Source organism: Escherichia sp. MOD1-EC6842 (assembly GCF_002965705.1).
Lineage (GTDB): Bacteria > Pseudomonadota > Gammaproteobacteria > Enterobacterales > Enterobacteriaceae > Escherichia > Escherichia ruysiae.
This window is the reverse complement of sequence record NZ_PTRF01000004.1, coordinates 115,343-171,890: the sequence shown is the minus strand read 5'-3', so window position 1 is coordinate 171,890 and position 56,548 is coordinate 115,343. Positions and strand designations below refer to the sequence as shown.

The window sequence follows — 56,548 nt, the reverse complement described above, 5'->3', positions numbered from 1 at the left end:
AAGGTGAATCGCCAGCGGATGGTGATACTGCTTCGCCATCGCGCTAACCAGCGCCAGTAAGTTTTCTGTTCCGGCATGGTTAAATGTACCTGGCGTTCCGGCGATGATGACCGGCGCATTCAGGCTGGCTGCGCTTTCCACCACCACCTGCATCGTTTCGAGATTGTGAATATTGAATGCCGGAACCGCGTAGCCGCCGCGCTGCGCGTTGTTCAGCATCTGCTTTGTCGATACCACGCACATTTTCATATCCTGTCGTTTTCTTTCGATTTCAAAATATAATGAAATTATTTGTTTTTAAATGTCGAGATAACGATCACAAAAACGACAAAATGAAAATTAATCCAGCAATAACAGACAAAAAAAAGGCCTCCCGTGGGGAAGCCGTAACAAAGTGCGAGTGGTTTTATGCCGGATGCGGCGTGAACGCCTTATCCGACCTACGGGGTAGTGCTGTGTGTAGGCATGATAATACGCTTCTGCGTCGCATCAGGCATAGGTTGCCAGATGCGGCGTGAACGCCTTTTCCGGCCTACGGGGCAGTGCTGTTCGTTTAAAACGTATCAGGCGATAGTAATTTTGCTATCAAGATAAACGTCCTGCACGGCGTTAATCAGTTTCACGCCGTCGGCCATCAATTTCTTGAACGCTTTACGTCCGAGGATCAGCCCCATTCCGCCTGCGCGTTTGTTGATAACCGCAGTACGCACCGCATCGCTAAGGTCAGTTTCACCGCCTGCAGCACCGCCGGAGTTTATCAACCCTGCGCGCCCCATATAGCAGTTAGCTAACTGATAACGCACCAGATCAATCGGGTTTTCGCTGGTCAGCTTGCTGTACACGCGATCGTCGGTGTAGCCGTAATTAATCGCTTTATAGCCGCCGTTATTTTCCGCCATTTTCTGTTTGACGATGTCCGCGCCAATGGTCGCCGCCAGATGGTTCGCCTGACCGGTCAGGTCGGCGGAAACGTGGTAATCAACGCCCTCTTTCTTAAAGGCGGAATTACGCAAATAGGCCCACAGCACGGTCACCATGCCCAGTTCATGCGCACGTTCAAAGGCCGCAGAAATTTCTTCAATCTGGCGACGTGACTCTTCTGAGCCAAAATAAATGGTCGCACCAACCGCCACCGCGCCCATATTGAACGCCTGCTCTACGCTGGCATATAGCGTTTGATCGTAGGTGTTCGGGTAACTTAGCGTCTCGTTATGGTTGAGTTTGACGAGGAACGGAATGCGGTGCGCGTAACGCCGCGATACCGATGCCAGCACGCCGTAAGTTGACGCCACACAGTTACAGCCCGCTTCAATCGCCAGCTCAACAATATTTTTCGGATCAAAGTAGAGCGGGTTAGCGGCAAATGAAGCTCCGGCAGAGTGCTCGACGCCCTGATCAACCGGCAAAATGGAAAGGTATCCCGTTCCCGCCAGACGCCCGGTGTTGTACAGCGTCTGCATATTACGTAACACCGCTGGCGGGCGATTATTGTCAATCATCACGCGATCTACGTAGTCATGTCCGGGGAGATAAAGCTGGTCAGAAGGAATAGTCATACAACGATGCTGTAAAAGGTTGTCGGCATCTTTGCCAAGCAACTGCGCAATATCTGTCATTACTATGCTCCCGTAAATTCCGATTGGATATCGGCTATGGATTGTCCTGGCCCGCCTTTGCGGGCAATCATAATCCTGGTCGTTACGGGCTATTTTTTCCATTCTCAGGATGTTTTTTCAGCGTTTTCTGTTGGCTCGATTCATCAAAAAAAGTGTTACAGCGGTCAAGTTTTCATCGCAAAGGTATTTAAAAGGTATTATTAGGTGGTATTGTCAGCGCGTACCTTACATTACCTGTCATGAAGGAATTAAAAGATGAAAACAACAGCAAAGCTGTCGTTCATGATGTTTGTTGAATGGTTTATCTGGGGCGCGTGGTTTGTGCCATTGTGGTTGTGGTTAAGTAAAAGTGGTTTTAGTGCCGGAGAGATTGGCTGGTCGTATGCCTGTACTGCCATTGCGGCGATCCTGTCGCCGATTCTGGTTGGCTCCATCACTGACCGCTTTTTCTCGGCGCAGAAAGTGCTGGCGGTATTGATGTTCGCTGGTGCGGTGCTGATGTATTTCGCCGCGCAACAGACCACTTTTGCCGGGTTCTTCCCGTTACTGCTGGCCTACTCGCTAACCTATATGCCGACCATTGCGCTGACTAACAGTATCGCTTTTGCCAACGTGCCGGATGTGGAGCGTGATTTCCCGCGCATTCGTGTGATGGGCACTATCGGCTGGATTGCCTCTGGTCTGGCATGTGGATTCTTGCCGCAAATGCTGGGGTATGCCGATATCTCACCGACTAACATCCCGCTGCTGATTACCGCCGGAAGTTCTGCTCTGCTCGGTGTGTTTGCGTTTTTCCTGCCCGACACACCGCCAAAAAGCACCGGCAAAATGGACATTAAAGTCATGCTCGGCCTGGATGCGCTGATCCTGCTGCGCGATAAAAACTTCCTCGTCTTTTTCTTCTGTTCATTCTTGTTTGCGATGCCACTGGCGTTCTATTACATCTTTGCCAACGGTTATCTGACCGAAGTCGGCATGAAAAACGCCACCGGCTGGATGACGCTCGGCCAGTTCTCTGAAATCTTCTTTATGCTGGCATTGCCGTTTTTCACTAAACGCTTTGGTATCAAAAAGGTATTATTGCTTGGTCTGGTCACTGCCGCAATTCGCTATGGCTTCTTTATTTACGGCAGTGCGGATGAATATTTCACCTACGCGCTATTATTCCTCGGCATTTTGCTGCACGGCGTAAGTTACGATTTTTACTACGTTACCGCCTACATCTATGTCGATAAAAAAGCCCCCGTGCATATGCGTACCGCCGCGCAGGGGCTGATCACACTCTGCTGCCAGGGCTTCGGCAGTTTGCTTGGTTATCGTCTTGGCGGCGTGATGATGGAAAAGATGTTCGCTTATCAGGAGCCGGTAAACGGACTGACTTTCAACTGGGCTGGAATGTGGACTTTCGGCGCGGTGATGATTGCCATTATCGCCGTGCTGTTCATGATTTTTTTCCGCGAATCAGACAACGAAATTACGGCTATCAAGGTCGATGATCGCGATATTGCGTTGACACAAGAGGAAGCAAAATGAAAACAGAACGTATTCTCGGTGCTCTTTATGGGCAGGCGTTAGGGGATGCGATGGGGATGCCCTCCGAGCTTTGGCCTCGTTCCCGCGTCAAAGCACACTTTGGCTGGATTGACCGATTTCTGCCTGGACCAAAGGAGAATAACGCGGCCTGTTATTTTAACCGCGCCGAATTCACCGATGATACCTCGATGGCGCTGTGTCTGGCGGATGCGCTGCTGGAACGTGAAGGCGAGATAGACCCGGATCTGATTGGGCGTAATATTCTCGACTGGGCGCTGCGTTTCGACGCTTTCAACAAAAACGTGCTTGGCCCGACCTCAAAAATTGCGCTTAACGCCATTCGCGACGGAAAGCCCGTTGCTGAACTGGAAAACAATGGCGTGACCAACGGTGCCGCGATGCGCGTCTCACCATTGGGTTGTTTACTTCCGGCGCGCAATGTTGATTCCTTTATTGATGATGTGGCGCTGGCATCCAGCCCGACCCACAAATCCGATCTGGCGGTTGCAGGCGCGGTAGTCATCGCATGGGCGATTTCTCGTGCCATTGACGGAGAAAGCTGGTCAGCGATTGTTGATTCACTGCCTTCGATTGCGCGACATGCTCAACAAAAACGCATTACCACGTTCAGCGCCTCACTGGCGGCGCGTCTGGAGATTGCGCTGAAGATTGTTCGTCACGCCGACGGCACCGAATCCGCCAGCGAACAGCTTTACCAGGTGATTGGCGCGGGCACCAGCACTATCGAGTCCGTTCCATGCGCCATTGCGCTGGTTGAACTGGCACAAACCGATCCTAACCGCTGCGCCGTCCTGTGCGCTAACCTTGGCGGCGACACAGACACCATCGGTGCTATGGCGACGGCGATTTGCGGCGCGTTGCATGGCGTTAAGGCTATCGATCCTACGTTAAAGGCGGAACTGGATGCGGTAAATCAGCTTGATTTCAACCGCTATGCCACGGCGCTGGCGAAATATCGCCAACAACGGGAGGCGGTATGAGCGGCGCTCGATTACACACGCAGCTGCCTGAATTAACCACGCGTCAGCCGGTTATGGTAATTGGCGCGGCGGTCATTGATGTGATCGCCGACGCTTACGCCCTGCCCTGGCGCGGGTGCGATATCGAACTGAAACAGCAGAGCGTAAATGTTGGCGGCTGTGCGTTGAACATTGCCGTAGCGTTAAAGCGCCTCGGTATCGAAGCGGGTAACGCCCTGCCGCTCGGTCAGGGGGTGTGGGCGGAGATTATTCGCAACCGGATGGCAAAAGAGGGCTTAATCAGCCTGATCGATAACGCCGAAGGTGATAACGGCTGGTGTCTGGCGCTGGTTGAGCCGGATGGCGAACGCACTTTTATGTCGTTCAGCGGTGTGGAAAATCAGTGGAATCACCAGTGGCTGGCGCGATTAACCGTTGCGCCTGGCAGCCTGCTCTATTTTTCCGGTTATCAACTGGCCTCGCCCTGCGGCGAATTGTTAGTGGATTGGCTGGAGGGACTGCAAGACGTGACGCCGTTTATCGATTTTGGCCCTCGTATTGGCGATATCCCGGATGCATTACTGGCGCGGATCATGGCTTGTCGACCGCTGGTGTCGCTTAATCGCCAGGAGGCTGAGATTGCTGCCGAACGTTTTGCTTTATCCGCAGATATAACAACACTTGGCAAGCAGTGGCAGGAGAAATTTTCCGCGCCATTGATCGTTCGTCTGGATAAAGAAGGTGCCTGGTATTTCAGCAACGGCGCTTCTGGCTGCGTTCCGGCATTTCCCACGCAAGTCGTTGATACGATTGGTGCAGGCGACAGTCATGCAGGTGGCGTACTTGCCGGGCTGGCCTCCGGTTTACCGCTGGCAGACGCAGTGCTGCTGGGTAATGCGGTGGCATCGTGGGTTGTCGGACATCGCGGCGGTGATTGCGCGCCAACGCGCGAGGAACTACTCCTCGCACACAAAAACGTATAGATCGCTGCGACAGTGACTGATGCTGTACTCAATAGGCCGTTGCTGTTGGTCAAGCGCCACTTGCTTGATCACCAGCACCGGTATTTTGCTATCTAACTGAATATGTGACTGAAACTCGGCATCCGGCATTCGGGCGCTAACGCGGGAACGGGTACGCTTTGGAAAAATATGCTGACTGCGAAAGTAGTCATAGAGAGAAATACCGATGGCATCAACATCATGAATTAAATGCGCAGGAACCCACGACTCCTCAATCGATACCGCTTCTTCATCCACGTAGCGAATGCGCTTAAGCAAGAAGACATCACTTCCTGCTTCAACCGCCAGCTGCTGCGCGACTTCTTCAGGGCACTCTACCACTCGCTTGTTAACCCACAGCGTGTCGGGCTTTTTACCGCGCAACACCACCTGCTGCGAAAAGCCTCGCGCTTCTTTTAACGAGTATTCGAAGATGTTGTTGATCTGCGTGCCGTAACCACGCGAACGCGTCACCACGCCCTCTTCTTCCAGCGCCTGCATCGCCTTGCGCACCGTAATGCGCGAAACGCCGGTTAACTGACTTAAATCGCGTTCGCCGGGCAAAATATTGCCATGCTCCAGCACCCCGCTACGCACGGCATTTTTTACCGTTTCGGCAAACTTAATATAAAGCGGCGTGTTGTCCGCCGCTAAAATACGTTCATTCAGTTGGGCAATAAGCTGGGTATGCGCTTGTTCCATTTGTCTTTTTCCTGCCGGGGAGTCTGGTGGGAGTATATCACTGCTTCTTATTTAAGGCGTTTCTTTAATCCCATCAACGAATGCCTGCAACTCCTCCGCCGTGCCATTAAACACATTAAAATCCACCGAACCATTAATGCCATCTACCTGTCCACGGTCGGAATGCTGCCAGAAGCGCCAGGCCATTCCGTCATTGTCCGGACGACGTTGATAATAGTGAGCCACCCACCACGGATATTCATTGAAATGGCCCGCCAGATTCGTGTGATAAAACGTCGCGCCAGCATAAATAATCGGCTTTTTTCCCGTGCTTTTTTCGACCATTTTTAGCCACTGACTGACCCGATTGCGTAATTCTTTTGCCGATAATTTTCCTCGCTCTTCTACGTCCAGCACGGCAGGGAAATCGCCGTGGGCAAAATCCACCGTTTGCAGAAATAATCTGGCCTGAACTGAAGCGGATACCGACGGAGAAAAATAGTGATACGCCCCACGCAGCAGGCCATTTTCGCGGCTTCTTTGCCAGTTGCGCGAAAAATACGGGTCAACCAGCTTTTCGCCTTCCGTAGCCTTAATAAAAGCAAACTGTAAGCGGATACCGTTGTCGCGCATTTTTGCAACACGCTGCCAGTCGATCCGCTCCTGCCAGCGTGAAACATCAATACCATGAATGGTGTAACTGGCAGGTATGCGAATAGCGAAAGATTTAACCGGGCGATAACCGTAGAAGTGGATGTAGTCTTTGATCTGAATTGCTGTCGAATAGAAAAAATTCACCGTCTGGCGGGGATAAATCGCCACGATGGAAATTAGCCCCAAAGCGCATAACAAGGCGGTGAATTTTTTGCGACTGACGATTTTTAGCTGCATTGGTTTCATCCCTGAATTTCAGCACAAAAAAAGCTGACAATAACCAAAGCAGCTATAGTACGGCGCTTACCACCAGGCGTGGAAGTGGTGAACCGGACCAATCCCGTGACCGACTTCCAGCGTGTCGGCCTGGGCTAACGCTGCCGACAGCCAGCTTTTTGCCTCCTGTACGGTGTCGCCCCAGTTTGTATGGCGCGGACGCAACGCCGCCAGTGCCGCAGAGAGCGTACAACCGGTGCCGTGGGTGTTTTTGGTCATAATGCGCGGTGCGGTAAAACGTTGTTCACCGTCGCGGGTAAACAGCCAGTCCGGGCTTTGTTCATCATCCAGATGACCGCCTTTCATTAGCACAGCGCCACAGCCCATCGCCAATAATTCACGTCCCTGCTCCAGCATTTCCTGTTCATTACGCGCGTGTGGCGCATCGAGCAAAGCGGCTGCTTCCGGCAAGTTCGGTGTAATTAATGAAACCTGTGGCAATAATCGACTACGTAGCGTGGCTACCGCCGAAGGTGAAAGCAGCGGGTCGCCGCTTTTCGCCAGCATGACGGTATCCAGCACCACGTTTTGGATCTGATAACGTTGCAGCCGTTCCGCCACCGATTCAACGATATCGGTTTCTGCCAACATGCCGATTTTGGTGGTGTCGATTCGCACATCGCTGAACACCGAATCGAGCTGGGCGGCGACAAAATCAGGATCAATGCGATACACCGACTGTACGCCACGGGTATTTTGCGCCACCAGTGCAGTAATAACTGAGCAACCATAAGCGCCAAGTGCCGAGAAGGTTTTAAGATCGGCCTGAATCCCCGCACCACCGCTCGGATCTGTACCAGCAATGGTCAGAGCGTTAATCCGTTTCATGCCTGCACCTCCTGCGTCAGCTGCCAGAGCGCATCAAGGAAATGTGGAACAAAACTGCCCGGCCCTTCGCTTCTGACGACTGCGCGTTCTCCGGCTTGTTTCATCCAGTGACAGGCAGATGCAACATTTTCCAGCGTATCGCCCGGTAATGCACAGCTCGCAGCGACAACTGCCGATAATGCGCAGCCAGTTCCCACCACTTTGGTCATTAACGGGTCACCGCCGTGAATACCAACGGTGCGACGACCATTAGTAACATAATCCACCTCGCCAGTGACCACGACGATTGCGCCGGTTTCCCGTGCCAGAGTTTGTGCGGCGGGCAACGCATTGGCTGCTGCGTCAGTGGTATCCACACCACGACCACCATTAGCGATGCCTGCTAATGCCATGATTTCCGAAGCATTACCGCGTATGGCGCTTGGTTTAAGAGACAGGAGTTTCAGACAAAAACGGCGGCGATAATCGAGTGCACCAACCGCGACCGGGTCAAGTGTCCAGGGTGTTTGGGAGCGTGTTGCCTGTTCTACGGCGGCACGCATCGCCTGTGCGCGTGGCTGCGTCAGTGTACCAACGTTAATCAGTAAAGCACTGGCAATTGCCGCAAACTGACTGGCCTCTTCGGTTTCGATAACCATCGCTGGCGATGCGCCGAGCGCCAGTAAAGTATTGGCAGTAAAGGTTTGCACCACATCATTAGTCATGCAATGCACAAGGGGGGAATATTGGTGAAAAAGGTGTAACACGGGCGCTGATTGCGCCGGACTCAGCAGGTCGACTTGCATAATTTGCTCCTGCCATAACGTGAAGAAGCAATGACCTGGCGGTCTGTGACTTCCCTACGCTGGCATTATCCAGATCAGGTGATACGGGTATTTCTCAGCCTTCACGCAGAAGGGCACCCCGAGTCGTTTGGTTGAATCTCTATATTTTGTGCCAGCTTAGGGGAAGTGGCTTGCAGATGCAAGCTCGCCTCCATTCATCGCTTCTTCATTGTGACCCCATTTTGTACTCCATATCAGAAATGAAAAAGAAACAATCCACATCCATTATTCATATGGTAAAAACTATTGATTATCTTATTTAGCTAATTTATATTATTTATCTAAATTTGATAGGTGAGATAAAAAATGACAGAAACCCAGATCTACGAGAACATTAAGCAAGCCATTAGCAGCGCACCACGAAATAGCCAAACGATGGAAATGCACCTCCAGATGATCAAATACGCTGACCATCTTAAAAACGTCACGGCAAAAGAGTTTTGCGAAGGTGTAGGACTTAAAGCCAGCTTTGGTACAGAGTTCAGCAAAATGAGAAATCTTACCGAGCGACTCAAAGCTGCTGGACTTGACACCACGAAGTTATAACAAACAAATCATCAATATATTACTTTCGTTTTCCAGACTTACTTGCATATGTTTCTAAGGCCAGAAAGAACAATAACCAATACATAGCTAATACCATAATGTTTTCATTTTATATTACACAGAGAGATTTTTAGAGAGTGGAATAGATGAATTCTACTTTATTTTTTACTAAATATTGAATCATAACCTTCCTTATTAAAATGGAATATCAAAGTCTTCATATACTTTGGGATGTTTCTTAGCAAAATATGCCTCAATACCATTTGGTAGCTTTATCCTGTGCTTACAGGCTAACGATGTTGCAAATTCTATAAATGATGCCCCTCCTGTTCTTGTGTGTTTCTCCTGGATGATAAGAGAGGCAAAATTCTCTAACACATCCTCCTCATTATCATTAGCTACCTTTTCATCAGATGGCGTTTCTTCCATTTCCCAAGGTAAAGGCGCATCCCAATCATCAAGAACATCAAAAGAAAACTCTTTATTATCTTCCGTAGGGGGAAGCTGTTCCTGAACAGCTTTAACGGTAGCTTCTTGTTGTGTCTGGGCTTCTTGTTCATAAGGAAGGACAATATAAGCATTTGTGCTACCTGCCCTTTCCTCAATCTTCAACCATCCAAAAGAAACAAGATCTTTGATATGACGGCGTACCGTCTGATCTGTACCTACTCCTAACCGCTCACCAATACCTTTCAAAGATGGTGTTACCTTTTGATATGTGCCAGATAAACTTAACAAATAAGAATAAATGATCTTATGATGTAGTTTTACTTCTTTTGTTTTGCCGTTAATCACTAGGGAAGTGATTGCTAGTAAGTCATAATCTATTCCTAAAAAAGGTTTTGTATGTTTAATCATTAAAAAAGCTCCTTGATGTAATCACGCTCTACGGCGCTACTATGGTGATAAAAATCACTTGCTTTTATTTGAGAGTGTTTCAGCCTCTCTTTTCAACATATCAAGAATGTAATCTGTAACAGTGATACGTTTACTTCTGGCTTCTTTAAACAACACCTGAAATACTTCATCAGGAATATGAAAGCAAGTGCGTGGTTGTCTTTTCTTTTCTGTAGTTTCGCTCATAGTTTTCTCCTTCTCTTCTTTACTCTGTTTCAGATCCTTTTTCATTTTTTCTTAATTTATCAATAATTTTTAGTGCTGCATCGAAACATTTTTCACGCTCTGGATAACCTCGACTCCTTGCCATATTACGATTCATTACTACTTGATGTCGTGTTAGCTCACCTTTTTTAAATGCCTCTACAACGTGTTCCGGTGTAAACCATTTCATAAAAAACTCCTTATTCAGTTAAAAGAAAAACACCTTGCAAGCCTGACGGCTTCAAAGTGCATTGATTTTGATTATTTAGAGAAGAATGTTTTTCTGTCTCTCTAATACCTATTATTACATATAAAGAAACATTTGCCAATACATTTTCATAGAAAATATGATGTTTTTCATGCGCTTACATTCTTTCTTAGCAATTCGTGCTCTTGCGGACGGTCCTATTTTTCCTTATTGTATAAAACGCTCTAAAACGCGTTCTAACGAAGTTTTGATAAAAGCAATACATTCCCTTATGTAATGGCTGCTTAGCTCGCCAGAGGCTTATTTAAGAGACTTATTTTGTATTTGTTAGATGATGGAAAGATGATGATAGATATAAAACAGAGAGTTCTTAGATTAGTTACTTTATAAAACGCTCTGTAAAGCCTTGTAGTGAGTTTATATATATGTAGGCAATGCGTTTCCATTCTCTACCCTGCTTAATGCTGTTAGAGAAGCATTTAGACCCCTTATTTTTAATTAACTAAAATATCCTCTATACCTTGTGTTATGAAACACCTCTGAATCCTTCATAAAACACATTATGACGCAAAGAACACTTTTCTAAGGAGATTCCCTTCCTGAATGCTGTTTCTTGCGTCAGAGAGCTACACAGAGAGCTTATAAAGCTATTATTAATAATAAAGTAGATAAAGTAAGTAAGAAGATTAACTAAGATAGATAAGATTAATAAGATCAGAATTTTCTTTCGGTGTCGCCTCTGGCTTTTCCCCACCGAAAACTATTACACGACTACAGAATGTAGGAAGTGAAATTGTATTGAGGCTTAGTGAAATTACACGAGGAAAGCAGAGTGTAATTGAGCTTTAGCCGCTCTCTCTTCGAGTAATTACACAACTACAGAGAATAACAGAGTTATTAAATGTAGGAGGGTAATTAAGAGTTAGAGAGAGTTAACACGTAAGCAATCAGATGATTGGTTAGGTGATTACTCTTACTGCGCACAGCGCAATAGTATTTCTTCGTGTGGCGTTACCGCCAACGATAGTTACACGAAGAAGAGTAACGCTTTGCTTTCGGTGTGAGCGGAACGGGCCAGCCACGAAGCCCAAAGGTAGCGGAGTAAGGCTGCTTGCCAGAGAGTGAAGCTAACGCCGGAAGGCAAAAAGATCATATATATAGATATAAAGAATATTATTTAATTATTCTTATTAACTTATTCTTATCGGGTATCAGTTTTGATAGGGGTAGTCATATCAAAGCTAATAGGGGTATCAATATTGATAGGGGTATCATCGGTTTATTATTCTTTATAAACCCCTGTTAGACTTGATAGGGGTAACAGAATTCTGTGGGGGGTAGCTCACAGTGACCTACCGTTACTACCAATCATCACATAGCACTCACTCTGTGTAATGCCTTTCTATGTGTGTGCCATAATCCCCTATATTCCCTGTGTAAATCATAGAATAATGCTCTCTATTCCCTGTGTAATTCCCTACTAAAAAATCCAATGAAAAATGGCTTCAAAGTGCAATGTTAGCTTTCTTCACTTTTACATCACTTTCGCAAAGCCTTGTGTAATGCGGTTTACAGAGCACCATCAGAAATTGTCAGAAATTGTCGATTAAAAATCAATCTATTATTTATCGAACGAGTTTTCTCGTTTTTGTGCAAATTTTAAAATTTATTTTGTTTTTATAGCCTTATTTCGTGTAATGCGTTCATAGCAAGCCATTTTCTTGTGTTGTCAAGGCATTTGGCAACGTTCAAACATCTGTTTAGAAATGCCAACTTGTTGATCTAACAAATAAACCTGTATAAACAGAACACCATTTAATCTATCCCCCCGTGTATCCATTAGGCATACCAAATGAATACAGCTAAATCGTGTAATATTCCGTACCCATAAGGCTTGAAACAGACCAAATGAATACAATACACTCATTTGCATTGGAGTGGTGCCAAATCGATACATCAAGGGGATTTTATGAGCAATATCGGCTATAAGCGTGTGAGCACTGTAGATCAAAATACTGATCGCCAGCTTGCAGGACTAACTCTCGATAAAGTCTTTGAAGATAAGCTGTCTGGTAAAGACACTAATCGCCCAGGCTTACAAGCGTGTTTAGCCTATCTGAGAGAAGGCGACACCTTACACGTCCACTCTCTTGATCGTTTAGGGCGTAACACCTTAGACATTCTTGCCTTAGTGGAACAACTTAATAATCGTGGTGTAATTGTTCGCTTTCACAAAGAAGGGATCATTGCAGACATTACAAGCGCGATGGGAAAAATGATGCTTACTATGTTGTCGGCAGTGGCAACGTGTGAACGTGAACTGATGTTAGAACGTAAACGAGAAGCGCAAGCCGTCAATCCTAGAAAGCGTGGTAAAGGTAAGGCAGTGGATCGAGAAGGTATAAAGAAAGCCCTTTCTGATGGCGTGTCAGTGCGTAAAACCGCCGAGATCTTTAATGTTGCTCCTTCGACGGTACAGCGAATTAAGAAGGAAGAAGAGGAGGCGTAATGCCTCCTTGATATTTGACAGGGACGGTCGGCAGAAATCGGGGCTTGCTGATCTCAGCGTTGAGCGGTTCTTGCAATGGTGCCTAGGTGCTCGCTTGTATTCCCCTTCGATAATCACCACTAAGCCACTTATTGCCTTGTGGAGTGGCCCGAAAATTACTGATATCTTATTGATTCAGTCGATCCCATTTAACCGCAGATACAATTCCCCAATTACCACTAGCATTAGGCCTACGCCACTTCGCGGTTTCCATTCCACGAAGGTATTCGAGAGCGTCATTGAACGAACTGAAACGTTTCTGGGCTGATTTTTCCCCTACTCTAAACGAACCATCGCGAGTACTTGCCAATCCTGGATGAAAACACGACCCATCTGCAGCATAAGGAACAAGTACCTCCTGATCATCAGGTTTCCTTGAATCAGAAGCTAGTAACTGCCAAGGCTCAATACGCAAAGCGTCAGCCAGAACCTCAATTGCATCAAGAGATGCATTAGAGCAACCACGCTCAATTCGACTCATATAACTACGAGCAAAACCACACCGATCTGCAAAGGCCTCTTGGCTTAAGCCAATAGCTATACGGAACTCTTTTACTCGTTGTCCAAAAAGGTATCTCAGATTCTTTCGCATGGCACAAAGATGCAATTTGACGCACCAATTAACCACGCACTAATCGTGACATTTTGAATCAATCATGTATTATTAGCATCACCATCCATTTGATACATCAAGGGAGACAAATGAAAAAACTAGTATTTGCCGCTTTGTTAATTCCAGTGATGGGCCACGCCACAACCTTTTCCTGTAAAGCAATACAGGAAGGTCATATTGACTCGGGAAGTCAGAAAGTTTCTGTAGATTCAACTTTTGATATACAAGATAAAAAAATGACCATACATCTTGGTGGTAAGACTTGGAGACTTGATTTTATAGGTCAAAAAAGCATCGCAAAAATGTATGCCACACCTGATGGAGGGGTTGCAGTCACATACATTGATAATGGGAGTCAGCCTGTTTTCGTTATGAGACCGACTAACAATGATGGGCAAACTGCTGTCTATACGCTTAGCCTATGTTCTGAAATTTAAAATCTGGCGTGAGTAATCACGCCAATTCATTCTTCAGAAAAAGGCTTTGATACATCAACCAACTTAGACAAATTATATTATAAAATTGTTCAACTAAGTTACTACAACGTTAAAGAGAGAGTGCTCCGCTTGCTATTTGGCAATGAACTGAATATTCAATGGGATATATGAAAAGTATTGTATTAATTTTCAGTATATTACTGACTTTTAATGTTATGGCAAGCAAAGCCACAATTAGCCCCCCGACAAGCAAAAATTGCAGAGCGGAAAGCGGCGACAGTGGGCTTACGAAAACAGTATTTATCTGTTTACGCTGGTAACTCGCTCGCAATCCTGCCCTTTCTCAAAAACGTTCGATACAAATGACAACGAAAAGTGAAACGTGATTTTAACACTTCACTGACTGGTTACAGTAAGGGTGTGTCAACTGAACATTGTCAGAATTACCATCTCCTCCCTCACGGACACGTACGATATGATCATAAGAAACTGACTTTTCAGTATCAAGGTAACCTTGGCAAATCGGACATTTCAAAGCGTTGCGCAGAGCCACGTCAATGAACACCTTACTTTTTTGTTCATCGCTGATTTTTGCTGATGTTCTCTTAAAATCTCCAGAGAGTATTCTCCCCTCCAATTCGGCCAGCTCGATAAGCTTACTCTCATCAATATTCTCTCCCTGCTTGAGTGATTTGATCACCGCATTTAAAAAATCACAGTAGCGAGCCACTCGGACATTACTACCTGGTTTTTGTACTATCATTGCGATCAAGTCCTTAAATTCGATCATTATTCTCTCAAGCCTAGATCTGATTGTTGTGAAGTCTTTAAAGAATTGACCATTATTGTTAGAGAGTTGTTTTGCCACCAGTAGCACAGTTCCTAGAAACATTGGCGTTGAGTGGATTCCAGTCGGACCATAAAAATAAATCGCTGGATGAAGCCCCAAGCTACCATCGCCATTGCCTGTAATTCTATTGCTTAATGATGTGGCTTTGGAAAGGATTCTTAACGTATCAGCACCCGACGCATCATCAGGGTAGGCTTCGATTTTTTTCAAAACACCATTCTGGTTGCAATCAGTGATCAGTAAGAAATCTTTCAAAACTTGGATCGCTGTCCTGACCCCCCTAGAACCGCCTAATGGAAGATCAAGAGTTTTAATAGGGCGATCAACTTCAGGTTCGAACAGCAAACGATGCAGCTTTGCAGATTTATCTTCAAGTTGCTGGGCAATGCTCTGATCAAACCCCGACCAATAGCGATGACCTCTACCGGCACGAATAATTGCTCGGGTTGCTATCGGAATACTTTTCTTGCGATTTTTTAGAAGCATCTCTTCGATAGCATCAAGAGGAGTTCCCTTCATATTGATGTTAAAAAATGAAGTTTCTGCCTTATCTACATCACCCACTACCCATTGGACTGAGATTCCACGAGATGTTAATACGCTGATTCTTCTCTGCTGTTCCTCGGTCAATGAAGCATCATCGGCAAGCAACTTCTGATAATATTCCCAGCTACCGACCCTCTCCTTCACAAGCTTTCTCGTTCTATCTGCAGCGCGGCGTTGTTCACGAGGAATATCATGCCCAAAAAGTTGATGGGATATATGACCGTCGCCATAATCATCTTCAACCCAAGCACGTAACGCACTTAAACGATGACCACCATCGATCACAAAAAGATGGGTTGAAGACCGCCAAAGAATAACGGAAGGTATCAAATCACCATTGATGTAGCATTCGAGAAGCGATACAACCTGCTCAGGCCCCCAATGATTTGTTTCACGCTGGAAATCTGGTTTTCTCAGAAGCGCAGCAATTCCACTTCCTGATTTCAATTCTCTTGCAGGAATACTGTTTAGCGTTTCAAATGAAGAGTTATCTTGGATCTTTAAACCTAAATCAGCACGCTTAATCAGTGCATCTAAATTTACAAGGTTAGAACGAGCAACCATACTTTTGTTCCTCAAGATGACAATATGGTCATTATATCCCCTGCCAATGAGGTAACAACTTGATTTTCTCTATTTATTCCCTTTCTCACGAGGCTCACATCAATTTAACCAGTCCAAACCATCAATCACGTAACAAATTGAACGTAAAGGAAAAGAGTGCAAATAGCGTCTGGTAATCCCTAAACCGCTTTTCTCATGACCTACCACCTGTTGCAGATGCGCCAAATTACTCACCCAACCAGCTAAACAAGTAGAAATCATAGTATGCCGGAAACTATGCACCAAGCGCCGCTGCCCATAATCATCAAGATAAGGAATATCAAGCTGATCACGAACATCTGAAAGAACTTTACCTATCTTTGACATATTTCGACCTGAGACTTCCGAAAAGATTTTCTCTTTCCATTGGCGGTTAACAAAATCCAGAAACCCCCACTCAATCAGTTTGGGATGAATCACTACCTGTCTTGTAGCATTCTCAGTTTTACCCAGCCTTCTTTCCGCGATCAGAAGATAGTGCCGCTGGCTATCTTCATCAAATTTGATCTGCGACTTCTCCAGTTTAGCAATCTCACCTCTTCTGGCTCCTGTGTACGCCAACAACAAAGTGATCCACTTCTGCCATCCATCAGGCTGCTTTAGTGCCCATCCTACAAATTTTTTCATTTCTGCTGCACTGTATGCACCAAACCTAGCTTTGGATGGTGCCGCTACTATTCCATCAGTCGGAGACTTAGATAGAATATCTTTGTTTTCAGTCAGAAATGTTTTGAATAACGATTTGTAGATTTTAAGGTGCTTATGTACAGCCTCAGCACCAACTAAATCCTCTGGCAGCACATCATCACATTCGATTAGTTGCTGAATAGTCATTGACCTATACGGTTGCACTACACGCTTTGGTAAGTTTTCGACAGTTTCCATTACTCGCTTAATATCTTGTTTGGTGATTGCCGTTACGTCTGTTTCTTTTCCCAAGACAACAAGCAATACCTCCATATAACGCTCATTTGCCATTGAGATCGATTTTGTCCAATTTCGACCTCTTTCCTCCTTGTACATAGCCCACGCATCAGCAAGTGTTAGCACCTTTTCCGGTTTGGCTGGTGGTTGAAGCTGCAAAACTTCTTTAGAAATATTGTTCAATTGCTGAGGGAGTGGCAACGGAATCATTACGTTACGTGACGAAGCGATCAAGTTTGAAACAAACTTATTAAATTGCGGCAACGGAGTAGCGAGTGATTTAACGAAAGGAATGTGCGGAGTAAGGCCAATCATCAACGCCGATGCTTCGCGATAACTGTCAGTAAAAAGTGATTTTTTGTATATCCGACCATCCGAAAGCCGGATTTGTAGATAGTAATTACCGTTTCGCTGAAATGTGTATGGGAGAGTTCTTGACCTCATAAACGACCCCTTTTTGTACCTTAACAGCATGATTTATGGTCAAAAAGAGATACAACCACATAATTTTCAAGACTATTTTGGCCCCCTACGCTGGCATTATCCAGATCAGGTGATACGGGTATTTCTCAGCCTTCACGCAGAAGGGCACCCCGAGTCGTTTGGTTGCGATAATAAATCGCAGAGGAGGATGGTAATGTCCGGCGCGCGCGTTGTAAACGAGGAAAAACGGCAGTATTACAATAACGTCACGAAACTATTTTATATACGAATCCAGCACCTTAAGGACAACATCCAGGTCTTCTTCACGCTTTAGTTCATCGCCCTGGTGAACAATGTGTTCCGTCAGATGACCTTTAATCACTTCCCGCATCAGGCCGTTTACCGCGCCACGAATGGCGGCAATCTGTTGTAGAACGGCAGCACATTCATGCGGTTCGTCGAGCATTTTCTTAAGCGCGACGACCTGTCCCTGAATCTTACTGGCGCGCGCTTTCAGTTTCTGTTTGTCGCGGATGGTATGAGACATAACAACACCTGGTTAACAAGATAATGAAAAATCATAGCACTATTAATCTACTGGGGGGTAGTATCATGTACTGGGGGGGAGTAGAATCTCTGCATCCATTTAATACTAAGAATTATTATCATGACTGAATTTACCACTCTTCTTCAGCAAGGAAACGCCTGGTTCTTCATCCCCAGCGCCATCTTACTCGGTGCACTTCATGGTCTGGAGCCTGGGCACTCAAAAACGATGATGGCGGCGTTTATCATCGCCATTAAAGGTACGATTAAACAGGCGGTGATGCTTGGACTGGCAGCAACCATTTCGCATACTGCGGTAGTCTGGTTGATTGCCTTTGGCGGGATGGTGATCAGCAAACGCTTTACTGCGCAGTCGGCGGAACCGTGGCTACAGTTAATTTCTGCGGTCATCATTCTCGGCACCGCATTATGGATGTTCTGGCGCACATGGCGCGGTGAACGAAACTGGCTTGAGAATATGCACGGGCATGATCATGATCACGAGCACCACCATCATGACCATGATCACGAACATCATCACCATCACGGACATGGCGAGAATGTCGAATATCAGGACGCCCATGAGCTGGCTCACGCAAATGACATTAAACGACGCTTTGATGGCAGGGATGTCACGAACTGGCAGATTTTACTGTTTGGCTTGACTGGCGGACTGATCCCCTGCCCTGCAGCGATAACTGTGCTGCTGATTTGTATTCAACTGAAAGCCCTCACTCTGGGAGCAACTCTGGTCGTTAGTTTCAGTATTGGCCTCGCGTTAACGCTGGTCACCGTGGGCGTTGGCGCGGCAATCAGTGTCCAGCAAGTGGCAAAACGCTGGAGCGGATTTAACACACTAGCCCAAAAAGCCCCCTATTTTTCCAGCTTGTTAATTGGCTTAGTCGGAGTGTATATGGGCGTGCATGGCTTTATGGGCATAATGCGATAACTCAATCCTTTGGGCTTGCATGTTATCTTCAGCCCAGGATGATTCTTAAATCAGCTATTTCCGCTGACTCTTCGCCCGATGAGGATGCTTTTACAGCATCCTTTCATTTACACTTTTTACGAAATCATGGGATCACTAACAAAATATCGCTTGTCGGTTATATTGTATGACAGGAAAGATATGCGACTGATTTTGCTGATCCCCAACGTGGAGAGTATATGACCATAAGAAATAAGTTATTGTTGGGTGCGCTGTTGCTGGCAACCAGCGTAGCGTGGGCCGCACCGGTCACTGCGGGTTCGACCAATGCCTCTGGAATTTCAAAGTATGAGTTGAGCAGTTTCATCGCTGACTTCAAGCATTTCAAACCAGGCGATACCGTTCCAGAGATGTACCGCACCGATGAGTACAATATTAAGCAGTGGCAGTTACGTAACCTGCCTGCCCCTGACGCCGGAACTCACTGGACCTATATGGGTGGCGCATATGTGTTGATCAACGACACTGACGGTAAAATCATTAAAGCCTACGACGGCGAAATATTCTACCATCGCTAAAAAAAGCCCCCTCATCATGAGGGGGAAATGCAGACACCTTGTTATTTTTTATTATTAGCCACTTGCTCGTCTTACTTGTTATTAGTCGTATTTCACGTTGATCAAGGCAGTAGCCTCCAGTGCGCCAGATTTAACTTTATTTTTATCATATACATAGTAACTGGCTGTTACCGGAATTGAGACTGTTGTATCTGTAATTTTTGACTTCGCCGCAATTTCCTTTAAATTTGTGTATCCTTTACTGCTGTCAGTGATATTTAAAAGTGTGACTGGTGAACCATTACTTTCAAGAATAAATCCTACGCCATTATCTTCCGCACCTTTCAGTATCGTGTTACTGCTGGTTAACAAATCAGAACTTGATAAATACACCTGCATTTTCCGTGATGTTTGATTTTGTTGACCTAATAAATTTTTACAACGCAGAATAATATCCCCTTTCTTGCTATTTATTGTTGTTTTGTTACCTGTGACTGGTAATTGTGAAACGGGAATACTCTCTAAAGTAATTAATAAATCATCAGGTTTGCAGGTCGTTGTTATCGGGTTGTATGACAATGCCAGATTAAAGGAATAGACACCTGCATTTTGTGCCAATGCATTTCTGTAGCTATTCACACATGCATCCCACGACTTTCCTCCTAGCAAACACAGTAAAAATTGCACTGCAGCACTTCCACGCGTTGTTGATGAAGCACTGGATAATGTCGCGACACCATTAATCATCACTGCTCCGCCGCCCCCTGCAGAAACATTCACTTTCGCGTTACTGGCTGCCGATGTCATCGTTACTGAATAACCACTGGTGAAACTGGTCTGGTTATTTGATAATATGATGCTGTTTTTGTTAGTCCATTCAAAATGTAAATTTAATTTAATGGTATCGTTATAAAGTCCAACAACAATATCCGACGGACTCATGGGGTTGATGGTATTCGTACTCACGCATGACGAGTCATTAAAATTATGCTCATATGTCGCCGTTTGTGTTTGAGTTAGCGCAAAATCTCCCTGAACAACCAAATTATGCTGCGCTGACAACTCTCCATAACATGCCGCATAGCTCACAGGCATAACCATCATCATTAATATAAATTGCATTATGCGAATTTTCATAGAACCACCTGACTATTACTGGCAAATATAATTTCTACTTTCATCAATCTCTTTACCGAAGGTGATTGTGCATGAAAGTCCTTGTTGCTTATTAATTGCCACATTAACCGATGGCGGTACTTCATTGGTGCGAATAAATAACTGACTTCCCTGGCCGACAACGCCAATGTTATGACCATGGATATCATTGACTTCATAACCAAACGTTAATGGTTGCCCATCCGCTCTTAACGCTTTTATAAACCATGGCTTGCGCTGATCGGTATCAAAATTAACCAATACAACCGCGCCGCGATAAGGGGCGGCAATTTTCCGGTTGCCACGTAATTCTGCTTCGCTATCGCTTTGCGACACATCCAGCATCAGGTGATTTTCCCGATAAGACGTCATTCCGTCGTATACCACCACCCCATTACGATTTGTAGTGCGATATTTTTGTCCATTAACATAAGCATCTTTAATTCCTGGTGCATACATCACAGCAAACGTTTCAGAAAGACGATTCGCCAGATTCACACCACCAGACCAGGCGACAATGCCCCCTGAAACACTGGCTCCAGCCTGTCGATAAATACTCGACTGACTATAACTGCCATTCACTGTCACCATCGGCGCGTTCCAGGTTAAATTCGCCCCAGCTGTCGTTTCGTTCCCCTGATGCTGATGACTCAAGTTGGCACCATAGTTAAACTGATCGCGGCTCCCAACCGTTCCCGATATTCCTGTATTGTTTGAGGCAAAACCCTGATCGTCAAAGGTCGTTGAGTTAGACATATATATTTGCCGCCGTGGTGTCGTGACATCATCACCCCAATCAAAGGGAATCGATATAAAAATATTAAAGCGTTTTTCTTCATGATGATTCTCGTCATAAGCCTGACTTGCTGCGAGGGTATAGCTTATCCGTTGCAAGTTATTGGAGTAACTCAACTGATAATCTTTGCTGCTGCCGCTACGCCCCCAGTAATCTCGCCATAATGTGCTTAATGACACAGAACCCCAGCCTTCTGGCAATGACTGACTCATATTGGCGGAAAAGCTATTTTTGCGCCCAAAATCATTCTGGTAATAATCTGCAATGTCATAGGCATCATTTTTATCGCGACGATAATTATCTTTATTATTTGCCCAGACATAATCATTAAACGTCCGGTAATCGCGCGAAGAATAACGCCAGGCTGCCAGGCCAAAACGCGTCGATGTTTGAGTCACAAATTTGTTGTAGGCTATCTGATAACTTTGTCCGTCAAAAATATCGCCATTATCTTGCTTACTATGAGATTTTGTTGCATCGACAGAAATCGCGCCAATGCGTGTATTCCAGCCAGTCCCAAGAGTAAATGCGTAGTAATTATTGGCAATCATCGTGCCGCCATACAGCGTTAATAAATTATTAAAGCCATACTGGTAACCGACCTGAACAAAATCGCTTTGCTTATTTGCTCCTTCAATATGGCTACGACCCGCCGCAAAATCATATTTCGACACGCCCGGTTGCAACATATTTGGCACCGCCGAATAAGGCACCAGGTACGTGGTAACCGAACCGTCAGCCTCTTTCACGCTAACATCAAGATCCGCTCCACCACCGGCCAATTGCAAATCAGTAATCGAAAATGGGCCAGGTGGAACCTCCTTCTGATAAACAATAAAACCGTTTTGTTCAATGGTTACCAGCGCGTTACTCTGCGCAATCCCCTGCACTCGTGGGGTAAAATTTTGTTTCGAGTCAGGTAACATCTGCATATCACGAAAAAGTCGCACGCCACTGAAGCGAACAGAGTCAAAAATATCGCTTGAGGTGTACATATCACCGACACGCAGCGTGCCGAGAATTTGTGCAAACCCTCGTTCCAGATATAGGGTATTGCTTTTCCACTCCCCAGGATTGTTATCCGTTTTGCTGAAACTGGCATCAGAATGCAGTTGCCACCCCAGCAGATTTAATCCACTGTTAAAACGAACATAACTACTCTTGTTATTACCCGACGCTTTATAGTCGCTGTAATACTGGCTCATATAATAAGAGGTATAAAAAGCATTAATACCCCGTTCCCAGTTTTCCGGCGGGACATAACCACTTTCCAGTTCATCAACCCAGGCTTGCGGAACGCTGAAATCTAAACGAAAAACACCGATATTCCAGGCATAACTCCCACCCTGAACAAGTTGCTCTAATGTTAAACATTGCTTACTACTGGCGAAGTTATCGGTATTAATACCTAACCGCTTGATAATTTCTCTTGCCAGGCATGTTTCTTCGGGGTTATCTTTAACGATAATCTCATATTTCCCACGCCATTGTTTATTGACATAAATATCGATGTCATATTGGCCCGGTAAAGGTTGATTATCATCAAGGCGAATATGAGCAACCTGTTGGTCTTTCATTCCCCCCATCATAAAATGGGTGTCAAAGGTTTCTTCCGCTGCATACGCTTCAATGCCGAGCAATAACGCTACGATTGCTAATGCGAGTGGGGTTATTCTCAACACGGGCAGCTCCTGCAATTAAATTTTGTCGCTAATATAGTTGCCATCATCATCAATAATGGTCAAATACCAGCTATTCGCATTATTAGTTTTGACGTTTACACTCTGGCTTTCTAATGGCGCAATCATGATGGTTTCATAATTGACTTTGACATTATTCGCTTTTACATCGGAAATCGTCACCCAGTTCGGCGAATCATTTTTTATCACCAGCCCATTGCTGCTACGATTTACCAGCAATTTCTTAAACGTTGCTTTATTAACCGGAGCAATACCCGCCGGTCGGTAAAACAATTTGATTCTGTTTTGCATCGCAAACTTCAGTGCATTCTTGCCTTCTTGTTCTGGACTATTTGGTGGAATATCCAGAACATTCAGATAAAAAATGCTCTCTTTATTACTGGGCAACTTATTCGGCATGATTTTAATTTTTACTTGCTGTCCGGAGTTAGCCCCTATTTTTGCCACTGGTGGCGTTAGCATGAAAGGAACCTGAATCTTTTCCGGCGGCAGTGATGTGTCGCCATCATCAATCCACGCCTGAAGTAATGAAGATCGGTTTCCCTGATTCATCAACTGCACCATCACTTCTTTATTTTCAGCCGGGTAAATAATTCGCGTCCCGTAGATGACAATTCCGGCATGTGCAGGAAGAACCATAGAAGAAATGAGTAAAGCTAATAACCCTTTCATCTTAATGCCTCTTAAAATTAAAAGGCCGCCATGGAGATAGCGGCCATGTTTATTTCCTGGAGAAACTTGCAAAATTATTTAATTATTAATCCTGCGCCACACGCATAACTAAAGAAGAGACCACATCACCTGATTGCACTGAGTCTTCTGTCAGTTTCAGGTATTTTGCTTTAAACGGAATCGCATACTGACCATCCGCTGTTTTATAACTCTCAATATTAAAAGGCGCTGAAACATCCAGTACATTGCTGTTATCGCCTAAATAGAGATAATAACCCACGGTATCGTTACTACTGGCTATAGCCTATCGTTGCCGGTTATTTTATCATTGGTGATCAACGAGAGTTTTACACCAGCTACTTCTTTCGGACAGCTAATTTTTAACATGCTGCTGGTTACACCGACTGCATCATCATAGGTTGAATATTTCGCTTTACCTTCAAAGACAGTGGTCGGAACAGTTGGCATATTAATACTTACTGAATCACCACCCGCTTCGAATTTACACGGAGACTCTGCAATATTCCCTTTAATAGTTAATGTTCCGGTATCAACGTCTGCAGCAAATACGCCAGCACTCATAAAAAAAGAAGAAAAGACAGCGGTAGCAATAATTGAATGTTTCATAATAGGTTCCTTAATATAGTTTATTTTGATTGTTAAGACTCTGTATCTCGTGGAAACAAATTTCTCACATCAAAAAAGTTACCGCAATGTAAACGTATTGTTTTATTGATTTAAAACAATTTAACCATTGCAATATAATTACAACAAATACTTAAGGGAATTAAATATTTACCACATCTATTAATTGACATAATTTACTGTTAACCACATTCTTAAAATAAATAAAAAAGCCTAAATCATTCACGGGAATGATTTAGACTCTCCAAATATTATTAAAAGAGTGTTGCCTGATTAATCGTAGCGATTTAATACGATTCGACGTTTGCTATCGTTGCCCGCTGTAACCAGCTCTGTAGTGACGCCTTTTACCGGCGAAGAAATCCGATGACGGGTATCAACGCTTTGCGATACCTGACCGCAATGCTGTTGGGGCTGGCTATTAACAATATCCATACTGCATGTTGGGGGGCTGATCCTGCCATTAATCGTTAATGCGGCAGTCTCTGAAGAGAACGCGGGAGAAGCCAATCCATAGGCAAGAAAAATGATTCCTGACAGCCAATACTTATTCATTGAACGTTATCCCTGTAGTAAAGGTTATGCCTGGATAGATTGAGTGCATAACAAACTATAGCTGTACATCCGCTACACAGCCACGAAGGATGATAAAGAGGCTTTACCTGTACGATCAATCTACTTTGTACAGTTTAGGACTAAGATCCACTGAATATTCGCAGCATTAAAAAAGTGTTCATTTAAAGCCACAAAATAAATACACCGCATCAATGTATCATTTCTGCGGTGTATGACGAACAACCAGAAAGGCTAATGCACGTTAGACCGCGCGGAAGGAGATCTCACCTGGAATAACTTCACCTTGCCAGTAGAGCTGAGCAGCAACCCGGTCAGCCAGTTGGCGGTAGATAGTAGTAAATTCGCTCTCCGGACGGCTGATAACGGTAGGTGTTCCTTTGTCGAGATCTTCACGCAGGCTAATGTGTAACGGCATTTGCCCCAACAACTGCGTATGGTATTTCTCGGCCAGTTTCTCTGCCCCACCAGTGCCGAAAATCGGCTCATGATGACCACAGTTACTGCAAATATGGACGCTCATGTTCTCGACAATACCCAGTACCGGAACTTCGACTTTCTCGAACATCACGATACCTTTTTTCGCATCAATCAGCGCGATGTCCTGTGGCGTGGTGACCACTACTGCACCAGTTACTGGAATGTTTTGCGCCAGTGTCAATTGAATGTCACCGGTGCCTGGCGGCATGTCGAGCACCAGATAATCCAGATCCGGCCATAAGGTTTCCTGCAACATCTGCATTAACGCCTTGCTCGCCATCGGGCCACGCCACACCATCGCGTTGTCGTCAGTGACCAGATAACCAATTGAATTGGTTGCCAGGCCATGAGACATAATCGGTGCCATATGAGTCCCGTCCGGCGAGGTCGGACGCTGATTTTCTGCCCCCAGCATTGTTGGGATAGACGGACCATAAATGTCGGCATCCAGAATGCCGACTTTCGCTCCTTCCGCCGCCAGCGCCAGCGCCAGGTTTACCGCCGTGGAGGATTTACCCACGCCACCTTTGCCGGAACTGACCGCGATAATGTTCTTCACGCCGTTAATTCCCGGCTGATTCTTCACGCGTTTCAGCGTGGCAATGTTATGCGACAGTTTCCAGTCGATAGCTTTTGCCCCGGTGATACGCAGCAATTCGGCGCTACATTGCTCTTTTAACTCTTCGAACGCGCTATGCCAGACGAACGGCATAACCAGCTCCACATGCAGCGTGTCGTCCATCCAGGCGACATGATGCAACGCTTTCAGCGTGGTAAGGTTATGCTTCAGGGTTGGGTGCTGAAAATTAGCCAGTGTCCCGGCGACCATTGCGCGCAAGGCTTCTGGTGATTTGGCCTGGGATTGTTCGTTCATCCCGACTCCTTATTTATATAGATAAACCATCAGCTAAATAGTTTACCTGAAGAAAATAGATAAGTACTTACTTAACATTTTCCCATTTGGTACTATCTAACCCCTTTTCACTACTAAGAAGTAATGCCTACTATGACTCAAGTCGCGAAGAAAATTCTGGTGACGTGCGCACTGCCGTACGCTAACGGCTCTATCCACCTCGGCCATATGCTGGAGCACATCCAGGCTGATGTCTGGGTCCGTTACCAGCGAATGCGCGGCCACGAGGTCAACTTCATCTGCGCCGACGATGCCCACGGTACGCCGATCATGCTGAAAGCCCAGCAGCTTGGTATTACCCCGGAGCAGATGATTGGCGAAATGAGTCAGGAGCATCAGACTGATTTCGCAGGCTTTAATATCAGCTACGACAACTATCACTCGACGCACAGCGAAGAGAACCGTCAGTTGTCTGAGCTTATCTATACTCGCCTGAAAGAGAACGGTTTTATTAAAAACCGCACCATCTCTCAGTTGTACGACCCGGAAAAAGGTATGTTCCTGCCGGATCGTTTTGTGAAAGGCACCTGCCCGAAATGTAAAGCGCCAGATCAATACGGCGATAACTGTGAAGTCTGCGGCGCGACCTACAGCCCGACTGAACTGATCGAGCCGAAATCTGTGGTTTCTGGTGCTACGCCGGTGATGCGTGATTCCGAACACTTCTTCTTTGATCTGCCCTCTTTCAGCGAAATGTTGCAGGCATGGACCCGCAGCGGCGCGTTGCAGGAGCAGGTGGCAAACAAAATGCAGGAGTGGTTTGAATCCGGCCTGCAACAGTGGGATATCTCCCGCGATGCGCCTTACTTCGGTTTTGAAATTCCGAACGCACCAGGCAAATACTTCTACGTCTGGCTGGACGCGCCGATTGGTTACATGGGTTCCTTCAAGAATCTGTGCGACAAGCGCGGCGATACCGTAAGCTTCGATGAATACTGGAAGAAAGATTCCGTCGCCGAGCTGTACCACTTCATCGGTAAAGATATTGTTTACTTCCACAGCCTGTTCTGGCCTGCCATGCTGGAAGGCAGCAACTTCCGCAAGCCGACCAACCTGTTTGTTCACGGCTATGTGACGGTGAACGGCGCGAAGATGTCCAAGTCTCGTGGCACCTTTATTAAGGCCAGCACCTGGCTGAATCATTTTGACGCTGACAGCCTGCGTTACTACTACACTGCGAAACTCTCTTCACGTATTGATGATATCGACCTGAATCTGGAAGATTTCGTTCAGCGCGTGAATGCCGATATCGTCAACAAAGTGGTTAACCTGGCCTCCCGTAACGCGGGCTTTATCAACAAGCGTTTTGACGGCGTGTTGGCAAGCGAACTGGCTGACCCTGAACTGTACAAAACCTTTACCGATGCCGCTGAAGTTATTGGCGAAGCGTGGGAAAGCCGCGAATTTGGTAAAGCTGTGCGCGAAATCATGGCGCTGGCTGACCTGGCTAACCGCTATGTTGACGAGCAGGCTCCGTGGGTGGTGGCGAAACAGGAAGGCCGCGATGCTGACCTGCAAGCGATTTGCTCAATGGGCATAAACCTGTTCCGCGTGCTGATGACTTACCTGAAGCCGGTACTGCCGAAACTGACTGAACGTGCGGAAGCATTCCTCAATACGGAACTGACCTGGGATGGTATTCAGCAACCGCTGCTGGGCCATAAAGTGAATCCGTTCAAGGCACTGTATAACCGTATCGATATGAAACAGGTGGAAGCACTGGTGGAAGCATCCAAAGAAGAAGTGAAAGCAACTGCCGCGCCAGTTACTGGCCCGCTGGCTGATGATCCGATTCAGGAAACCATCACCTTTGACGACTTCGCCAAAGTTGACCTGCGCGTGGCGCTGATTGAAAACGCAGAGTTTGTTGAGGGTTCTGACAAGCTGCTGCGCCTGACGCTGGATCTGGGTGGCGAAAAACGCAATGTCTTCTCCGGCATTCGTTCTGCTTACCCGGATCCGCAGGCACTGATTGGTCGTCACACCATTATGGTGGCTAACCTGGCACCACGTAAAATGCGCTTCGGTATCTCCGAAGGCATGGTGATGGCTGCCGGTCCTGGCGGGAAAGATATCTTCCTGTTAAGCCCAGATGCCGGTGCTAAACCTGGTCATCAAGTGAAATAACTCCCTTCAAGGCGCTGCATCAACAGCGCCTTTTCTTTATAAATTCCTAAAGTTGTTTTCTCGCCTTTTTGTCGCTCTGTAACCTGCGCAAATGCTGTTAGCATCTGTATTAAACTGGATAAAATTACAGGGATGCAGAATGAGACACTTTATCTATCAGGACGAGAAATCACATAATTATTCAACTGCTCCATAACGGTTGACGCTATCAGGAACAGAGCGCCATTAGTCAGGCTGATTTGCTGGCGAACGAACTCACCGTAATCGGTTTTTATCGGCTGGCGCATGTGTTGAAGCAATTACGCAATTCGGAAAGCGAGACACTGGCAGAAGTATTGAATAATTGTGTTTTACTCTGCGAACAGTTGTTACTGATGCTTGAGCAACAAGGAGGAAAAAATGCTTTTTATTAAGAGATCTACTCCATTTCCGGACTGCTCAAGACGAGGTATAAAGAATATTCTATAGCGCCCTGGTGAGAGTCACCAGTTTTCTGATCTTGATAAAATGGAGTTTTACATGAAGGCTTTCAACAAGCTGTTTTCCCTCGTTGTTGCATCTGTTCTGGTTTTCTCTCTCGCTGGCTGTGGTGACAAAGAAGAATCAAAGAAATTTAGTGCCAATCTGAACGGTACTGAAATTGCCATTACCTATGTCTACAAAGGCGACAAGGTGCTTAAGCAATCTTCAGAAACCAAAATTCAGTTTGCAACCATCGGTGCAGCTAACAAAGAAGAGGCGGCTAAAAAGCTTGAGCCGTTAAGTGCAAAATATAAAAACATTGCTGGCGTTGAAGAAAAACTAACCTTTACTGATACTTACGCGCAGGAAAACGTGACTATCGATATGGAAAAAGTTGATTTTAAAGCCCTGCAGGGTATTTCCGGCATTAACATTTCTGCTGACGATGCCAAAAAAGGTATCACTATGGCGCAAATGGAACTGGTGATGAAAGCCGCTGGCTTTAAAGAAGTGAAATAATCTGCCGGAGGCCATGCTCTCTGCATGGCCTCCAGACCGGTCTTAGTTTTTCTTCACATGCTGGCGCGCAGCCAGTCCACGCAGAAAATAACGCAAGAATTGATCGCCGCATTCGCGGAAGTTTTTATGATCCGGTGCGCGCATCATCGCAGTAATTTCCGGCATAGAAACGCGGAACTGCTGTTCGGTGAGGATCGCCAGGATGTCATCGGTTTTCAGTGAAAACGCGATGCGCAATTTTTTCAGCACAATATTGTTATTAATACGACGTTCCGGCTCCAGTGCCGGTGCAGACTCATCCCTGCCGCGTTTTTCGTAAATCAGACCATTCAGGAATGAGGACAAAATAATGTCCGGACAACGTTGAAAACCTTCTTCATCTTCTTTACGCAACCAGATGGCAATCTGTTCGGCAGTGGTTTCGACATTGCCCAGCGCCAGAATGCGCACCAGGTCGTTATTATTGGCTTTTAAAATGTAGCGCACGCTGCGCAGAATATCATTACTTAGCATGAGGCCTTCAGGTGTTGATGAGGCAAAAAGCCATTTTAGCAGTCTTTTACAGGCCAATCGCCTCTTTTAAGCTTTTCAGATAACGGCGGCTGACCGGCACGGTTAAGCCATTACGCAAAATCAACTCGGCCTGACCATTATCTTCCAGGCGAATCTCCTGCAAATGCGCGAGGTTAACCAGATACTGACGATGGCAGCGTAGTAGTGGTGTACGACTCTCCAGGGTGCGTAATGTCAGTTCAGTAAAGCCCTCTTTCCCTTCGTGACTGGTGACGTAAACACCGCTCATCCTACTGCTGACAAACGCTACATCTTTCATTTGCAGTAAATAAATCCGACTGTGCCCCGTACAAGGAATAAATTTCAGCGCCTGCTGATTTTCCGGTAACAGCGAAACATCCTGCTTGCTCCGCTCCTGACGCAGACGAGCCAGCGTTTTCTCCAGCCGCGCTTCATCAATCGGCTTCAGCAGATAATCAAAGGCATGTTCTTCAAAGGCTTTAATGGCGTATTCGTCAAACGCGGTGAGAAAAACGATATACGGACGATGTTCCGGGTCGAGCATCCCCACCATTTCCAGACCGCTGATGCGTGGCATCTGAATGTCGAGAAACAGCACATCCGGGCGCAGTTTATGCACCGCGCCAATCCCTTCCACGGCGTTTGAGCACTCGCCGACAATTTCAATATCGCTCTGCTCCTGCAAAAATACGCGCAGGTTTTCCCGTGCTAACGGTTCATCATCGACAATTAAGACTTTAATCATGCCTCGTCCCTCCATGGCAGTCGTAACGTTATTCGGGTGTAACTATCAGGCTCACAGGCGACGCTTATCCCATAGTCATCGCCAAACCGCTCACGTAAACGCTTATCCACCAGATTCATCCCCAGCCCACTGGCATTGGTTGCCGGTTGATACAAACCGGCATTGTCTTCGATCTCCAGCATCAAATGTTGCCCTTCACGCCTTGCGCTAATTGCCACTCGCCCTGTATCCAGCAGTTGTGAGGTTCCATGTTTAATAGCGTTTTCCACTATTGGTTGCAGGGTAAACGCGGGCAACTGCTGCCGGGATAATTCCTCCGGAATAGCAATGTTGACCTGCAACCGTGACTGGAAACGCGCCTTTTCAATTTGCAGATAAGCATTCACGTGTTCAATTTCGTCGGCGAGAGTAACAAACTCCGAAGGCCGCTTTAAGTTTTTGCGGAAAAAAGTGGAAAGATACTGCACCAGTTGGCTGGCCTGTTCGCTGTCGCGGCGGATAACGGCTTTAATGGTGTTAAGCGCATTGAACAGGAAATGGGGATTCACCTGGGCGTGAAGCAGTTTAATTTCTGACTGCGTGAGCATCGCTTTTTGCCGCTCATATTGCCCGGCGAGGATCTGCGCCGAAAGCAATTGCGCAATCCCTTCCCCCAGCGTGCGGTTGATTGAGCTGAACAAACGGTTTTTCGCTTCATACAATTTGATGGTGCCCATCACCCGCTGATTCTCACCACGCAACGGAATTACCAGCGTCGAACCCAGTTTGCATTGCGGATGCAAAGAGCAACGGTAAGGCACTTCGTTGCCATCAGCGTAGACCACTTCACCGGTTTCAATCGCTTTTAAGGTGTAAGTCGAAGAAATCGGTTTGCCGGGTAAATGGTGATCGTCACCAATTCCGGTAAAGGCCAGCAATTTCTCTCGATCGGTAATCGCGACTGCACCAATATCCAGCTCCTGATACAGCACCTGTGCCACTTTCATGCTGTTCACTTCGTTAAAACCCTGGCGCAAAATGCCTTCCGTCGAGGCCGCGACTTTCAGCGCGGTGGCAGAAAAAGCCGAAGTGTATTTTTCAAACATCGCGCGTTTATCCAGCAATATACGCATAAACAGCGCCGCGCCGACGGTATTGGTGACCATCATTGGCGCAGCAATATTACTCACCAGACGCACCGCATCTTCATAAGGTCGGGCAATCGCCAGGATGATCAACATTTGCACCATTTCAGCGACGAACGTGACTGCACCGGCGGTAATGGGGTTAAAGACTTTATCAGTGCGCCCGCGACGGATCAGGATGCTGTGTACCAGGCCGCCGAGCAATCCTTCGACGATGGTCGAAATCATGCAGCTTAGCGCAGTCATGCCCCCCATTGAGTATCGATGTAACCCGCCGGTCAAACCAACCAGTCCTCCAACGACCGGACCGCCGAGTAAGCCGCCCATCACCGCGCCAATCGCCCGCGTATTAGCAATCGAATCGTCGATGTGCAACCCGAACCAGGTGCCCATAATGCAGAAAATGGAAAAGACGATGTAGCAGAGAAATTTATGCGGCAGACGAACCGTGACCTGCATTAATGGTATGAATAATGGCGTTTTACTCATTAACCACGCAATGACTAAAAAAACGCACATCTGCTGAAGCAGCAGCAACACCAGATTAAAATCGTACATACCCGCAAACCACACTTCCCTTTAAAACGCGTAACATACATTGCCTGCGTTTAACTTTCTTTGAACTCTTGCAGAAAAATGAGAATTCGTGAGTACGATCACTCAAAATCACCTGGCAAAAATAAAATCACCCTAACGATGAACTAAAAACGGACAAAACTACCTGGTTCGCAAATCTGCGTCTAAAGTTAAACCGGGACCTCGCGAGCAAGGGTGAGAGGATGGCGCTTTACACAATTGGTGAAGTGGCGTTGCTTTGTGATATCAATCCTGTCACGTTACGCGCGTGGCAGAGGCGTTACGGATTGTTGAAACCGCAGCGCACAGACGGCGGTCATCGCCTGTTCAACGATGCCGATATCGACCGGATCCGCGAGATCAAACGCTGGATCGATAACGGTGTGCAGGTCAGCAAAGTTAAAATGCTACTCAGTAATGAGAATGTTGATGTGCAAAACGGCTGGCGCGATCAGCAAGAAACTCTGCTTAATTACCTGCAAAGTGGCAATCTACAAAGTCTGCGAATGTGGATCAAAGAACGTGGTCAGGATTACCCCGCCCAGACGCTCACCACACATCTGTTCATTCCTCTGCGCCGACGTCTTCAGTGTCAGCAACCAACTCTCCAGGCGTTACTGGCGATCCTCGACGGTGTACTGATCAACTACATCGCCATTTGTCTGGCTTCGGCACGTAAAAAACAGGGTAAAGATGCGCTGGTGGTTGGCTGGAATATTCAGGATACCACGCGGCTGTGGCTGGAGGGTTGGATTGCCAGCCAGCAAGGATGGCGCATTGATGTCCTCGCCCATTCCCTCAACCAGCTCCGCCCGGAACTGTTTGAAGGCCGCACGCTATTGGTGTGGTGCGGTGAAAACCAGTCTCCCGCCCAGCAGCAGCAGCTCACCAACTGGCAGGAACAAGGCCATGATATTTTCCCACTCGGCATTTAATGATTCGTTAACAAATGCGCTTTACTGTACAATCCTTTCGTTAACATAAGGAGTGCATTATGCGCATAGCGAAAATTGGGGTTATCACCCTGTTCCTGTTGATGGCGTTAGGCGGTATCGGTGGCGTCATGCTCGCAGGTTATACCTTTATTTTGCGTGCTGGCTGAGTAGCTGCACCAACCGTTCAAACAGGCGGTCTACGATGATCGCCGCCAGTGCCACCAGCAACGCCCCCTGAATCACATAAGCAGTGTTAAATCCGCTAAGTCCGATGATGATGGGCGTACCCAGCGTGCTGGCTCCTACCGTTGAGGCAATGGTCGCCGTACCAATATTGATAATCACTGAAGTCCGCACGCCAGCCAGAATCACTGGCGCTGCCAGCGGTAACTCCACTTTACGCAATCGCTGACTCCGGCTCATTCCCATCCCTTTGGCAACGTCTGTCACGCTGGCATCAATCGCTCCCAGTCCGGCAAGTGTCGCCTGTAAGATCGGTAATACGCCGTAAAGGATCAAAGCAATAATCGCCGGTTGCTGACCAAACCCCATCACCGGAACAGCAATCGCCAGCACAGCTACGGGCGGAAAAGTCTGCCCAACGGCGGCAATGGTTTCGACCATCGGGCGAAACTCCGCGCCCCACGGGCGAGTGACAGCAATTCCGGCACCAGTACCAATGATCACGGCAAACAAACTTGAGATCCCCACTAGCCAGAAATGAGCCAGCGCCAGGGCAGCAAAACTTTCCTGCTGATAAACAGGCCGAGGTAATTGTGGAAATAAAGTACCAAACAACGGCTGGCTATAGGGTAGCCAGAAAATCAGCCCCACAAACAGAGCAATAAGCCAGAACAGCGGATCGCGCATTATTTTCATACGATTACGCCTCCACCAGCAGATCCTGAAAATGTAATGTGCCGCAAGGTTTACCTTGATCGTCAACCACCGGCAACACTTCACAACCACGAGCGACAAACAATGAGAGCGCATCACGTAGCGTCATATCTTCTGCCAGCGCCTCACCTTCAGCGCGTTCGTTGCGGCGCACATAATCAGTCACACTACGTAACGAAAGCAGGCGCACACCCAGTTCACTATGCCCAAAAAACTGGCGCACAAAATCATTTTCCGGGCGAGTAAGCATCGTCAGCGGATTGCCCTGCTGCACCACTTCACCATGATCCATTAACACCAGATGTTCTGCCAGCCGTAGCGCCTCATCAATATCATGAGTGACCAGCACAATGGTACGCCCCAGCAAACGGTGAATGCGCGTCATCTCTTGTTGCAACGCGCCGCGCGTCACCGGATCCAGCGCGCCAAACGGTTCATCCATCAGCAAAACTTGCGGATCGGCAGCCAGCGCACGAGCAACGCCGACTCGCTGCTGCTGACCACCAGAAAGTTGATGTGGATAACGCTCGCGTAAATTCGCCTCCAGCCCCAACAGCGCCATTAATTCGTCGATACGATCGTCGATCCGCGCCCGCGACCATTTTTGTAATTGCGGCACGGTGGCGATGTTTTGCGCCACGCTCCAGTGGGGAAATAAACCTATCGACTGGATGGCGTATCCCATCCGGCGCCGCAACTCCAGCACTGGCAGCGAGCGAATTTCTTCTCCGGCAAAGCGGATCACTCCGCTGTCATGCTCCACCAGGCGATTAATCATTTTCAGGGTGGTGGATTTGCCGGAGCCAGATGTGCCAATCAGCACCGAAAAACTCCCTTCCTGAAAATTGAGATTGAGCTCGTTAACGGCTTTTTGTGCGCCGAACAGTTTGCTGACATGGCTAAATTCAATCATTACGTTTCACCTTCAGCAGTGCGATAAGCAAATCGAACAGCGCATCGGTAAGCACCGCCAGAACAATTACCGGGATCACCCCGAGCAACACTAAATCAATGGCGCTGCTTAGCAGCCCCTGGAAAACCAGCGCACCAAAACCGCCTGCGCCGATTAACGCCGCAATCACCGCCATACCTACAGTTTGCACCATCACCACCCGCAGGCTGCGCAGAAATACCGGTAACGCCAGCGGTAACTGCACATACCAAAAACGCTGCGTCCCGCTCATGCCCATCGCTGTGGCGCTCTCCTGCACGTCGCGCGGGATCTGATTCAAGCCCACTACCACGCCGCGCACTAACGGCAGTAACGCGTAGAGCACCAGCGCAATCAGTGCGGGTGTCATTCCGGTTCCTGCTATGCCGAGCGTCCCCAGCCACGGAAAGGCAGTCACCAGTCCGGCAAGCGGAGCAATCAGCAAACCAAAGAGCGCCACCGAAGGCACGGTCTGAATGACATTGAGCAGAGAAAAAATCGCCCCCTGCCGCGCAGTGGAAAAGTAGCACCAGATGCCCAACGGCACACCAATCACTAACGCAGGCAGCACCGCACCAAACAGCAACGTCAGATGCTGTGCCAGCGCGTCATCAAACACATCCTGACGGTTGGCGTATTCTTTCATTAGCGAGAGATCGTTAAGCGCGCCGGAGTACAGCAACCACAGCGGAATGATGGCAATCTGCATATGCAACAACCAGCGCCACAGCGGATGCGTGGAGATTCGGCGGATGGCATCACTACAGGCCAGCAATGCCAGCGCCACAGCCAACCAGAAACCACTGCCGAGGCTGGTACGCGCCAGCGCACTGCCATTTTGCGCCAGTTGTGTCGCCGCCTTTCCAGCTCCCCACACCAGCAATACGAAGACGAATTGCGCCAGAATGAGTGTAAAAATGCTGCCTTTTTTAGCGGGAATAAAACAGGCTGTCAGCCAGGCGCAACCAACGCCCACCAGCATCCAGATCGTTTGCGGCCACAGTTGCCAGAGATGACGCCCTTCACCCGAGACTAAACGATTAGGCGCGTAACTGATAAACGGCAGCGCCGCTGCGATTGCCGTCAGCAACAGCAGCAGCGCCAGAACAGGATTAATACGTAGATAAGTCACGAGAAATTACTTCGTCCACCCTTTTTGTTTCAGGTAGTCGGCAGCCACTTTTTTGGCATCCAGTCCTTCAACGGCAATGCTGGCATTCAGTTGCTGTAACGTCTTTTCATCGAGGCTGGCGAAAACAGGCTGTAACCACTGTGCCATTTGTGGATACTCCTTCAACACCGATTCACGCACCACTGGTGCAGGCGCGTAGATAGGTTGCACGCCTTGCGGATCGCTTAAGGTTTGCAGTCCCAGCGCCGCTACCGGGCCGTCAGTGCCGTAAGCCATCGCCGCATTAACGCCGGATGTTTGTTGGGCAGCGGCTTTAATGGTCACCGCCGTGTCGCCGCCTGCAAGTGACAGTAACTGATCCTGATCGAGTTTAAAGTCGTAAGCTTTTTCAAAAGCGGGTAACGCATCGGCGCGTTCAATAAACTCTGCGGAGGCCGCCAGTTTGAAGTTGCCCCCCTCTTTCAAATAACGACTGAGATCGGCAAGCGAAGTGAGTTTGTTTTTCTCTGCCACATCCTGACGCACGGCGATGGCCCAGGTGTTATTCGCAGGTGCGGGCGTCAGCCAGATTAACTTGTTTTGCTCTGCATCGAGTTTTTTGACTTTCTCGTAGCCCTGTCCGGCATTTTTCCACGCTGCATCGTTTTCATCTTTAAAGAAGAAAGCGCCATTGCCGGTATATTCCGGATAGATATCCAGCTCGCCAGAAGTAATCGCCCCGCGCACCACAGGAGTCGTTCCGAGTTGCACTTTATTGACCGTCGGTACGCCGTGGCTTTCGAGTACCTGCAAGATGATGTTGCCGAGTAGCGCGCCTTCGGTATCGATTTTTGAACCGACTTTAACGGGGGAAGCCGCGTGCAGCGGCAGGCTCACGGCTGCCAACAAAACCAGTGAACCTGCCCAGACCTTTGAGAGTGGCATGATGCTTTCCTCATTCTTTTACTGTTGTTTTCAGCGAATTAAGAGAAAAGCATAGTTGATAATGGCGGAGTTAGCCTGAGCGGACGGATTCAGTTGCAGAATCAGATAAATACTTAAAGGGCGCAAACGTCGCGCCCTTACTAAAGCATTACAGCAACTCAAACTCGCCTTTCTTAACGCGTGCGGAATCAGTGCCGATAAAGACATTGAACTTGCCAGGCTCGGCGTCATATTTCATCTGTTGATTCCAGAACTTCAGCGCCTCGATATCGATCGGGAAGCTGACGGTCTGAGTTTCGCCCGGTTTGAGGGTGATTTTCTCAAAACCTTTCAACTGCTTCACCGGACGGCTCATAGAAGCGGTCACATCCTGCAAATACATCTGAACCACCGTCGCCCCTTCGCGTTTGCCGGTATTCGTCACCTGCACGCTGGCGGTCACTTTGCCGTCACGCTTCATGGTCGGGGCAGAGAGTTTCACATCAGAGACGGTGAACGTGGTATAGCTCAGACCATAACCGAACGGGTACAGCGCCCCGTTAGCTTCATCAAAATAACGCGAAGTGTATTTGTTCGGCTTGTCGGCATTATACGGGCGACCGGTATTCAGATGGCTGTAGTACACAGGGATCTGCCCGACAGAACGCGGGAAGGACATCGGCAGCTTGCCGGACGGGTTGTAATCGCCAAACAATACATCGGCAATCGCATTCCCCCCTTCCGTACCCGCAAACCAGGTTTCCAGAATCGCGTCGGCCTGCTGATCTTCTTTCACCAGCGCCAGCGGACGACCGTTCATCAGCACCAGCACCAGCGGTTTACCGGTGGCTTTCAGCGCCGCAATCAAATCACGCTGACTTTGCGGGATGGTGATATCGGTACGGCTGGAGGCTTCGTGCGCCATCCCCTGAGCTTCACCGACCACAGCCACCACCACATCAGATTGTTTCGCGGTTTGCACCGCTTCATCAATCATCTCTTGCGGCGAGCGCGGATCGACTTTGACCGCTTCTTCATACTGATTCAGGAAATCGATAATGCCTTTGTCACTGGTAACGTTCGCCCCTTTGGCATACAGCACTTTACCGTTTTCACCGACGGCATTTTTAATCCCGGTCAGTACGGTCACGGATTGATCGGCAACACCGGCTGCGGACCAGCTGCCCATCACGTCACGTTTACTGTCCGCCAGTGGCCCAACCACCGCAATGGTGGCCGATTTTTTCAGCGGTAACGTTTCGAGACGGTTTTTCAGCAACACCAGGCTTTCACGCGCCACTTCACGCGCTTCTTTACGGTGCAGGCGGCTTTCGGCATTGGTATCCACCGGGTCAGACTCTTTCGGCCCCAAATGGCTGTATGGGTCGTTAAACAGCCCCATATCATATTTGACGTTCAGTACGTGACGCGCGGCATCGTCCAGCTCTGCCATCGTCACTTTGCCGGATTTGATCAACCCAGGCAGATACTTCGAGTAATACTCGTCGCTCATGCTCATGTTGATCCCGGATTTCAGCGCCACGCGCACCGCATCTTCCGGATCTGCCGCCGTACCGTGTTTAATCAGTTCTTTGATTGCGCCATGATCGGAAACGGTGATGCCTTTAAAGCCCCACTGATCGCGCAGCACATCTTTCAGCAGCCAGGAATCGGAGGTGGCTGGCGTGCCGTTCAGCGAGTTCAACGCCACCATCACCGCGCCGCTGCCTGCATCCAGCCCCGCTTTGTACGGCGGCATATAGTCATTAAACAGACGCTGCGGGCTCATATCGACGGTGTTGTACTCTTTACCACCTTCTACCGCGCCGTATGCAGCAAAGTGTTTGACGCTGGTCATCACCGAGTAGCGATCTGCCGGGCTTTTACCCTGCATCGCTTCCACCATGGTTTTACCCATGATTGAGGTTAGATACGTATCTTCGCCAAAACCTTCGGAAGCACGTCCCCAGCGCGGATCGCGCGAGACATCGACCATTGGCGCCCAGGTCATATTCAGGCCATCATCTGCCGCTTCATAAGCAGAGACGCGCCCTACTGTTTTCACCGCATCGAGGTTAAAAGAAGAGGCCAGGCCGAGGCTAATCGGGAAGACAGTGCGCTGACCGTGCAGCACATCATAGGCAAAGAAGAGAGGAATTTTCAGGCGGCTTAATTCCATCACCTGATCCTGCATGGCGCGGATATCCTGACGGGTTACGGTGTTGAAAATCGCCCCAACCTGCCCGTCTTTGATCATCTCGCGGATCGCCTCTTTCGGGTTATCCGGGCCGACGCTGATTAAGCGCAGTTGACCAATCTTCTCATCAACCGTCATTTTTTTGAGCAGTTCGGTGACGAACGCATCCCGCGCTTCGGGCGTTAATGGATGGTTACCGAACAAATCATCCGCCAGTGCTGGCTGTAAGGCCAGACTTACCGCGATACCTACTGAACATAGCCATTTCATGTGGATTTTTCTTCCTTTGTTGCCCGACGTGGCAGCGAAAATGGTGCAAAAACCGTAGTTTGCCATAAGCATGATGGAGAGAGAAAAAGAATGCTCAGTTTATTGTCTGAATTTTCAAAATATTCACTCGCTGAATTGTCATACAAGGCGCTATTCTAGTTTGTGATATTTTTTCGCCACCACAAGGAGTGGAAAATGTCTTCCATGACAACAACTGATAATAAAGCCTTTTTGAATGAACTTGCCCGTCTGGTCGGTCATTCACACCTGCTCACCGATCCCGCAAAAACGGCCCGCTATCGCAAGGGCTTCCGTTCTGGTCAGGGCGACGCGCTGGCTGTCGTTTTCCCTGGCTCACTACTGGAATTGTGGCGGGTGCTGAAAGCCTGCGTCACCGCCGACAAAATTATTCTGATGCAGGCCGCTAATACCGGTCTGACCGAAGGCTCGACGCCAAACGGTAACGACTATGATCGCGATATCGTGATCATCAGCACCCTGCGTCTCGACAAACTGCACGTTCTCGGCAAGGGCGAACAAGTGCTGGCATATCCGGGCACCACGCTCTATTCGCTGGAAAAAGCTCTCAAACCGCTGGGTCGCGAACCGCACTCGGTGATTGGTTCGTCGTGTATAGGTGCATCGGTCATCGGCGGTATCTGTAATAACTCCGGCGGCTCGCTGGTGCAGCGTGGCCCGGCATATACCGAAATGTCGTTATTCGCGCGCATAAATGAAGACGGCAAACTGACGCTGGTGAACCATCTGGGGATTGATCTGGGCGAAACACCAGAGCAGATCCTCAGCAAGCTGGATGACGATCGTATCAAAGAAGATGATGTTCGCCACGATGGTCGTCACGCCCACGATTATGATTATGTTCACCGCGTTAGGGATATTGAAGCCGACACACCCGCACGTTATAACGCCGACCCGGATCGCCTGTTTGAATCCTCCGGTTGCGCCGGAAAACTGGCAGTATTCGCGGTACGTCTTGATACCTTCGAAGCAGAAAAAAATCAGCAGGTGTTTTATATAGGCACCAATCAGCCGGAAGTGCTGACTGAAATCCGCCGCCATATTCTGGCTAATTTCGAAAATCTGCCGGTTGCAGGGGAATATATGCATCGGGATATCTACGATATCGCGGAAAAATATGGCAAAGACACCTTCCTGATGATTGATAAGTTAGGCACCGATAAGATGCCGTTCTTCTTTAATCTCAAGGGACGCACCGATGCGATGCTGGAGAAAGTGAAATTCTTCCGTCCGCATTTTACTGACCGTGCGATGCAAAAATTCGGTCACCTGTTCCCCAGCCATTTACCGCCGCGCATGAAAAACTGGCGCGATAAATACGAGCATCATCTGCTGTTAAAAATGGCGGGCGATGGCGTTGGTGAAGCCAAATCGTGGCTGGTGGATTATTTCAAACAGGCCGAGGGCGATTTCTTTGTCTGTACGCCGGAGGAAGGCAGCAAAGCGTTTTTACACCGTTTCGCCGCTGCGGGCGCAGCAATTCGTTATCAGGCGGTGCATTCCGATGAAGTCGAAGACATTCTGGCGCTGGATATCGCTCTGCGGCGTAACGACACCGAGTGGTATGAACATTTACCGCCGGAGATCGACAGCCAGCTGGTGCACAAGCTCTATTACGGCCATTTTATGTGCTATGTCTTCCATCAGGATTACATCGTTAAAAAAGGCGTGGATGTGCATGCGTTGAAAGAACAGATGCTGGAACTGCTACAGCAGCGCGGCGCGCAATACCCTGCCGAACATAACGTCGGTCATTTGTATAAAGCACCGGAGACGTTGCAGAAGTTTTATCGCGAGAACGATCCGACCAACAGTATGAATCCGGGGATCGGTAAAACCAGTAAGCGGAAAAACTGGCAGGAAGCAGAGTAAATATAGCCGGATGCCTGATGCAGATGTAGGCCTGATAAGATGCGCCAGCATCGCATCAGGCACAGGCACCGAATGCCGGATGCGGCCTACAGACGCATCACGTTTGTAGGCCTGATAAAATGCGCAAGCGTCGCATCAGGCATCGTGCCCGAATGCCGGATGCGGCGTAAACGCCTGCTCCTGCCTACAGGCAAGCAAACTTAATCGTTCTGTGCCGTCTGCCCCGCCGCCGCCATCTGAGCGGCTTTTTGTTTTTTATAGCTCAACGCCGCAGCCGGAACAGGCATCACTTTACCGGTCTCAATCCAGGTACGCAGGCGGCTGGCATCGGCAAAATGGGTATATTTGCCAAATGCATCCATCACCACCAGCGCCACCGGTTTATTATTGATAACCGTGCGCATCACCAGGCAATGCCCTGCGGCATTGGTAAAACCGGTTTTGGTTAACTGAATATTCCAGTTATCGCGATAAACCAGATGGTTAGTATTGCGGAACGGCAGGGTGTACGTCGGATTAGAGAAGGTCGCCATATCTTCACGGGTGGTACTCAACTGACCGATCAACGGATATTGTTTGCTGGCAATCAGCAATTTGGTCAGGTCACGGGCCGTCGAAACGTTATGCACCGACAACCCGGTCGGTTCAACAAAGCGCGTGTTGTTCATTCCGAGCGACTTCGCTTTCGCATTCATCACTTTAATAAAAGCGTTATAACCACCAGGATAATGGTGCGCCAGGCTTGCCGCCGCGCGGTTTTCCGAAGACATCAGCGCCAACAACAGCATATCTTTACGGCTGATTTCGCTGTTCAGTCGCACGCGCGAATAGACCCCTTTCATCTCTGGCGTCTGGCTGATATCCACTTTCAGTTTTTCATCCAGCGGCAGTCGTGCGTCAAGCACCACCATTGCGGTCATTAATTTGGTGATTGACGCAATCGGACGCACCAGATCCGGGTGGTTCGAATAGATCACTTTGTTGGTATTCAGATCAACAATCATCGCACTACCGGAAGCGATTTCCGGCTGCGAAGCTGTGGTAGCGGCGGTCGTTTTCGCAACGGCCTGCGGTGCAAAAGGCACAGCCAGCATTAGAGCCAGGCTAAATAAAGAAACTCGAAATTTCGGCATGATGAGCATTCAGATAGTGGTTCACGCGCACGGGTTGCGCACCGCCGGAGTAAGGATTTACTGAGGCTAGCGACGCCATCATAACGAGCAAAAAGTGCGATCGTCAAAGGAGAATCGTGAGGAAATGCTGCATTGCTGACATTTACGCCAGCAATGCAACGCAAAAGAACTTTCTAGAACAGCCGATAACCGTACCCCCACAGAATAACGGTAATAGCGAGCAGCACTTCCAGCACCAGTACGCCAATCGCCAGCGTCGAACTGGAGAAACTAAGACCTTCCTCTTTGTTGATATTCAGGAAGCTCGGAATACCGAGATAAAGCAGATAGCCGGTGTAAAACAGCGCCACCGTGCCGACCAGCGCGCACAGCCAAACCAGCGGATAAAGCGCCACCAGGCCGCTTAAAAACAGCGGCGTTGCGACATATCCGGCAAAGACCATACAGTGCGCAAGCGATGGACGTTGCGGATATTTGCGCGCCATCCACCAGATGACTCGCCCCATCACCGCGACCCCTGCCAGCATAACGCCATAAAACAGGACAGCCAGCGCCAGTCCGGTAAACCAGGATAACTTCAGGATAGTGCCATCGCCAAAATTCCAGCCAATTTGCGTGGTGCCAATGAAGGCACAGATCACCGGAATCGCCGCCATCAGCAAAACGTGGTGGGTGTAGTGATGAGAAATCGTTTCGTTTTCACGATTAATCACCTGCATTTCACGATCGGGATGGGAAAACAGTCCCCAGACATGGCTCATACCGCCCCCTTTTTGTGAGTTGCTGAACCTGACAGTTCAAGTATAAGTCAGCTTGTGGTTATTTTTTGCCCTGTTGTGAAATTTGCGTCGCGTAATGAAACGCCTTTTTCTGCGCAAACAATTCACAGGGTGTATGCTTACAGGCAACCAAAGGGAGACAGACTGGCCTATGGATCTCAATACACTCATCTCACAATATGGTTATGCCGCGCTGGTGCTCGGCAGTCTGGCAGAGGGTGAAACCGTGACTTTGCTGGGAGGCGTTGCGGCACATCAGGGATTATTAAAATTCCCGCTGGTGGTTCTTTCTGTGGCGCTTGGCGGCATGATTGGCGACCAGGTGCTTTATCTGTGCGGACGGCGGTTTGGCGGCAAGCTGTTGCGTCGTATCTCAAAGCATCAGGATAAAATTGAGCGGGCACAGAAACTGATCCAGCGCCATCCGTATCTGTTTGTTATTGGCACGCGTTTTATGTATGGCTTTCGGGTCATTGGCCCGACGCTGATTGGTGCCAGCCAGTTGCCACCGAAAATCTTTCTGCCGCTGAATATTCTCGGCGCATTTGCCTGGGCGTTGATTTTTACCACTATCGGTTACGCCGGTGGTCAGGTGATAGCGCCGTGGTTGCACAGTCTTGATCAGCATCTGAAACACTGGGTCTGGTTGATTCTGGTCGTGGTTCTGGTGGTTGGCGTGCGCTGGTGGCTGAAACGGCGCGGGAAGAAAAAGCCGAATAATCAGGCATAAAGCAGTTGCCCCAGATAAGTCGTTCGCGCCGCATCCGACACCGGGTGCACCATGCCTGATGCGACGCTGGCGCGTCTTATCATGCCTACAACATACCCATTGAAATATCCACATATCCCATTGCGCTACTCCGGTTTAAACTGCGGATTCGCCAGCATAAAACCGCCATCGACAATCAACGACTGCCCGGTGGTGTAATTTGCGCCTTCGGAACATAGCCAGGCCACCAGACTGGCAATCTCATGCGTTGCGCCGAAACGCCGCAGGGGAATTGATGGCTCTGCATCGGGCTTCACGTCGCCGTCATCCATGCCGTTCATCGGCGTGGCGATGGCACCTGGCGCGACCGCATTCACCAGAATCTTATGCCTGACCAGTTCGAGCGCCATCGCTTTGGTTAACCCGCCGAGTGCATGTTTAGCGGCGGTGTAGGCGCTGGCATCCGGCAGCGGCGTATGTTCATGTACCGATGTAATGTTGATGATGCGACCACCTTGCCCCTGTTTCACCATCTGGCGGGCGGCAATTTGCGAGCATAAAAAAGCACCATCGACATCAACGGTAAAAATCTTGCGCCACTCATCAAAAGCCATATCAAGAAACGGCGCTTTGGTCATCGCTCCCGCGTTATTCACCAGCACATCAATACGCCCCAGTCGTTGAATGAGTTTCTCCAGCGCCTGCGCACCTTCTGGTAGATTGCCGAGATCCAGTTGCACCATCTCCGCACGGACGCCGTGGCTAACCACCTCACGCGCGGTTTCTTTTGCCCCTTCTTCATCAGAGTGCCACGTAATGCCAATATCAAAACCCTGCTGCGCCAGTAATAACGCGCATTCTTTGCCGATCCCCGAATCGGAGGCGGTAATTATCGCGACCTGTGCCATAGAGTTCTCCACTTAACGCTGAATAAACGTTAAGTATAGAAGGCGCATATCATCAGCGTTTGTAGCCCCCACCCAGCGCGCCGGTGAGTTGAACAGAGGCATCCAGCCACTGCCCCTGCAAGAGCAGACCGTTCGCCCGCTCACGCAGCGCCGGGATTCTTGCCTCGCTGACGCGGGAACCAGCAATGATGCCCGCGTTAAAACGCGCCTGCGCCAGACCAACGACTCGCAGGGCATCGCGCTCAATTTGCGCCTGATGCTGGTTTTTCTCCGCCAGTGTCTGAACCTGACTGGCTGCCCGCGCCACGTCATTTACCGCTTCAACCACCGCTTTGTTGTAGCTGGCGATAGACAAGTTGCTTTCGGCTTTCGCGATATCGAGGTTGGCGTTAAGACGGCCGCTATCGAAAATGGGTAGCGTCAGGCCTGCCGTAACGCCCATTTGCTGCGCGGAATGGCGGAACAGATCGCTTAAGTGCAATGCATCTTGTTGCAGGAAGGCCATCAGGTTTATGTCGGGGTAAAAGGCCGCTTTTGCCGCGTCGATGCTGCTTAAGGATGATTCAACGTACCAGTGCGCCGCCTGCAAATCGGCACGGCGTGCCAGCAAGGAATAACCCAGTTCATCAGGAAGCTGACTTGTCACTTCAGGCAGCACGACCGGATGCAGCTTTAAGGCGCTCGTCTGGCTGTTAGTCAGCGCACTTAACCGCGCCTCAATAATTTTCATTTTTCCCGCCGCATCGTTGCGCTGCTGCCGGGTTTTACTGGCATTAATATCGGTTTCCACACCTTCAACCGAAGAGGTAATTCCGTTTTGATACAACTGGCGATCGGTCGCGATAATGGTGTTCTGCTCTTTTTCGATTTGCTGCAAGACAGTATTTAACGCCGCCTGGGTTTGCCACTCCCAGTACAGACGTGCCACGCTGCCAGCCAGCAATTGGCGAGTTTGCTCGCGTTCCGCCACCCGTGCTTTAACCGTACCCAGGCGAGCAGTAACCTCCGCCCGATTCTTTCCCCAGATATCAAGATGCCAGCCCGCCGTTAAGCCCAAAGTACCGTTGGTGTACCACGGACCGGTCGTACCTGCCGCAGGATCGTTCAGAGCAAACGGCCCCATTAACCCTTCTGCCGACATTTTTTGCCGCTCCATATCCGCAGAAAAGTCGATCTGCGGACCATCCTGAGTGGCAACTGCCTTCGCCTGTGCTTCAGCCAGTTGAATGCGCTGTTCAGCCACCTGCATATCCGGTGCGTTCTGTAGTGCATTGTTAATTAATGAAGTGAGTTGATTATCGTGATATTCCAGCCACCACTGACTGTCTGGCCAACCATTCTTCAGCGCCATGGGTAATGCGGTGTCAACTTGTGCAGCGGGCGTTTGCTGGCTTAACGCCTGGCGGGTTTCGTGCACAGGCGCACATCCGGCCAGCATAAGCAACAGCGGAAAACAGGCGATAGCTGGATAAAAGGGATCACGATTCATGGGGAATAATCAGGTAAGAAATGGTGCGCGGAGATTACCGTGTGTTGCGATATATTTTTTAGTTTCGCGTGGCAATACATCACTGGCAATAAAACGACATATCCAGAAAAATATACAGTAAGTAAATGATATTCTCCGATTTATCTTAATCGGTTATGAATAACGGCAAAGGGTTTTATTTTTTCCTATACTTACTCAGCACTCACAAATAAAGGAACGCCAATGAAAATTATACTCTGGGCTGTATTGATTATTTTCCTGATTGGGCTACTGGTGGTGACTGGCGTATTTAAGATGATATTTTAAAATATCAGATAAACCAGATATGACATATAGGTAGTCAGGTTAGTCATTAGATGTTTTGTGTACTTGATTTACAAACAGCTCCGGTGTTGGTGGCGTCAAAATCGCCGAGGCGTTCCCTGGAGGCCGGGGCAGCCCACATGGATGTGGGCTGAGGGCGCGTCTTACAGGGATGTTACCTCGCGCCCGACCCGGTAGCCGTAAGGGATAAGCCGAGGGCACCGCGCAGCGGCGATTTTGTTCGCCAGAGCCCGGGGGTGCAGGGGGCGGCGGCGATTGGCCGCCCCCTGCGCGCTCCTTGCGCCAGTTGTGATATATGGCTTAGCTCATGAAAGGAGCGCAACAAAATGATGAAGCTGAATAAGCGATTTATTGTCTCTAATATGCTGCGATTCCACTATTATCGCAGCTTATCTATATCAATTGCCTGAATAGCCCTTGCAATATCAGGGGAATTATTCAGCACCCGAACATGCTGAAATAATTCCGTTGCTTCATCGTATTCTTTACGCAAATAACTCAACCACTGTTTAATTCGCGCGACGTGATATAGCCCAGTATCGCCCTGCTTTTCCAGACGGGTATATTTTTGCAGCAAAGCAACCACCTCCGGCCACGGCATTCGCGGTTCGTTATATTTTACCACCCGGCTCAGGTTGGGAATATTCAGCGCCCCGCGACCAATCATTACCGCGTCGCAGCCGCTCATCGCCATACATTGTTGCGCACTCTGCCAGTCCCAGATTTCACCGTTGGCAATCACCGGAATATTCAGCCGCTGGCGAATTTCACCAATCGCCTGCCAGTCAATATGCTCCGCACGGTAGCCCTGCTCTTTTGTCCGCCCATGCACCACCAGTTCCGTGGCGCCAGCCTGTTGAACAGCATCGGCAATTTCAAACTTCTTATCGCCGCTGTCCCAGCCAAGCCGCACTTTCACGCTGACGGGTAAATGCGCCGGCACAGCTTCGCGCATCGCTTTTGCCCCCTGGTAGATGAGCTCGGGATCTTTGAGTAACGTCGCCCCGCCGCCGCTACCGTTAACCGTTTTCGATGGGCAACCGCAATTGAGATCCACGCCCCAGGAGCCTAACTCCACCGCACGAGCGGCATTTTCCGCCAGCCATTGCGGGAACTGCCCCAGCAGTTGTACGCGCACCAGCGTACCGGATGGCGTTCGACTGGCATTTTGTAGTTCAGGGCAAATGCGATGAAAGACTTTTACCGGCAGCAGTTGATCGACCACGCGGACAAATTCGGTGATGCACAGATCGTAGTCGTTAACTTCAGTCAGCAATTCACGCACCAGAGAGTCAAGCACACCCTCCATCGGCGCCAGTAGTACACGCATATCATCACCCGCAAAAAAATGAGGCGCTATGGTAGCGCCTCCGGTCAGCGGATTAAAGTGCTCAACGTGGTTGCAGACAGTTATCTTCTTTCCAGCCGTACAGCCACTCCATACCACGATAAAACTCTGCCTGCGATTTCCCTTTCCACAGCAGGTTACGTACCTGGCGTTCTACCCCCGCAGCGTGGTATACCCGCCCCATTTCACGGGTTGACCAGACGATGCGCGCGGTGCGTGGAATACGTACCGACTCATACAGCGCAAAGGCTTGTGCCGCATCGCCGTCACATTCTGCCAGTGCCTTACCGAGCGTCACCGCGTCTTCCAGTGCCATACAGGCACCCTGCGCCATATATTGCGCCACCGGATGCGCCGCATCGCCCACCAGCGTTATGCGCTTCGTTCCCCACTTCGCCACCGGTTCGCGGTCGGCAGTTGACCAGCGTCGCCATGAGGTCGGTTTATCCAGCATCTGGCGCGGGCGTGGATGAATGCCTTCAAAATAGGAGAGCACTTCCTCTTTGCTGCCATCCTTCACGCCCCACTCTTCCTGCTGGCGACTGTGGAATGTCACCACCAGGTTATACTGCTTGCCGCCGCGCAAAGGGTAATGCACCAGGTGACAGTGCGGCCCCGCCCACAGTACCGGCGCGTTAATACGCAAATCTTCCGGCATATCGGCACAATCGATAACCGCACGGTAGACCACATGCCCGGTAACGCGCGGCACATCGCCTAATAAGCTCTGACGCACCACTGACTTCACGCCATCACAGCCAATCAGAATATCGCCGCTCCAGCTATTGCCGCGATCGTCAAAAACGGTGACATCGTCTTCCGTCTCACGAATATCCACCACCTGTGTGGAGGTGTGATATTCGACGTCCGGATGCGTCAGTACCGCTTCCCACACCGAGGCATGGATATCAACGCGATGGATCACCGCGTAAGGGCCGCCAAAATGGTCACGAAAGGCCTGCCCGGTTTCAATGCGCACCACCTCTTCGGCGTTTACTGCGTCCATCATGGTGATGTGATCGGTAAACACCGCGCGCTGACGGGCAATTTCCCCGACGCCAAGACTGTCCAGCGCCGAAAACGCGTTTGGCCCCAACTGGATGCCTGCGCCAATCTCACCGATTTCATGTGCCTTTTCCAGCAGCACGACTTTGATCCCCAGGCGGGCCAGTGACAGCGCAGTTGCCGCACCGCCGATCCCGCCTCCCACAATTACTGCGCGTGTCACTTTCGTCATTATGCTTCTCCTGGTCAGGCTGAAATTTTATCTTGTTGATTTTCTGGCGCGGCAGCTATAAATGCTGGCAGCTGCGTGCAGGCGTCGTACACCACTTTACAGCGCGGATATGCACTCAGGTCGCAGTTCATGCGTAACGCATTTGCCCACTGTGGGACAAGGCAGCAGTCTGCCAGCGTCGGCGTCTCGCCCACACAAAATTGCCCCGACTGGCTCTGGCGCAGCAGTTGTTCCACCGCGCTTAACCCTTGCTGGATCCAGTGCGCATACCAGCGTTTTTTCTCTTCTTCACTGACGTTCAGTTCTTCGGTCAGGTAGCGCAGCACACGCAAATTATTCAGAGGATGAATGTCGCAAGCGATGGCATAAACAATTTCCAGGACTTTATTGCGAGCCGGTTCTTCCTGCGGCAACAGCGGAACTTGTGGATAATGACGATCCAGCCAGTCAATTATCGCCAGCGATTGACCGAGTGACTCGCCATCATCGGTCAGCAGCGTCGGCACCAGCCCGACCGGATTCATCCGCCGGTAGGCCAGTTCGTTTTGCTGACCAATGCGGATATTCACCCCTTCGGTCTGGTAATCGATACCCTTTAGCGCCAGCGCGATACGCACCCGGTACGACGCTGAACTATTAAAAAAACTGTACAGCTTCATCTTGCACCTCAGACAATCTTCACCGCGATAGGGGTTAAACCCTCGACGTTGCCCGTGATCACATCGCCTTTCACCACCGGGCCAACACCTTCCGGCGTGCCGGTGAAGATCAGATCGCCCGGTTGCAGTTCAAAGAAGCCGGACAGGTAGCTGATGGTTTCATTCACTGACCAGATGAGATGACGAATATCGCTGCGCTGATGATCTTCGCCGTTAACCTGTAACCAGATTGGCGCGTTCTCAATACCGCCGGTTTCGCTGGCTTTGTGCAGCGGCGCGATCGGCGCAGAGAGATCAAACGCTTTGCCGATTTCCCACGGGCGTCCCATCTGGCGCATTTCCATTTGACGATCGCGACGGGTCATATCAAGCCCCGTGGCATAACCCCAGACATATTCGTGGGCGTTTTCCAGCGGGATATCGCTGCCCTTTTTGCCAATCGCCACCACCAGTTCAATTTCATAATGGTAGTTATCAGTCTGTGCCGGATACGGCAGCGCCAGCGTTTCGCCTGCGGCAACCGGAACAACGGCATCCGCTGGTTTGCAGAAGAAGAATGGCGGTTCACGATCCGGATCGAAGCCCATTTCGCGGGCGTGGGCAGCATAGTTACGTCCGACGCAGTAAACGCGACGCACAGGGAATTGTTCATCACTGCCAACAACCGGTACGGTAACGGGCGCTTGCGGTTCGAATACATATTGAGTCATTTTTTCTCTCCCAAATTAATAACGCGCTTCGCGGAACAGCCCCAGGGCTTCTTGTACCGGTCTGTCCGAAAAACTAAATAAAACGGTATCTTGCGTGGTCTGGAATGACACGCCGTGCCAGGTCGGCACCACGAAGATATCTTTTGCACTAAAGGTGAAGGTTTCATTGCCGATAGTGACCAGCCCGCCGCCTTCCACCACGTGGTAGATGGTGCTGTCAGTTGTGCGCGCCACGCGGGAGGCGAACCCTTTCGGCAACAGTTGCAGGAAAGCGCCCATCGACGGCATCGGATACCCGCCAGTGACCGGGTTGACGTAGCGCATTTTGTAGCCATCCCACTCATCGGCATCGCCCAGCCGGGTTAAATCGTGCAGCACTTCGCGGCTGCGGTCATAACGGTAGTTAAAGATCGGCGAGGAGTTCCCCGTCTGATGGCGCAGCGGCAACATATTGGCGGCATAACGCGGCAGATAATCCCCCTCTTTGCGCGTTACCGGTTGTTGCTCTTCCGGATAATCTTCGGCAAAACCGCAGCCCAGAGTGTTCACTAATGGCAGATCCAGTCCATCAAGCCAGATAACCGGTTCGTCGCCAGGATTACCGTGATCGTGCCAGCGCCACTGCGGGGTCAGGATAAAATCGCCCTCATTCATTGGCGTGCGTTCGCCATCAACGGCGGTAAATGCGCCTTTACCTTCAACAATAAAACGCAGCGCCGACTGGTTATGACGATGGCTTGGTGCCACTTCGCCTGGCATGATCAGTTGCAAACCGGCATACAAGGTGGCGGTAATAGAGGACTGACCGCGCAGCGCCGGGTTTTCCAGCACCAGTACGCGACGCACCGCCTCTTTCGCGCCAATCAGGCTGCCACTTTCCAGCAACAACGGGCGGATCTCCTGATAATTCCAGTACGCTGGCGCGCAATTAGCGTTGGGCGTTTTCGGCACCAGATGGTGCAACGACTCCCACAGCGGGGTCAGGTTTTGCCCGGAAATGTGTTGATAAAATTGCTCGCGGCTATTTTGATTGTTATCAGTCATTGAGATGCTCCTTATTCGTTCACAACGCCTGCGCGAGGCAGTGAGTCAGGGACAGAGGTCGACTGGCGAACGACGGTAATCAGCAGCGTTAACATCACCGCACTGATCGCCGCAGGCACAGCGATAATGAAAAACAGAGTGTCGAAAGAGAAATTCATCGCCATCATCACGCCGCCAGAAAGCGAACCGACAATCGCGCCGCAGCGGCCGACGGCGTTTGACCAGCTCACGCCCGTGGCGCGACTTTGTGTCGGGTAGAGCGTGGCGGTCAGCGCGTTCAGCCCCACTTGCGATCCGCTGATACCAATGCCAGTGCCAAAGACAGCCAGTGCCATCAGCCATAATCCGTCCTGACTTAAGCCAATCATCACGATGCATACAACGCCTATGGCATAGCTCAGCGCCAACACGCGGAAAGGATTGAATTTATCCATCAGTACGCCCAGCGCCAGCGCGCCCAACGTGCCGCCAATCTGGAATGCGGCGGTAACCCAGGACGCATGTTGCAGGTCGATACCACGATGGTTAAGCAACGTCGGCATCCAGCTTGAGAGCAGGTAAATGATCAGCAGGCTCATGAAGAAAACGACCCACAGCATCAACGTGATGGTTAACTGACGCCCGGCAAACAACTGGCGAATGCTGCCTTTGGCAATAGCGGCTGGTTCATTGAGATAAAAGTGGGTATCGACATAACGCTCGCGAGTCATGGCACTCACGGTTTTTGCAATTACCGCCTGCGGTAACTGGCGACGCACCTGCCAGCGTGGCGATTCCGGCAAAACCACCACCAGCGCGACAAATAAAATCAGCGGTAATACGCCTCCCAGCACCAGAATGCCGTGCCAGCCAATCACCGGCACCAGTTGCGCGCTGACAATCCCGCCAAAGGCTGACCCCAGCGTGAAACCGCAAAACATCAGCGTTACCAGCGCGCCTCGACGACGAGCTGGCAGATATTCCGACGTCATGGTGATGGTATTCGGCATTGCGCCGCCAAGACCTAACCCAGTGAGAAAGCGCAGGATTACCAGTGTTTGCAGATCTGGTGAAAAAGCAGAGGCAAGACTTAACGCACCAAATAAAAAGACGCACAACTCAATGACCCGTTTACGACCAAAGCGATCGGACAACGGGCCGCAAAGCAGCGCGCCTGCGGTTAATCCCAACAGACCCGCGCCAAACAGCGGCGCGAGATCGCCTGCGGAGAGTTGCCAGTGAGTACGAATATCGGGAGCGATAAAGCCGATAGCCGCCGTGTCAAAACCATCGAGCATTACCACCAGAAAACAGCAGATGATAACGCGCCACTGCATCTTGCCGACCGGAGCGGCATCGATCAGTGCTTGTAAATCACGTCGTTGAGTCATAGTGAATGCCTCAGTGCAGGTAAGGTAGATGTTTCTATTGTTTTGTATATGTTGCGATATTGTGATTAAAGAGATGAAATGTACAATGGCATTTTCGGCAGAGAGATAACCTGGAGGTTATGGCAAATGGCAAACTGGGCGCAGAAATTAAAACTTCATCACCTGCAAATGCTGGTGGCGCTGGGCGAACAGGGTAATCTGACCCATGTGGCACGGATGATGAATATCACTCAGCCTGCGCTGTCGAAATGGCTGTCACAACTCGAAGATGAGATCGGCCTCACACTCTTTGAGCGGCACAGCAAAGGGCTACGTCCGACCGAAGGTGGCAAATTGTTATTGCAACATGCCCAACGATTAATCAATGACATGGAGCGATCGCAACATGAACTGGCGCGCTTTAAACAAGGCGGGCTGGTCGGCAGTCTGAAAATAGGTTGTTCTCCTGTCGCCACTGACTGCGTATCCCAGGCAATTTTGCATTTGCTAAAAGAGATGCCGACGCTGCACCTGAATATCGAAGAGAAGGTGATGACGCCATTACTGCAAGACCTGCTGGCAGGTTCTGTGGATGTAGTGGTTGGTCGTATTGGTGGTCGTGCACTGCAACTGCCGCTAAATTATCAGGTGCTCTACACCGAGCCAGTGTGCTTTGTCGCTCGCCCAAACCATCCACTGGCGAAATATGCCGCTCTTGGCTGGGATGATCTGGCTAACTGGCGCTGGATAGTCTGGCCAACCGGGACACCTATTCGTCTCAGTATTGATAATGCGCTGGTAGAACATGGCGTGATGCTGCCAGAAAACACCATTGAATCGGCGTCAATGAACGTCAGCACCAATCTGCTCCAAAGCAGCGACATGATTTCTATACTCTCTTTACGTCTGGCGCAACGCTATGCCAGTCAGGGGCAACTGGTGATCCTGAACCTGCCGAAGATAGAACAGAAAGGCAGCGTCGGCGTGTTCTGGCGTAATAACGAAACGCCCTCCCGTGCGCTAAGTCGGTTCCTGCACTTTTTGAACCAGAATTAGACCACTGAATTGGGCGCTTGCCCGATATTCGTCTCCTGTAATTCAACTATGCTCAGATTTCATGATGTGATCGGTAGCACGTTTTACAGATTAATTGTATGATGAATCCATCTCATCTGGGGTGTTGATCATGAGTAAGACACTGAACATTATCTGGCAATATTTACGCGCTTTTGTCCTGATTTATGCCTGCCTGTATGCAGGTATTTTCATTGCTTCCCTGCTACCGGTAACCATTCCGGGCAGCATCATCGGGATGCTGATCCTGTTTGTCCTGCTGGCCTTGCAAATTCTTCCGGCGAAGTGGGTCAATCCGGGGTGCTACGTACTGATTCGCTATATGGCGCTATTGTTTGTGCCGATTGGCGTAGGCGTCATGCAATATTTTGATTTGCTGCGCGCACAGTTTGGCCCGGTAGTGGTTTCCTGTGCCATTAGTACGCTGGTGGTTTTTCTGGTGGTGAGCTGGAGTTCGCACCTGGTACACGGTGAACGTAAAGTCATAGGTCAGAAAGGATCAGAGAAATGATGGCGAATATCTGGTGGTCATTACCGCTGACATTGATTGTCTTTTTTGCCGCCCGCAAACTGGCAGCGCGGTATAAATTTCCATTGCTCAATCCGTTGCTGGTGGCAATGGTGGTGATCATTCCTTTTTTAATGCTGACCGGCATCTCTTACGACAACTATTTTAAAGGTAGTGAGGTTTTAAACGATCTGCTGCAACCGGCGGTGGTGGCGCTGGCCTATCCTTTATATGAACAGCTGCATCAGATCCGCGCGCGCTGGAAATCGATCATCACCATTTGTTTTATCGGTAGCGTGGTCGCGATGGTGACAGGGACTTCCGTGGCATTGTTGATGGGTGCTTCACCAGAAATCGCCGCGTCAATCTTGCCGAAGTCGGTGACTACGCCAATTGCGATGGCGGTTGGCGGCAGTATTGGCGGTATCCCTGCAATTAGCGCAGTTTGCGTCATTTTCGTCGGTATTCTGGGCGCGGTGTTTGGTCATACGTTGCTTAATGCGATGCGTATTCGCACCAAAGCGGCGCGCGGTCTGGCGATGGGAACGGCCTCTCACGCCCTCGGTACGGCGCGCTGTGCCGAGCTGGATTATCAGGAAGGCGCATTTAGTTCGCTGGCACTGGTGCTGTGCGGGATTATTACCTCGCTGATCGCACCGTTCCTTTTCCCGATTATTCTGGCTGTAATGGGCTAAAATTTTGCGATGCGTCGCGCATTTTTGATGTAAGTTTCACGCGTTGCATAATTAATGAGATTCAGATCACATATAAAGGCATAACGGGTTCGTAAACTGTTATCCCATTACATGATTATGAGGCAACGCCATGCATCCACGTTTTCAAACTGCTTTTGCCCAACTTGCGGATAACTTGCAATCTGCACTGGAACCCATTCTGGCAGACAAGTATTTTCCTGCGTTGTTGACCAAAGAGCAGGTCTCTTCGCTGAAGAGCGCAACGGGGCTGGACGAAGACGCGCTGGCTTTCGCACTGCTGCCGCTGGCGGCGGCCTGTGCCCGCACGCCATTGTCGAATTTTAATGTTGGCGCTATTGCGCGCGGCGTGAGTGGAACCTGGTATTTTGGTGCCAATATGGAATTTATTGGCGCGACAATGCAGCAAACCGTTCATGCCGAACAAAGTGCTATCAGCCACGCCTGGTTGAGCGGTGAGAAAGCACTCGCCGCTATCACCGTTAACTACACGCCTTGCGGTCACTGCCGTCAGTTTATGAATGAACTGAATAGCGGTCTGGATCTGCGTATTCATCTACCGGGTCGCGAAGCGCACGCGCTGCGTGACTATCTGCCGGATGCTTTTGGGCCGAAAGATCTGGAGATTAAAACGCTGCTGATGGACGAGCAGGATCACGGCTTTGCACTGACCGGCGATGCGCTTTCTCAGGCGGCGATCGCAGCGGCAAACCGTTCACACATGCCTTACAGCAAGTCCCCAAGCGGCGTGGCGCTGGAATGTAAAGACGGTCGTATTTTCAGCGGTAGCTACGCTGAAAACGCGGCATTCAACCCGACTCTGCCGCCATTACAAGGAGCGTTAATTCTGTTGAATCTCAAGGGGTATGATTACCCGGATATTCAGCGCGCGATTCTGGCAGAAAAAGCCGATGCGCCGCTGATTCAGTGGGATGCAACCTCCGCAACGCTTAAAGCTCTCGGCTGCAACAATATCGACCGCGTTCTTCTCGCTTAAGCCTGGTGCCGGATGCGGCGTGAACGCCTTGTCCGGCCTACAGCCCTGGCACACTGATAAGCGTCGCATCAGGCTTGCCAACTTATCCTGGTGTCGAAAATCCCGGCAAACAGTTTGCCGTTTCTTGCGCAAAGCCCGCAGGTAAAG

Annotated in this window: 55 protein-coding genes, 2 pseudogenes and 2 riboswitches (1 of these 59 only partly in view); of the genes and pseudogenes, 20 read left to right on the top strand and 37 right to left on the bottom strand. The window is 49.3% G+C overall.

Annotated elements, in window-relative coordinates; all coding sequences use genetic code 11:
• Both A7Z29_RS06655 and fbaB read right to left on the bottom strand, forming a co-directional pair.
• On the bottom strand, positions 1–243 hold the beginning of the coding sequence (locus A7Z29_RS06655) for a tagatose bisphosphate family class II aldolase (protein ID WP_105289975.1). The gene continues 612 nt to the left of window position 1, outside the view; only the first 243 of its 855 coding nucleotides appear in the window; its start codon is at positions 241–243; its stop codon lies beyond the left edge, outside the window.
• 320 nt (positions 244–563) lie between these two features.
• Entirely contained in the window at positions 564–1,616 is a 1,053-nt protein-coding gene (gene fbaB, locus A7Z29_RS06645) for a class I fructose-bisphosphate aldolase (RefSeq protein WP_105289973.1), read from the bottom strand.
• Between the two features lie 255 nt (positions 1,617–1,871).
• Here fbaB and A7Z29_RS06640 point away from each other — a divergent pair, with 255 nt between their 5' ends.
• From A7Z29_RS06640 to A7Z29_RS06630, 3 genes are read left to right on the top strand one after another with little or no spacing between them, the layout of a single operon-like run.
• Positions 1,872–3,149 (top strand): nucleoside permease, encoded by a 1,278-nt coding sequence (locus A7Z29_RS06640; RefSeq protein WP_105289972.1) that lies wholly within the window; start codon positions 1,872–1,874, stop codon positions 3,147–3,149.
• Positions 3,146–4,150: an ADP-ribosylglycohydrolase family protein gene (locus A7Z29_RS06635; RefSeq protein WP_105289971.1), complete on the top strand. Its 1,005-nt coding sequence runs from the start codon at positions 3,146–3,148 to the stop codon at positions 4,148–4,150. Before A7Z29_RS06640 ends, A7Z29_RS06635 begins: the two co-directional genes overlap by 4 nt.
• A complete protein-coding gene (locus A7Z29_RS06630) occupies positions 4,147–5,112 on the top strand; it encodes a carbohydrate kinase family protein (RefSeq protein WP_105289970.1) in 966 nt (321 codons plus the stop codon). The genes A7Z29_RS06635 and A7Z29_RS06630 overlap by 4 nt, the downstream gene beginning before the upstream one ends.
• Here A7Z29_RS06630 and A7Z29_RS06625 read toward each other — a convergent pair.
• The 4 genes from A7Z29_RS06625 to thiM form a co-directional block, all read right to left on the bottom strand.
• Entirely contained in the window at positions 5,086–5,832 is a 747-nt protein-coding gene (locus A7Z29_RS06625; protein WP_000434025.1) for a GntR family transcriptional regulator, read from the bottom strand. The genes A7Z29_RS06630 and A7Z29_RS06625 overlap by 27 nt on opposite strands.
• A 51-nt stretch (positions 5,833–5,883) precedes the next feature.
• On the bottom strand, positions 5,884–6,702 hold the full coding sequence (locus A7Z29_RS06620; RefSeq protein WP_105289969.1) for a glycoside hydrolase family 25 protein: 819 nt from the start codon (positions 6,700–6,702) through the stop codon (positions 5,884–5,886).
• A gap of 66 nt (positions 6,703–6,768) precedes the next feature.
• Positions 6,769–7,569: a bifunctional hydroxymethylpyrimidine kinase/phosphomethylpyrimidine kinase gene (gene thiD, locus A7Z29_RS06615; RefSeq protein ID WP_105289968.1), complete on the bottom strand. Its 801-nt coding sequence runs from the start codon at positions 7,567–7,569 to the stop codon at positions 6,769–6,771.
• Complete coding sequence (gene thiM / locus A7Z29_RS06610; protein ID WP_085460887.1) at positions 7,566–8,354, bottom strand: hydroxyethylthiazole kinase; 789 nt, start codon at positions 8,352–8,354, stop codon at positions 7,566–7,568. The genes thiD and thiM overlap by 4 nt, the downstream gene beginning before the upstream one ends.
• A 34-nt stretch (positions 8,355–8,388) precedes the next feature.
• Positions 8,389–8,485, bottom strand: a riboswitch (TPP riboswitch).
• 214 nt (positions 8,486–8,699) lie between these two features.
• Between thiM and A7Z29_RS06605 the strand changes: the two genes are divergently transcribed.
• The gene (locus tag A7Z29_RS06605; protein WP_032303346.1) at positions 8,700–8,939 is read left to right on the top strand and encodes an HTH-like domain-containing protein; all 240 of its coding nucleotides are present in this window, start codon (positions 8,700–8,702) and stop codon (positions 8,937–8,939) included.
• 195 nt (positions 8,940–9,134) lie between these two features.
• Here the strand turns inward: A7Z29_RS06605 and A7Z29_RS06600 are convergent, their stop codons facing one another.
• The 3 genes from A7Z29_RS06600 to A7Z29_RS06595 are packed head-to-tail and all read right to left on the bottom strand — an operon-like array spanning position 9,135 to position 10,230.
• Positions 9,135–9,797, bottom strand: coding sequence for a helix-turn-helix domain-containing protein (locus tag A7Z29_RS06600; protein WP_021293134.1), 663 nt, complete (start codon positions 9,795–9,797; stop codon positions 9,135–9,137).
• A gap of 54 nt (positions 9,798–9,851) precedes the next feature.
• The gene (locus A7Z29_RS23465; protein WP_000005468.1) at positions 9,852–10,022 is read right to left on the bottom strand and encodes a hypothetical protein; all 171 of its coding nucleotides are present in this window, start codon (positions 10,020–10,022) and stop codon (positions 9,852–9,854) included.
• 19 nt (positions 10,023–10,041) lie between these two features.
• Positions 10,042–10,230, bottom strand: a complete 189-nt coding sequence (locus tag A7Z29_RS06595) for a hypothetical protein (protein ID WP_001306377.1) — start codon at positions 10,228–10,230, stop codon at positions 10,042–10,044.
• Positions 10,231–12,217: 1,987 nt separating this feature from the next.
• Between A7Z29_RS06595 and A7Z29_RS06590 the strand changes: the two genes are divergently transcribed.
• Positions 12,218–12,757 (top strand): recombinase family protein, encoded by a 540-nt coding sequence (locus A7Z29_RS06590; RefSeq protein ID WP_000065228.1) that lies wholly within the window; start codon positions 12,218–12,220, stop codon positions 12,755–12,757.
• Positions 12,758–12,923: 166 nt separating this feature from the next.
• Here the strand turns inward: A7Z29_RS06590 and A7Z29_RS06585 are convergent, their stop codons facing one another.
• On the bottom strand, positions 12,924–13,388 hold the full coding sequence (locus A7Z29_RS06585) for a helix-turn-helix domain-containing protein (RefSeq protein ID WP_024190854.1): 465 nt from the start codon (positions 13,386–13,388) through the stop codon (positions 12,924–12,926).
• Positions 13,389–13,498: 110 nt separating this feature from the next.
• On the opposite strand from A7Z29_RS06585, the gene A7Z29_RS06580 reads away from it, so the two are divergent.
• The gene (locus tag A7Z29_RS06580; RefSeq protein WP_000737404.1) at positions 13,499–13,846 is read left to right on the top strand and encodes a hypothetical protein; all 348 of its coding nucleotides are present in this window, start codon (positions 13,499–13,501) and stop codon (positions 13,844–13,846) included.
• 388 nt (positions 13,847–14,234) lie between these two features.
• Here the strand turns inward: A7Z29_RS06580 and A7Z29_RS06570 are convergent, their stop codons facing one another.
• The 3 genes from A7Z29_RS06570 to rcnR form a co-directional block, all read right to left on the bottom strand.
• Positions 14,235–15,806, bottom strand: a complete 1,572-nt coding sequence (locus A7Z29_RS06570; RefSeq protein WP_021293132.1) for a GmrSD restriction endonuclease domain-containing protein — start codon at positions 15,804–15,806, stop codon at positions 14,235–14,237.
• A 99-nt stretch (positions 15,807–15,905) separates the two neighbouring features.
• A complete protein-coding gene (locus A7Z29_RS06565) occupies positions 15,906–17,213 on the bottom strand; it encodes a site-specific integrase (RefSeq protein WP_021293394.1) in 1,308 nt (435 codons plus the stop codon).
• A 66-nt stretch (positions 17,214–17,279) separates the two neighbouring features.
• Positions 17,280–17,375, bottom strand: a riboswitch (TPP riboswitch).
• A 91-nt stretch (positions 17,376–17,466) separates the two neighbouring features.
• On the bottom strand, positions 17,467–17,739 hold the full coding sequence (gene rcnR, locus A7Z29_RS06560) for a Ni(II)/Co(II)-binding transcriptional repressor RcnR (protein WP_000019944.1): 273 nt from the start codon (positions 17,737–17,739) through the stop codon (positions 17,467–17,469).
• Between the two features lie 120 nt (positions 17,740–17,859).
• On the opposite strand from rcnR, the gene A7Z29_RS06555 reads away from it, so the two are divergent.
• Together A7Z29_RS06555 and rcnB are read left to right on the top strand one after the other, a co-directional pair.
• Positions 17,860–18,687 carry a nickel/cobalt efflux protein RcnA gene (locus A7Z29_RS06555; protein ID WP_032225663.1) on the top strand — a complete coding sequence of 276 codons (828 nt, stop codon included), beginning with the start codon at positions 17,860–17,862 and terminating at the stop codon, positions 18,685–18,687.
• A 218-nt stretch (positions 18,688–18,905) separates the two neighbouring features.
• The gene (gene rcnB, locus A7Z29_RS06550) at positions 18,906–19,244 is read left to right on the top strand and encodes a Ni(II)/Co(II) efflux transporter accessory subunit RcnB (RefSeq protein WP_000155513.1); all 339 of its coding nucleotides are present in this window, start codon (positions 18,906–18,908) and stop codon (positions 19,242–19,244) included.
• An 81-nt stretch (positions 19,245–19,325) separates the two neighbouring features.
• Here rcnB and A7Z29_RS06545 read toward each other — a convergent pair whose 3' ends face one another.
• From A7Z29_RS06545 to apbC, 6 genes and pseudogenes are all read right to left on the bottom strand, one after another.
• On the bottom strand, positions 19,326–20,360 hold the full coding sequence (locus A7Z29_RS06545; RefSeq protein WP_105289967.1) for a putative fimbrial-like adhesin protein: 1,035 nt from the start codon (positions 20,358–20,360) through the stop codon (positions 19,326–19,328).
• A 15-nt stretch (positions 20,361–20,375) separates the two neighbouring features.
• Positions 20,376–22,856 carry a fimbrial biogenesis outer membrane usher protein gene (locus A7Z29_RS06540; protein WP_105289966.1) on the bottom strand — a complete coding sequence of 827 codons (2,481 nt, stop codon included), beginning with the start codon at positions 22,854–22,856 and terminating at the stop codon, positions 20,376–20,378.
• A 15-nt stretch (positions 22,857–22,871) separates the two neighbouring features.
• Positions 22,872–23,546, bottom strand: coding sequence for a fimbria/pilus periplasmic chaperone (locus tag A7Z29_RS06535; RefSeq protein ID WP_105289965.1), 675 nt, complete (start codon positions 23,544–23,546; stop codon positions 22,872–22,874).
• Positions 23,547–23,631: 85 nt separating this feature from the next.
• Positions 23,632–24,173, bottom strand: a pseudogene (locus A7Z29_RS06530) (fimbrial protein).
• 291 nt (positions 24,174–24,464) lie between these two features.
• Positions 24,465–24,746: a YehE family protein gene (locus A7Z29_RS06525; RefSeq protein ID WP_032225669.1), complete on the bottom strand. Its 282-nt coding sequence runs from the start codon at positions 24,744–24,746 to the stop codon at positions 24,465–24,467.
• A 262-nt stretch (positions 24,747–25,008) separates the two neighbouring features.
• Complete coding sequence (gene apbC / locus A7Z29_RS06520) at positions 25,009–26,118, bottom strand: iron-sulfur cluster carrier protein ApbC (RefSeq protein WP_001005449.1); 1,110 nt, start codon at positions 26,116–26,118, stop codon at positions 25,009–25,011.
• A 132-nt stretch (positions 26,119–26,250) separates the two neighbouring features.
• Here apbC and metG point away from each other — a divergent pair, with 132 nt between their 5' ends.
• The 3 genes and pseudogenes from metG (at position 26,251) to A7Z29_RS06505 (ending at position 29,265) form a co-directional block, all read left to right on the top strand.
• The gene (metG, locus tag A7Z29_RS06515) at positions 26,251–28,284 is read left to right on the top strand and encodes a methionine--tRNA ligase (protein WP_010347178.1); all 2,034 of its coding nucleotides are present in this window, start codon (positions 26,251–26,253) and stop codon (positions 28,282–28,284) included.
• 173 nt (positions 28,285–28,457) lie between these two features.
• Positions 28,458–28,697: pseudogene (locus A7Z29_RS23645) on the top strand (SWIM zinc finger family protein); the annotation flags it as partial.
• Positions 28,698–28,803: 106 nt separating this feature from the next.
• Positions 28,804–29,265 (top strand): YehR family lipoprotein, encoded by a 462-nt coding sequence (locus A7Z29_RS06505; protein ID WP_010347181.1) that lies wholly within the window; start codon positions 28,804–28,806, stop codon positions 29,263–29,265.
• 42 nt (positions 29,266–29,307) lie between these two features.
• Here the strand turns inward: A7Z29_RS06505 and A7Z29_RS06500 are convergent, their stop codons facing one another.
• From A7Z29_RS06500 to btsS, 3 genes are read right to left on the bottom strand one after another with little or no spacing between them, the layout of a single operon-like run.
• Entirely contained in the window at positions 29,308–29,778 is a 471-nt protein-coding gene (locus A7Z29_RS06500) for a YehS family protein (RefSeq protein ID WP_010347183.1), read from the bottom strand.
• Between the two features lie 46 nt (positions 29,779–29,824).
• Entirely contained in the window at positions 29,825–30,544 is a 720-nt protein-coding gene (btsR, locus tag A7Z29_RS06495; RefSeq protein ID WP_000598641.1) for a two-component system response regulator BtsR, read from the bottom strand.
• Positions 30,541–32,226 (bottom strand): two-component regulatory system sensor histidine kinase BtsS, encoded by a 1,686-nt coding sequence (gene btsS, locus A7Z29_RS06490; protein ID WP_010347186.1) that lies wholly within the window; start codon positions 32,224–32,226, stop codon positions 30,541–30,543. The genes btsR and btsS overlap by 4 nt, the downstream gene beginning before the upstream one ends.
• A 221-nt stretch (positions 32,227–32,447) precedes the next feature.
• Between btsS and mlrA the strand changes: the two genes are divergently transcribed.
• Together mlrA and A7Z29_RS06480 are read left to right on the top strand one after the other, a co-directional pair.
• Positions 32,448–33,179, top strand: a complete 732-nt coding sequence (mlrA, locus tag A7Z29_RS06485) for an HTH-type transcriptional regulator MlrA (RefSeq protein ID WP_001240389.1) — start codon at positions 32,448–32,450, stop codon at positions 33,177–33,179.
• 59 nt (positions 33,180–33,238) lie between these two features.
• Positions 33,239–33,346 (top strand): protein YohO, encoded by a 108-nt coding sequence (locus tag A7Z29_RS06480; RefSeq protein WP_001216965.1) that lies wholly within the window; start codon positions 33,239–33,241, stop codon positions 33,344–33,346.
• Here A7Z29_RS06480 and yehW read toward each other — a convergent pair.
• From yehW to bglX, 5 genes are all read right to left on the bottom strand, one after another.
• Positions 33,327–34,058, bottom strand: coding sequence for a glycine betaine ABC transporter permease YehW (gene yehW / locus A7Z29_RS06475; RefSeq protein ID WP_105289964.1), 732 nt, complete (start codon positions 34,056–34,058; stop codon positions 33,327–33,329). The genes A7Z29_RS06480 and yehW overlap by 20 nt on opposite strands.
• A gap of 4 nt (positions 34,059–34,062) precedes the next feature.
• Entirely contained in the window at positions 34,063–34,989 is a 927-nt protein-coding gene (yehX, locus tag A7Z29_RS06470) for a glycine betaine ABC transporter ATP binding protein YehX (protein ID WP_105289963.1), read from the bottom strand.
• Positions 34,982–36,139: a glycine betaine ABC transporter permease YehY gene (yehY, locus tag A7Z29_RS06465; RefSeq protein WP_105289962.1), complete on the bottom strand. Its 1,158-nt coding sequence runs from the start codon at positions 36,137–36,139 to the stop codon at positions 34,982–34,984. Before yehY ends, yehX begins: the two co-directional genes overlap by 8 nt.
• A 6-nt stretch (positions 36,140–36,145) precedes the next feature.
• On the bottom strand, positions 36,146–37,063 hold the full coding sequence (osmF, locus tag A7Z29_RS06460) for a glycine betaine ABC transporter substrate-binding protein OsmF (protein ID WP_105289961.1): 918 nt from the start codon (positions 37,061–37,063) through the stop codon (positions 36,146–36,148).
• Positions 37,064–37,211: 148 nt separating this feature from the next.
• Positions 37,212–39,509, bottom strand: coding sequence for a beta-glucosidase BglX (gene bglX / locus A7Z29_RS06455; protein WP_000871482.1), 2,298 nt, complete (start codon positions 39,507–39,509; stop codon positions 37,212–37,214).
• Between the two features lie 195 nt (positions 39,510–39,704).
• On the opposite strand from bglX, the gene dld reads away from it, so the two are divergent.
• On the top strand, positions 39,705–41,420 hold the full coding sequence (gene dld, locus A7Z29_RS06450) for a D-lactate dehydrogenase (RefSeq protein WP_105289960.1): 1,716 nt from the start codon (positions 39,705–39,707) through the stop codon (positions 41,418–41,420).
• Positions 41,421–41,620: 200 nt separating this feature from the next.
• On the opposite strand, the gene pbpG is transcribed toward dld, so the two are convergent.
• Both pbpG and A7Z29_RS06440 read right to left on the bottom strand, forming a co-directional pair.
• Positions 41,621–42,553, bottom strand: coding sequence for a D-alanyl-D-alanine endopeptidase (gene pbpG / locus A7Z29_RS06445; protein WP_105289959.1), 933 nt, complete (start codon positions 42,551–42,553; stop codon positions 41,621–41,623).
• 173 nt (positions 42,554–42,726) lie between these two features.
• Entirely contained in the window at positions 42,727–43,314 is a 588-nt protein-coding gene (locus A7Z29_RS06440; RefSeq protein WP_000020073.1) for a Yip1 family protein, read from the bottom strand.
• A gap of 169 nt (positions 43,315–43,483) precedes the next feature.
• Here A7Z29_RS06440 and A7Z29_RS06435 point away from each other — a divergent pair, with 169 nt between their 5' ends.
• A complete protein-coding gene (locus A7Z29_RS06435; protein WP_032225676.1) occupies positions 43,484–44,062 on the top strand; it encodes a DedA family protein in 579 nt (192 codons plus the stop codon).
• A gap of 125 nt (positions 44,063–44,187) precedes the next feature.
• Here A7Z29_RS06435 and A7Z29_RS06430 read toward each other — a convergent pair whose 3' ends face one another.
• Both A7Z29_RS06430 and mdtQ read right to left on the bottom strand, forming a co-directional pair.
• Positions 44,188–44,949, bottom strand: coding sequence for an SDR family oxidoreductase (locus tag A7Z29_RS06430; RefSeq protein WP_032225677.1), 762 nt, complete (start codon positions 44,947–44,949; stop codon positions 44,188–44,190).
• Positions 44,950–45,001: 52 nt separating this feature from the next.
• Positions 45,002–46,438 carry a multidrug resistance outer membrane protein MdtQ gene (gene mdtQ, locus A7Z29_RS06425; protein WP_105289958.1) on the bottom strand — a complete coding sequence of 479 codons (1,437 nt, stop codon included), beginning with the start codon at positions 46,436–46,438 and terminating at the stop codon, positions 45,002–45,004.
• A gap of 222 nt (positions 46,439–46,660) precedes the next feature.
• Here mdtQ and yohP point away from each other — a divergent pair, with 222 nt between their 5' ends.
• Positions 46,661–46,744 carry a small membrane protein YohP gene (gene yohP / locus A7Z29_RS23640; RefSeq protein ID WP_000691708.1) on the top strand — a complete coding sequence of 28 codons (84 nt, stop codon included), beginning with the start codon at positions 46,661–46,663 and terminating at the stop codon, positions 46,742–46,744.
• Positions 46,745–47,141: 397 nt separating this feature from the next.
• On the opposite strand, the gene dusC is transcribed toward yohP, so the two are convergent.
• The 6 genes from dusC to mhbT form a co-directional block, all read right to left on the bottom strand.
• The gene (gene dusC, locus A7Z29_RS06405) at positions 47,142–48,092 is read right to left on the bottom strand and encodes a tRNA dihydrouridine(16) synthase DusC (RefSeq protein WP_024212451.1); all 951 of its coding nucleotides are present in this window, start codon (positions 48,090–48,092) and stop codon (positions 47,142–47,144) included.
• 61 nt (positions 48,093–48,153) lie between these two features.
• Positions 48,154–49,347, bottom strand: coding sequence for a 3-hydroxybenzoate 6-monooxygenase (locus tag A7Z29_RS06400; protein WP_000170146.1), 1,194 nt, complete (start codon positions 49,345–49,347; stop codon positions 48,154–48,156).
• A gap of 14 nt (positions 49,348–49,361) precedes the next feature.
• A complete protein-coding gene (gene maiA, locus A7Z29_RS06395) occupies positions 49,362–50,006 on the bottom strand; it encodes a maleylacetoacetate isomerase (RefSeq protein ID WP_000781173.1) in 645 nt (214 codons plus the stop codon).
• A gap of 8 nt (positions 50,007–50,014) precedes the next feature.
• Positions 50,015–50,716 (bottom strand): fumarylacetoacetate hydrolase family protein, encoded by a 702-nt coding sequence (locus tag A7Z29_RS06390; RefSeq protein WP_000196042.1) that lies wholly within the window; start codon positions 50,714–50,716, stop codon positions 50,015–50,017.
• A gap of 15 nt (positions 50,717–50,731) precedes the next feature.
• The gene (gene gtdA, locus A7Z29_RS06385; protein WP_000131690.1) at positions 50,732–51,760 is read right to left on the bottom strand and encodes a gentisate 1,2-dioxygenase; all 1,029 of its coding nucleotides are present in this window, start codon (positions 51,758–51,760) and stop codon (positions 50,732–50,734) included.
• A gap of 11 nt (positions 51,761–51,771) precedes the next feature.
• On the bottom strand, positions 51,772–53,130 hold the full coding sequence (gene mhbT / locus A7Z29_RS06380; protein WP_000194207.1) for a 3-hydroxybenzoate transporter MhbT: 1,359 nt from the start codon (positions 53,128–53,130) through the stop codon (positions 51,772–51,774).
• Between the two features lie 126 nt (positions 53,131–53,256).
• Here mhbT and A7Z29_RS06375 point away from each other — a divergent pair, with 126 nt between their 5' ends.
• The 4 genes from A7Z29_RS06375 (at position 53,257) to cdd (ending at position 56,401) form a co-directional block, all read left to right on the top strand.
• Positions 53,257–54,165 carry a LysR substrate-binding domain-containing protein gene (locus tag A7Z29_RS06375; protein WP_000024642.1) on the top strand — a complete coding sequence of 303 codons (909 nt, stop codon included), beginning with the start codon at positions 53,257–53,259 and terminating at the stop codon, positions 54,163–54,165.
• Positions 54,166–54,295: 130 nt separating this feature from the next.
• Positions 54,296–54,694 (top strand): CidA/LrgA family protein, encoded by a 399-nt coding sequence (locus A7Z29_RS06370; RefSeq protein WP_001516704.1) that lies wholly within the window; start codon positions 54,296–54,298, stop codon positions 54,692–54,694.
• A complete protein-coding gene (locus A7Z29_RS06365; protein WP_000968197.1) occupies positions 54,691–55,386 on the top strand; it encodes a CidB/LrgB family autolysis modulator in 696 nt (231 codons plus the stop codon). Before A7Z29_RS06370 ends, A7Z29_RS06365 begins: the two co-directional genes overlap by 4 nt.
• A 130-nt stretch (positions 55,387–55,516) precedes the next feature.
• Positions 55,517–56,401 carry a cytidine deaminase gene (gene cdd, locus A7Z29_RS06360; RefSeq protein ID WP_000553573.1) on the top strand — a complete coding sequence of 295 codons (885 nt, stop codon included), beginning with the start codon at positions 55,517–55,519 and terminating at the stop codon, positions 56,399–56,401.
• The last annotated feature ends 147 nt before the right edge of the window (positions 56,402–56,548 follow it).

Excerpts from the sequence above, each read along its gene's own strand:
- gtdA (WP_000131690.1), bottom strand. The coding sequence starts at position 51,760 with ATGACTGATAACAATCAAAATAGCCGCGAGCAATTTTATCAACACATT.
- yehX (WP_105289963.1), bottom strand. The coding sequence starts at position 34,989 with ATGATTGAATTTAGCCATGTCAGCAAACTGTTCGGCGCACAAAAAGCC.
- thiD (WP_105289968.1), bottom strand. The coding sequence starts at position 7,569 with ATGAAACGGATTAACGCTCTGACCATTGCTGGTACAGATCCGAGCGGT.
- A7Z29_RS06500 (WP_010347183.1), bottom strand. The coding sequence starts at position 29,778 with ATGCTAAGTAATGATATTCTGCGCAGCGTGCGCTACATTTTAAAAGCC.
- mhbT (WP_000194207.1), bottom strand. The coding sequence starts at position 53,130 with ATGACTCAACGACGTGATTTACAAGCACTGATCGATGCCGCTCCGGTC.
- mdtQ (WP_105289958.1), bottom strand. The coding sequence starts at position 46,438 with ATGAATCGTGATCCCTTTTATCCAGCTATCGCCTGTTTTCCGCTGTTG.
- A7Z29_RS06545 (WP_105289967.1), bottom strand. The coding sequence starts at position 20,360 with ATGAAAATTCGCATAATGCAATTTATATTAATGATGATGGTTATGCCT.
- mlrA (WP_001240389.1), top strand. The coding sequence starts at position 32,448 with ATGGCGCTTTACACAATTGGTGAAGTGGCGTTGCTTTGTGATATCAAT.
- rcnR (WP_000019944.1), bottom strand. The coding sequence starts at position 17,739 with ATGTCTCATACCATCCGCGACAAACAGAAACTGAAAGCGCGCGCCAGT.
- A7Z29_RS06390 (WP_000196042.1), bottom strand. The coding sequence starts at position 50,716 with ATGACTCAATATGTATTCGAACCGCAAGCGCCCGTTACCGTACCGGTT.
- A7Z29_RS06600 (WP_021293134.1), bottom strand. The coding sequence starts at position 9,797 with ATGATTAAACATACAAAACCTTTTTTAGGAATAGATTATGACTTACTA.
- A7Z29_RS06565 (WP_021293394.1), bottom strand. The coding sequence starts at position 17,213 with ATGAGGTCAAGAACTCTCCCATACACATTTCAGCGAAACGGTAATTAC.
- A7Z29_RS06375 (WP_000024642.1), top strand. The coding sequence starts at position 53,257 with ATGGCAAACTGGGCGCAGAAATTAAAACTTCATCACCTGCAAATGCTG.
- A7Z29_RS06440 (WP_000020073.1), bottom strand. The coding sequence starts at position 43,314 with ATGAGCCATGTCTGGGGACTGTTTTCCCATCCCGATCGTGAAATGCAG.
- A7Z29_RS06365 (WP_000968197.1), top strand. The coding sequence starts at position 54,691 with ATGATGGCGAATATCTGGTGGTCATTACCGCTGACATTGATTGTCTTT.
- pbpG (WP_105289959.1), bottom strand. The coding sequence starts at position 42,553 with ATGCCGAAATTTCGAGTTTCTTTATTTAGCCTGGCTCTAATGCTGGCT.
- maiA (WP_000781173.1), bottom strand. The coding sequence starts at position 50,006 with ATGAAGCTGTACAGTTTTTTTAATAGTTCAGCGTCGTACCGGGTGCGT.
- A7Z29_RS06480 (WP_001216965.1), top strand. The coding sequence starts at position 33,239 with ATGCGCATAGCGAAAATTGGGGTTATCACCCTGTTCCTGTTGATGGCG.
- A7Z29_RS06430 (WP_032225677.1), bottom strand. The coding sequence starts at position 44,949 with ATGGCACAGGTCGCGATAATTACCGCCTCCGATTCGGGGATCGGCAAA.
- A7Z29_RS06590 (WP_000065228.1), top strand. The coding sequence starts at position 12,218 with ATGAGCAATATCGGCTATAAGCGTGTGAGCACTGTAGATCAAAATACT.
- A7Z29_RS06640 (WP_105289972.1), top strand. The coding sequence starts at position 1,872 with ATGAAAACAACAGCAAAGCTGTCGTTCATGATGTTTGTTGAATGGTTT.
- dld (WP_105289960.1), top strand. The coding sequence starts at position 39,705 with ATGTCTTCCATGACAACAACTGATAATAAAGCCTTTTTGAATGAACTT.
- A7Z29_RS06580 (WP_000737404.1), top strand. The coding sequence starts at position 13,499 with ATGAAAAAACTAGTATTTGCCGCTTTGTTAATTCCAGTGATGGGCCAC.
- thiM (WP_085460887.1), bottom strand. The coding sequence starts at position 8,354 with ATGCAAGTCGACCTGCTGAGTCCGGCGCAATCAGCGCCCGTGTTACAC.
- A7Z29_RS06525 (WP_032225669.1), bottom strand. The coding sequence starts at position 24,746 with ATGAATAAGTATTGGCTGTCAGGAATCATTTTTCTTGCCTATGGATTG.
- A7Z29_RS06570 (WP_021293132.1), bottom strand. The coding sequence starts at position 15,806 with ATGGTTGCTCGTTCTAACCTTGTAAATTTAGATGCACTGATTAAGCGT.
- dusC (WP_024212451.1), bottom strand. The coding sequence starts at position 48,092 with ATGCGTGTACTACTGGCGCCGATGGAGGGTGTGCTTGACTCTCTGGTG.
- yehW (WP_105289964.1), bottom strand. The coding sequence starts at position 34,058 with ATGAAAATAATGCGCGATCCGCTGTTCTGGCTTATTGCTCTGTTTGTG.
- A7Z29_RS06555 (WP_032225663.1), top strand. The coding sequence starts at position 17,860 with ATGACTGAATTTACCACTCTTCTTCAGCAAGGAAACGCCTGGTTCTTC.
- btsS (WP_010347186.1), bottom strand. The coding sequence starts at position 32,226 with ATGTACGATTTTAATCTGGTGTTGCTGCTGCTTCAGCAGATGTGCGTT.
- btsR (WP_000598641.1), bottom strand. The coding sequence starts at position 30,544 with ATGATTAAAGTCTTAATTGTCGATGATGAACCGTTAGCACGGGAAAAC.
- A7Z29_RS06635 (WP_105289971.1), top strand. The coding sequence starts at position 3,146 with ATGAAAACAGAACGTATTCTCGGTGCTCTTTATGGGCAGGCGTTAGGG.
- A7Z29_RS06605 (WP_032303346.1), top strand. The coding sequence starts at position 8,700 with ATGACAGAAACCCAGATCTACGAGAACATTAAGCAAGCCATTAGCAGC.
- apbC (WP_001005449.1), bottom strand. The coding sequence starts at position 26,118 with ATGAACGAACAATCCCAGGCCAAATCACCAGAAGCCTTGCGCGCAATG.
- A7Z29_RS06620 (WP_105289969.1), bottom strand. The coding sequence starts at position 6,702 with ATGCAGCTAAAAATCGTCAGTCGCAAAAAATTCACCGCCTTGTTATGC.
- A7Z29_RS06585 (WP_024190854.1), bottom strand. The coding sequence starts at position 13,388 with ATGCGAAAGAATCTGAGATACCTTTTTGGACAACGAGTAAAAGAGTTC.
- A7Z29_RS06435 (WP_032225676.1), top strand. The coding sequence starts at position 43,484 with ATGGATCTCAATACACTCATCTCACAATATGGTTATGCCGCGCTGGTG.
- fbaB (WP_105289973.1), bottom strand. The coding sequence starts at position 1,616 with ATGACAGATATTGCGCAGTTGCTTGGCAAAGATGCCGACAACCTTTTA.
- bglX (WP_000871482.1), bottom strand. The coding sequence starts at position 39,509 with ATGAAATGGCTATGTTCAGTAGGTATCGCGGTAAGTCTGGCCTTACAG.
- cdd (WP_000553573.1), top strand. The coding sequence starts at position 55,517 with ATGCATCCACGTTTTCAAACTGCTTTTGCCCAACTTGCGGATAACTTG.
- A7Z29_RS06505 (WP_010347181.1), top strand. The coding sequence starts at position 28,804 with ATGAAGGCTTTCAACAAGCTGTTTTCCCTCGTTGTTGCATCTGTTCTG.
- A7Z29_RS06625 (WP_000434025.1), bottom strand. The coding sequence starts at position 5,832 with ATGGAACAAGCGCATACCCAGCTTATTGCCCAACTGAATGAACGTATT.
- metG (WP_010347178.1), top strand. The coding sequence starts at position 26,251 with ATGACTCAAGTCGCGAAGAAAATTCTGGTGACGTGCGCACTGCCGTAC.
- A7Z29_RS06400 (WP_000170146.1), bottom strand. The coding sequence starts at position 49,347 with ATGACGAAAGTGACACGCGCAGTAATTGTGGGAGGCGGGATCGGCGGT.
- A7Z29_RS06595 (WP_001306377.1), bottom strand. The coding sequence starts at position 10,230 with ATGAAATGGTTTACACCGGAACACGTTGTAGAGGCATTTAAAAAAGGT.
- osmF (WP_105289961.1), bottom strand. The coding sequence starts at position 37,063 with ATGCCACTCTCAAAGGTCTGGGCAGGTTCACTGGTTTTGTTGGCAGCC.
- rcnB (WP_000155513.1), top strand. The coding sequence starts at position 18,906 with ATGACCATAAGAAATAAGTTATTGTTGGGTGCGCTGTTGCTGGCAACC.
- A7Z29_RS06370 (WP_001516704.1), top strand. The coding sequence starts at position 54,296 with ATGAGTAAGACACTGAACATTATCTGGCAATATTTACGCGCTTTTGTC.
- A7Z29_RS06630 (WP_105289970.1), top strand. The coding sequence starts at position 4,147 with ATGAGCGGCGCTCGATTACACACGCAGCTGCCTGAATTAACCACGCGT.
- A7Z29_RS23465 (WP_000005468.1), bottom strand. The coding sequence starts at position 10,022 with ATGAGCGAAACTACAGAAAAGAAAAGACAACCACGCACTTGCTTTCAT.
- yohP (WP_000691708.1), top strand. The coding sequence starts at position 46,661 with ATGAAAATTATACTCTGGGCTGTATTGATTATTTTCCTGATTGGGCTA.
- A7Z29_RS06535 (WP_105289965.1), bottom strand. The coding sequence starts at position 23,546 with ATGAAAGGGTTATTAGCTTTACTCATTTCTTCTATGGTTCTTCCTGCA.